The 49,987-nt window shown below is 64.3% G+C and carries 47 protein-coding genes and 2 riboswitches (1 of these 49 running past the window's edge); of the genes, 31 read left to right on the top strand and 16 right to left on the bottom strand.

Annotated features, from left to right (window positions below; all coding sequences use genetic code 11):
- Window positions 1-304 precede the first annotated feature (304 nt).
- On the bottom strand, window positions 305-1,216 hold the full coding sequence (locus ACIPW4_RS13695; RefSeq protein WP_400658618.1) for a LysR substrate-binding domain-containing protein: 912 nt from the start codon (window positions 1,214-1,216) through the stop codon (window positions 305-307).
- Window positions 1,217-1,311: 95 nt separating this feature from the next.
- On the opposite strand from ACIPW4_RS13695, the gene ACIPW4_RS13690 reads away from it, so the two are divergent.
- From ACIPW4_RS13690 to ACIPW4_RS13680, 3 genes are all read left to right on the top strand, one after another.
- Window positions 1,312-2,412, top strand: coding sequence for a tartrate dehydrogenase (locus tag ACIPW4_RS13690; RefSeq protein ID WP_400658616.1), 1,101 nt, complete (start codon window positions 1,312-1,314; stop codon window positions 2,410-2,412).
- Between the two features lie 66 nt (window positions 2,413-2,478).
- Complete coding sequence (locus ACIPW4_RS13685) at window positions 2,479-3,786, top strand: substrate-binding domain-containing protein (RefSeq protein ID WP_400658614.1); 1,308 nt, start codon at window positions 2,479-2,481, stop codon at window positions 3,784-3,786.
- Window positions 3,787-3,945: 159 nt separating this feature from the next.
- Entirely contained in the window at window positions 3,946-5,007 is a 1,062-nt protein-coding gene (locus ACIPW4_RS13680) for a TerC family protein (protein WP_400658612.1), read from the top strand.
- A gap of 10 nt (window positions 5,008-5,017) precedes the next feature.
- Here the strand turns inward: ACIPW4_RS13680 and ACIPW4_RS13675 are convergent, their stop codons facing one another.
- Both ACIPW4_RS13675 and ACIPW4_RS13670 read right to left on the bottom strand, forming a co-directional pair.
- Window positions 5,018-5,428, bottom strand: a complete 411-nt coding sequence (locus tag ACIPW4_RS13675) for a hypothetical protein (protein WP_400658610.1) — start codon at window positions 5,426-5,428, stop codon at window positions 5,018-5,020.
- On the bottom strand, window positions 5,409-6,779 hold the full coding sequence (locus ACIPW4_RS13670; RefSeq protein ID WP_400658608.1) for a PAAR domain-containing protein: 1,371 nt from the start codon (window positions 6,777-6,779) through the stop codon (window positions 5,409-5,411). Before ACIPW4_RS13670 ends, ACIPW4_RS13675 begins: the two co-directional genes overlap by 20 nt.
- A gap of 240 nt (window positions 6,780-7,019) precedes the next feature.
- Here ACIPW4_RS13670 and ACIPW4_RS13665 point away from each other — a divergent pair, with 240 nt between their 5' ends.
- A complete protein-coding gene (locus tag ACIPW4_RS13665) occupies window positions 7,020-8,372 on the top strand; it encodes an SPFH domain-containing protein (protein WP_400658606.1) in 1,353 nt (450 codons plus the stop codon).
- Window positions 8,373-8,486: 114 nt separating this feature from the next.
- Here ACIPW4_RS13665 and ACIPW4_RS13660 read toward each other — a convergent pair whose 3' ends face one another.
- Window positions 8,487-9,716 (bottom strand): acyl-CoA dehydrogenase, encoded by a 1,230-nt coding sequence (locus tag ACIPW4_RS13660; RefSeq protein ID WP_400658604.1) that lies wholly within the window; start codon window positions 9,714-9,716, stop codon window positions 8,487-8,489.
- A gap of 138 nt (window positions 9,717-9,854) precedes the next feature.
- Between ACIPW4_RS13660 and ACIPW4_RS13655 the strand changes: the two genes are divergently transcribed.
- Both ACIPW4_RS13655 and ACIPW4_RS13650 read left to right on the top strand, forming a co-directional pair.
- The gene (locus ACIPW4_RS13655) at window positions 9,855-10,781 is read left to right on the top strand and encodes a LysR family transcriptional regulator (RefSeq protein ID WP_400658602.1); all 927 of its coding nucleotides are present in this window, start codon (window positions 9,855-9,857) and stop codon (window positions 10,779-10,781) included.
- Between the two features lie 195 nt (window positions 10,782-10,976).
- Window positions 10,977-12,131 carry a cysteine desulfurase family protein gene (locus tag ACIPW4_RS13650; RefSeq protein WP_400658600.1) on the top strand — a complete coding sequence of 385 codons (1,155 nt, stop codon included), beginning with the start codon at window positions 10,977-10,979 and terminating at the stop codon, window positions 12,129-12,131.
- Between the two features lie 42 nt (window positions 12,132-12,173).
- On the opposite strand, the gene nfsB is transcribed toward ACIPW4_RS13650, so the two are convergent.
- Entirely contained in the window at window positions 12,174-12,827 is a 654-nt protein-coding gene (nfsB, locus tag ACIPW4_RS13645) for an oxygen-insensitive NAD(P)H nitroreductase (protein ID WP_400658598.1), read from the bottom strand.
- A gap of 104 nt (window positions 12,828-12,931) precedes the next feature.
- On the opposite strand from nfsB, the gene ACIPW4_RS13640 reads away from it, so the two are divergent.
- The 3 genes from ACIPW4_RS13640 to ACIPW4_RS13630 are packed head-to-tail and all read left to right on the top strand — an operon-like array spanning window position 12,932 to window position 15,355.
- Window positions 12,932-13,831, top strand: coding sequence for a LysR family transcriptional regulator (locus ACIPW4_RS13640; protein WP_400658596.1), 900 nt, complete (start codon window positions 12,932-12,934; stop codon window positions 13,829-13,831).
- Between the two features lie 58 nt (window positions 13,832-13,889).
- Complete coding sequence (locus ACIPW4_RS13635; protein WP_400658594.1) at window positions 13,890-14,720, top strand: AraC family ligand binding domain-containing protein; 831 nt, start codon at window positions 13,890-13,892, stop codon at window positions 14,718-14,720.
- A 50-nt stretch (window positions 14,721-14,770) separates the two neighbouring features.
- Window positions 14,771-15,355 carry a LysE family translocator gene (locus ACIPW4_RS13630; RefSeq protein ID WP_400658592.1) on the top strand — a complete coding sequence of 195 codons (585 nt, stop codon included), beginning with the start codon at window positions 14,771-14,773 and terminating at the stop codon, window positions 15,353-15,355.
- 103 nt (window positions 15,356-15,458) lie between these two features.
- Here ACIPW4_RS13630 and ACIPW4_RS13625 read toward each other — a convergent pair whose 3' ends face one another.
- Complete coding sequence (locus tag ACIPW4_RS13625; RefSeq protein ID WP_400658590.1) at window positions 15,459-16,658, bottom strand: sugar transporter; 1,200 nt, start codon at window positions 16,656-16,658, stop codon at window positions 15,459-15,461.
- Between the two features lie 164 nt (window positions 16,659-16,822).
- Window positions 16,823-17,875: a vanillin reductase gene (calA, locus tag ACIPW4_RS13620; protein WP_400658588.1), complete on the bottom strand. Its 1,053-nt coding sequence runs from the start codon at window positions 17,873-17,875 to the stop codon at window positions 16,823-16,825.
- A 181-nt stretch (window positions 17,876-18,056) separates the two neighbouring features.
- Between calA and ACIPW4_RS13615 the strand changes: the two genes are divergently transcribed.
- Window positions 18,057-18,962: an AraC family transcriptional regulator N-terminal domain-containing protein gene (locus ACIPW4_RS13615; protein ID WP_400658638.1), complete on the top strand. Its 906-nt coding sequence runs from the start codon at window positions 18,057-18,059 to the stop codon at window positions 18,960-18,962.
- A gap of 25 nt (window positions 18,963-18,987) precedes the next feature.
- On the opposite strand, the gene thpR is transcribed toward ACIPW4_RS13615, so the two are convergent.
- Window positions 18,988-19,533 (bottom strand): RNA 2',3'-cyclic phosphodiesterase, encoded by a 546-nt coding sequence (gene thpR, locus ACIPW4_RS13610; protein ID WP_400658586.1) that lies wholly within the window; start codon window positions 19,531-19,533, stop codon window positions 18,988-18,990.
- A gap of 157 nt (window positions 19,534-19,690) precedes the next feature.
- Here thpR and lpxO point away from each other — a divergent pair, with 157 nt between their 5' ends.
- The 9 genes from lpxO (at window position 19,691) to ACIPW4_RS13565 (ending at window position 30,011) form a co-directional block, all read left to right on the top strand.
- Entirely contained in the window at window positions 19,691-20,590 is a 900-nt protein-coding gene (lpxO, locus tag ACIPW4_RS13605) for a lipid A hydroxylase LpxO (RefSeq protein ID WP_400658584.1), read from the top strand.
- A 93-nt stretch (window positions 20,591-20,683) separates the two neighbouring features.
- Window positions 20,684-21,028 carry a carboxymuconolactone decarboxylase family protein gene (locus tag ACIPW4_RS13600; RefSeq protein WP_400658582.1) on the top strand — a complete coding sequence of 115 codons (345 nt, stop codon included), beginning with the start codon at window positions 20,684-20,686 and terminating at the stop codon, window positions 21,026-21,028.
- A gap of 78 nt (window positions 21,029-21,106) precedes the next feature.
- Entirely contained in the window at window positions 21,107-21,676 is a 570-nt protein-coding gene (locus ACIPW4_RS13595) for a GNAT family N-acetyltransferase (protein WP_400658580.1), read from the top strand.
- Window positions 21,677-21,710: 34 nt separating this feature from the next.
- Window positions 21,711-21,917, top strand: a riboswitch (cobalamin riboswitch).
- A 106-nt stretch (window positions 21,918-22,023) separates the two neighbouring features.
- Entirely contained in the window at window positions 22,024-24,141 is a 2,118-nt protein-coding gene (locus tag ACIPW4_RS13590) for a TonB-dependent receptor (protein ID WP_400658578.1), read from the top strand.
- A gap of 191 nt (window positions 24,142-24,332) precedes the next feature.
- Window positions 24,333-25,499 carry a DUF1624 domain-containing protein gene (locus ACIPW4_RS13585; protein ID WP_400658576.1) on the top strand — a complete coding sequence of 389 codons (1,167 nt, stop codon included), beginning with the start codon at window positions 24,333-24,335 and terminating at the stop codon, window positions 25,497-25,499.
- Window positions 25,500-25,527: 28 nt separating this feature from the next.
- Window positions 25,528-25,729, top strand: a riboswitch (cobalamin riboswitch).
- A 108-nt stretch (window positions 25,730-25,837) separates the two neighbouring features.
- A complete protein-coding gene (locus tag ACIPW4_RS13580) occupies window positions 25,838-26,848 on the top strand; it encodes an ABC transporter substrate-binding protein (RefSeq protein WP_400658574.1) in 1,011 nt (336 codons plus the stop codon).
- Window positions 26,848-27,861: a FecCD family ABC transporter permease gene (locus tag ACIPW4_RS13575; RefSeq protein WP_400658572.1), complete on the top strand. Its 1,014-nt coding sequence runs from the start codon at window positions 26,848-26,850 to the stop codon at window positions 27,859-27,861. Before ACIPW4_RS13580 ends, ACIPW4_RS13575 begins: the two co-directional genes overlap by 1 nt.
- Window positions 27,858-28,646 carry an ABC transporter ATP-binding protein gene (locus tag ACIPW4_RS13570; RefSeq protein WP_400658570.1) on the top strand — a complete coding sequence of 263 codons (789 nt, stop codon included), beginning with the start codon at window positions 27,858-27,860 and terminating at the stop codon, window positions 28,644-28,646. Before ACIPW4_RS13575 ends, ACIPW4_RS13570 begins: the two co-directional genes overlap by 4 nt.
- Window positions 28,647-28,664: 18 nt before the next feature.
- A complete protein-coding gene (locus tag ACIPW4_RS13565; protein WP_400658568.1) occupies window positions 28,665-30,011 on the top strand; it encodes an OprD family porin in 1,347 nt (448 codons plus the stop codon).
- Here the strand turns inward: ACIPW4_RS13565 and ACIPW4_RS13560 are convergent.
- Window positions 29,997-30,506 (bottom strand): GNAT family N-acetyltransferase, encoded by a 510-nt coding sequence (locus tag ACIPW4_RS13560; protein WP_400658566.1) that lies wholly within the window; start codon window positions 30,504-30,506, stop codon window positions 29,997-29,999. The genes ACIPW4_RS13565 and ACIPW4_RS13560 overlap by 15 nt on opposite strands.
- 109 nt (window positions 30,507-30,615) lie before the next feature.
- On the opposite strand from ACIPW4_RS13560, the gene ACIPW4_RS13555 reads away from it, so the two are divergent.
- The 6 genes from ACIPW4_RS13555 (at window position 30,616) to ACIPW4_RS13530 (ending at window position 37,428) form a co-directional block, all read left to right on the top strand.
- Window positions 30,616-31,095: a hypothetical protein gene (locus tag ACIPW4_RS13555; protein ID WP_400658564.1), complete on the top strand. Its 480-nt coding sequence runs from the start codon at window positions 30,616-30,618 to the stop codon at window positions 31,093-31,095.
- A 64-nt stretch (window positions 31,096-31,159) separates the two neighbouring features.
- Window positions 31,160-32,182: a UV DNA damage repair endonuclease UvsE gene (uvsE, locus tag ACIPW4_RS13550; RefSeq protein WP_400658562.1), complete on the top strand. Its 1,023-nt coding sequence runs from the start codon at window positions 31,160-31,162 to the stop codon at window positions 32,180-32,182.
- Window positions 32,183-32,415: 233 nt separating this feature from the next.
- Window positions 32,416-33,192, top strand: a complete 777-nt coding sequence (locus tag ACIPW4_RS13545) for a ParA family protein (protein WP_400658560.1) — start codon at window positions 32,416-32,418, stop codon at window positions 33,190-33,192.
- A gap of 114 nt (window positions 33,193-33,306) precedes the next feature.
- Window positions 33,307-33,717, top strand: coding sequence for a DUF2946 family protein (locus tag ACIPW4_RS13540; protein WP_400658558.1), 411 nt, complete (start codon window positions 33,307-33,309; stop codon window positions 33,715-33,717).
- A gap of 68 nt (window positions 33,718-33,785) precedes the next feature.
- A complete protein-coding gene (locus ACIPW4_RS13535) occupies window positions 33,786-35,933 on the top strand; it encodes a TonB-dependent receptor (protein WP_400658556.1) in 2,148 nt (715 codons plus the stop codon).
- A gap of 160 nt (window positions 35,934-36,093) precedes the next feature.
- Window positions 36,094-37,428, top strand: a complete 1,335-nt coding sequence (locus ACIPW4_RS13530) for an MFS transporter (RefSeq protein WP_400658554.1) — start codon at window positions 36,094-36,096, stop codon at window positions 37,426-37,428.
- Window positions 37,429-37,560: 132 nt separating this feature from the next.
- Here ACIPW4_RS13530 and ACIPW4_RS13525 read toward each other — a convergent pair whose 3' ends face one another.
- The 3 genes from ACIPW4_RS13525 to ACIPW4_RS13515 are packed head-to-tail and all read right to left on the bottom strand — an operon-like array spanning window position 37,561 to window position 43,157.
- On the bottom strand, window positions 37,561-40,698 hold the full coding sequence (locus ACIPW4_RS13525) for a CusA/CzcA family heavy metal efflux RND transporter (RefSeq protein ID WP_400658552.1): 3,138 nt from the start codon (window positions 40,696-40,698) through the stop codon (window positions 37,561-37,563).
- A gap of 16 nt (window positions 40,699-40,714) precedes the next feature.
- Window positions 40,715-41,911 carry an efflux RND transporter periplasmic adaptor subunit gene (locus ACIPW4_RS13520; protein WP_400658550.1) on the bottom strand — a complete coding sequence of 399 codons (1,197 nt, stop codon included), beginning with the start codon at window positions 41,909-41,911 and terminating at the stop codon, window positions 40,715-40,717.
- Window positions 41,904-43,157, bottom strand: coding sequence for a TolC family protein (locus tag ACIPW4_RS13515; protein ID WP_400658548.1), 1,254 nt, complete (start codon window positions 43,155-43,157; stop codon window positions 41,904-41,906). Before ACIPW4_RS13515 ends, ACIPW4_RS13520 begins: the two co-directional genes overlap by 8 nt.
- 217 nt (window positions 43,158-43,374) lie before the next feature.
- Between ACIPW4_RS13515 and aroQ the strand changes: the two genes are divergently transcribed.
- Together aroQ and ACIPW4_RS13505 are read left to right on the top strand one after the other, a co-directional pair.
- Window positions 43,375-43,824 (top strand): type II 3-dehydroquinate dehydratase, encoded by a 450-nt coding sequence (aroQ, locus tag ACIPW4_RS13510; RefSeq protein ID WP_400658546.1) that lies wholly within the window; start codon window positions 43,375-43,377, stop codon window positions 43,822-43,824.
- A complete protein-coding gene (locus tag ACIPW4_RS13505) occupies window positions 43,821-44,669 on the top strand; it encodes a shikimate dehydrogenase (RefSeq protein ID WP_400658544.1) in 849 nt (282 codons plus the stop codon). Before aroQ ends, ACIPW4_RS13505 begins: the two co-directional genes overlap by 4 nt.
- A gap of 113 nt (window positions 44,670-44,782) precedes the next feature.
- On the opposite strand, the gene ACIPW4_RS13500 is transcribed toward ACIPW4_RS13505, so the two are convergent.
- Together ACIPW4_RS13500 and ACIPW4_RS13495 are read right to left on the bottom strand one after the other, a co-directional pair.
- Window positions 44,783-45,322, bottom strand: coding sequence for a thioredoxin family protein (locus ACIPW4_RS13500; RefSeq protein ID WP_400658542.1), 540 nt, complete (start codon window positions 45,320-45,322; stop codon window positions 44,783-44,785).
- Window positions 45,312-45,587, bottom strand: a complete 276-nt coding sequence (locus ACIPW4_RS13495; protein ID WP_400658540.1) for a DUF2790 domain-containing protein — start codon at window positions 45,585-45,587, stop codon at window positions 45,312-45,314. The genes ACIPW4_RS13500 and ACIPW4_RS13495 overlap by 11 nt, the downstream gene beginning before the upstream one ends.
- Before the next feature lie 220 nt (window positions 45,588-45,807).
- Between ACIPW4_RS13495 and ACIPW4_RS13490 the strand changes: the two genes are divergently transcribed.
- The 4 genes from ACIPW4_RS13490 (at window position 45,808) to ACIPW4_RS13475 (ending at window position 49,101) form a co-directional block, all read left to right on the top strand.
- Window positions 45,808-46,548: a response regulator gene (locus ACIPW4_RS13490; protein WP_400658538.1), complete on the top strand. Its 741-nt coding sequence runs from the start codon at window positions 45,808-45,810 to the stop codon at window positions 46,546-46,548.
- A complete protein-coding gene (locus tag ACIPW4_RS13485; protein WP_400658536.1) occupies window positions 46,545-47,834 on the top strand; it encodes a sensor histidine kinase in 1,290 nt (429 codons plus the stop codon). Before ACIPW4_RS13490 ends, ACIPW4_RS13485 begins: the two co-directional genes overlap by 4 nt.
- Window positions 47,835-47,961: 127 nt before the next feature.
- Window positions 47,962-48,597 carry a ferric reductase-like transmembrane domain-containing protein gene (locus ACIPW4_RS13480; protein WP_400658534.1) on the top strand — a complete coding sequence of 212 codons (636 nt, stop codon included), beginning with the start codon at window positions 47,962-47,964 and terminating at the stop codon, window positions 48,595-48,597.
- Window positions 48,598-48,612: 15 nt separating this feature from the next.
- A complete protein-coding gene (locus ACIPW4_RS13475) occupies window positions 48,613-49,101 on the top strand; it encodes a DoxX family protein (protein WP_400658532.1) in 489 nt (162 codons plus the stop codon).
- Here the strand turns inward: ACIPW4_RS13475 and ACIPW4_RS13470 are convergent, their stop codons facing one another.
- Window positions 49,102-49,653, bottom strand: coding sequence for a DUF4174 domain-containing protein (locus ACIPW4_RS13470; RefSeq protein ID WP_400658530.1), 552 nt, complete (start codon window positions 49,651-49,653; stop codon window positions 49,102-49,104).
- Window positions 49,654-49,859: 206 nt separating this feature from the next.
- Window positions 49,860-49,987, bottom strand: the end of a protein-coding gene (locus ACIPW4_RS13465; protein ID WP_400658528.1) for an NEL-type E3 ubiquitin ligase domain-containing protein. It continues 4,417 nt past the right edge of the window; 128 of the gene's 4,545 nt are visible here — the last part of the coding sequence; the start codon falls outside the window, past its right edge; the stop codon is at window positions 49,860-49,862.

The following is a 49,987-nucleotide window of genomic DNA, read 5'->3' as shown; positions in this document are numbered from 1 at the left end:
GCCGCCTGGCCAGGCTAGCCTTTGGCTTATTGAGGCACCAGGCAGACTGGAAGCCAGAGGTGTACACCGGAGGTGCCAAACTCGCCAGCTAGAGCGGGATGGGCTGCTGCGCAGCCCACTTGAGGGTCCGATGTTGCGCCCAAACACTTGGAAGAAGTTTCAAGTGCGATGCTTCACGCCTGAAGGCAACGGAAAACGCTGGGAGGCTGGCTCCTCAAAGAAATTGCCTCCTGCCATAGAATCTCCCACGGGGAATGCAAAACACCCTGTGGGAGCGGGTTTACCCGCGAAGAGGCCGGCACTGTCAACCCGGGATCTGAAACCTGTGGGCAAAGTACTCGCGGAAAAACTCCACCGCCACCCGCACCTTGGCCGACCCGGCCAACGGCGCGGTATACACCGCCCAGATATCGGCACTCTGCCGATACCCCTCCAGCACCTGCACCAGCCGGCCATCGGCCAGGCTGTCGTGCACATCCCACCATGAGCGCAGCACGATCCCACGCCCATCCAGGCACCACTGGTGCACCACTTCGCCGTGGTTGCTCGACAACGCCCCGGTGACCCGCACACTTTCCTCGCCCGCAGGCCCCTCCAGGTGCCAGAGCCCAAACGGGTGGTCACGTTCCTTGATCACCAGGCAGTCATGGCTGGCCAGCTCTGCCAGGCTCTTCGGCGTGCCACGCCGGGCAAGATAGTCCGGCGCGGCACAGAGCACCCGCCAGTTGCGTGCCAGGCGCTTGGCGATCAGGTTCGGGGCAATCTGGTCGCCCACGCGGATATCCAGATCGACGCCCTCGGCCACCAGGTCCACCAGGCGGTCATGCACGTCCAGACGAATGTCCAGCCGCGGGTAGCGCGCCGCCAGCTCCGACAACGCCGGCGCGACCATCCGCCGGCCCAGGCCCAGGCTGCTGGCGATGCGCAACTGCCCGGCCGGCTCACGCTGGCCGGCGTCCAGGTCATCGCCCATGCGCTGCAGTGCCTCGAAAATCTGCTGCGCCCAGCGGTACACCCGCTCGCCCTCCTCGCTCACCGTCACCCGCCGGGTAGTGCGGTGCAGCAGGCGCACACCAAGGTCCGCTTCGAGCAGGCGGATGCGCTTGCTGACGAATGCCGCCGACATGCCGCGGGCTTCGGCCACCGCCGCAAAGCTCGCGCGGCGGGCCACCTGGAGGAAAATATCGAGGTCGTCGAGGTTTGGCAGATTATTCACGATACGTGCACCAACAATGCATGATCTGGAAGATTATCTATACAAAGAACCCTTATAGCATGGCCATATCAGTTACCCAGACACAAGGTGTGGCCATGACCAAGACCAAGACTTTCAAGATCGCCGCCATCCCCGGCGACGGCATCGGTAATGAAGTACTCCCGGAAGGTATCCGCGTGCTCGAAGCCGCCGCCCGCAAGCATGGCCTGGATCTGCAGTTCGAGTTCTTCGAATGGGCCAGCTGCGACTACTACCTGGCCCACGGCAAGATGATGCCGGACGACTGGTTCGACCAGCTCAAGGGCTTCGACGCCTTGTACTTCGGTGCCGTCGGCTGGCCCGACAAGGTGCCTGACCACATTTCCCTGTGGGGCTCGCTGCTCAAGTTCCGCCGCGACTTCGACCAGTACGTGAACATCCGCCCGGTGCGCCTGTTCCCTGGCGTGCCCTGCCCGCTGGCCGGCAAGCAGCCTGGCGATATCGACTTCGTGGTGGTGCGGGAAAACACCGAAGGCGAGTACTCGTCGTTGGGCGGGCGAATGTTCGAAGGCACTGCCAACGAATTCGTCCTGCAGGAATCGGTGTTCACTCGCCGTGGCGTCGACCGTATCCTCGAATATGCCTTCGAACTCGCGCACAATCGCCCGCGCCAGCACGTGACCTCGGCCACCAAGTCCAACGGCATGGCCGTGAGCATGCCTTACTGGGACGAGCGCACCGCAGCCGTGGCTGCGCACTACCCGGAGATCACCTGGGACAAGCAGCACATCGACATCCTCTGCGCGCGTTTTGTGCTGCAACCGGAGCGCTTCGACGTGGTGGTGGCTTCCAACCTGTTCGGCGACATCCTCTCCGACCTCGGGCCGGCCTGCACCGGCACCATCGGCATCGCACCGTCGGCCAACCTCAACCCCGAGCGCACGTTCCCGTCGTTGTTCGAGCCGGTGCATGGCTCGGCGCCGGACATCTTCGGCAAGAACATCGCCAACCCGATCGGCATGATCTGGTCGGGTGCGCTGATGCTCGAGTTCCTCGGCAAGGAAACGGCTGACAACCGCTACCAGGCGGCCCACGATGACATCCTGCAGGCCATAGAGGCGGTCATCGGCAAAGGCGCGACCACCCCTGACATGGGCGGCAGCCGCTCGACCCAGGCGGTCGGCCAGGCCATTGTCGATGCGCTGAATGCCGCCTGACTGTCACATTTCGGTCACGCCACCGTCGTAATCTGCCGGGCAACTCTATGCCAAAGGTTGCCCGGCATGCTCCGCCAGCTGCTCCTGCTGCTACCCCTGCTGACTCTGACGGCCCAGGCCGAACCCGTGTACTTGCGCGTGCAGGGCTCCAACACCATTGGCGCTGCGTTGCTGCCGGCCTTGGTGCAAGCGCAGTTGCGCGAGCAGCAAGCGACGGACATCGAGCAATGGCCAGGCGCGGTGGCCAACGAAGTCGTGATCAAGGCCCGCGATGCACAAGGCCAGGCATTGCATATCGACATTGCCGCCCACGGTTCGAGCACTGGTTTTGCCGCATTGGGCCAGGGCAAGGCCGACCTGGCTGCAGCCTCACGCCCCATCAGCGATGCCGAGGTGCACCAGCTCAAAGCCCTCGGCGACCTGCGCTCGGCCAGTGCCGAACAAGTCATCGGCCTGGATGGCGTGGCCGTCATCGTCCACCCTGAAAACCCGCTGCTTCAGCTAACCACCCGGCAACTGGCGCAGGTCTTCTCCGGGCAGATCCAGCGCTGGGAGCAACTGGGCGTGGCCGGCGGCGCTATTCACCTGTATGCACGTGATGACCGCTCCGGTACCTATGAAACCTTCAAGGCACTGGTGCTGGAACCGCATCAGGGCGAGCTGGCCAGGCAGGCGCAGCGCTTTGAGTCCAGCGAACAACTGGCCGAGCGGGTCGGCGCTGATCGTCACGCCATCGGTTTCAGCAGCCTGTCAGCGGTGCACGGAGCCAAGGTGCTGGCAGTGGCCGAGGGCGATGCACCGGCCATGCTGCCAGACCGCCCGCTGGTCGCCAGCGAGGACTACCCGCTGTCACGGCGGCTGTACTTCTACCTGCCGGCCAACGCCAGACCCCAGGCCAGAGCACTCGCCGATTTCGCCCAGAGCCCGGCCGGCCAGGCCATTGTCGCCGAACAGGGCTTTGTCTCGCAGCAGGTCAAGGCGCAACCGGTAGCAGCGCAGGCCGACATGCCGCCGCGCTATCGCGCTCTGGCCCGGCAGGCACAACGCCTGAGCGTCAACTTCCGCTTCCAGGAAGGCAGCGCCAACCTCGACAACAAGGCCCTGCGCGATGTGCAGCGGGTCGCCGACTACCTGCGCCAGGCCGGCAAGCTGCAGAGCAAGGCGGTACTGGTGGGCTTTGGCGACCCCAAGGAAACGCCAGGCCGTGCTGCCCTGCTGTCGCGCCTGCGCGCCCAGGCCGTGCGCCGCGAGCTGGCACGCGATGGCGTCGAGGTGCTGGAGGTGACCGGCATGGGCGATGAGTTGCCCGTCGCCGGCAATGATCTGGAGCAAGGGCGCTTGCGTAACCGGCGGGTGGAAGTTTGGGTTTATTGACAGGCAACGAAATGTAACAGCTCACCATTCGGCATCACCGGCAAACGGGTCTAGGCTCAAGCTCATGTGATACCGGGCCCCTCTGACGGCTGCCGAGCCGTGATGTCGGATCACTGTTGCGATCTTCACCTGGCAACGTCGACATTCAAGGAGGGGCTCATGACAGCTCTGCAGACATTTCTCACCTCCCCGTTTCTTGGCACCAGCACCTGGTTGTGGCTGGTGTTCATGGCCATCGTCATCGGTTTGCTGGTGCTCGACCTGGGTGTGCTGCACCGCCAGGACCGCGAGATCGAAATGCGCGAGAGCCTGCTGCTGTATTCGGGCTATTTCAGCGTCGGTGTGCTGTTTGGCCTGTGGGTCTGGCATGAACTGGGCGCGCAGTCGGCGCTGGAGTTCTACACCGGTTTCCTGGTCGAGCAGTCATTGTCGATGGACAACGTGTTCGTCATGGCGATGATCTTCGGTTTCTTCGCCATCCCCCGCCGCTACCAGCACCGCGTGCTGTTCTGGGGCATTCTCGGCGTGGTGTTCCTGCGTGCGATCATGATCGGCGTCGGTGCGGCGCTGGTGCAGAATTTTGCCTGGGTGCTCTACCTGTTCGGCGCCTTCCTGCTGTTCACCGGGGTGAAGATGGCCTTGTCGAAGGAGGACAGCCACCCCGACCTTGCCAACAACCCGATCTTGAAATTCGTCCGCCGACACATGCGCGTGACCGACCAGATCCACGGCTCTCACTTCTTCGTGCGCTTGACGCCGCCCGGCGAAAGCAAGGCCCTGCGCTACGCCACGCCGCTGTTCCTGGCCCTGGTGCTGATCGAGCTGGCGGACCTTGTGTTCGCCGTCGACAGCGTGCCGGCGATCTTTGCCATCACCCAGGACCCGTTCATCGTCTACACCTCGAACATCTTCGCCATCCTGGGGTTGCGCTCGCTGTACTTTGCGCTGTCGGCGCTGATGCACCGGTTCGTTTATCTCAAGTATGCGCTGGCGCTGGTGCTGATCTTCATTGGCTGCAAGATCTTCTACCACGGCATGGTGGGCAAGGTGCCGGCGTTGCTGTCGTTGGGGGTGACGTTCGGGTTGTTGCTGGGTGGAGTGGTGGTTTCGTTGATCAAGACGCGGGGGGAGAAGGCGGTGGTGGACGGTACGGCGTTGGAAAAGACGCCGGACGGGAACGAGAAGGCTGAGAAAGAGGAAGACCCGCAGTTGCGGGTCTAAAGGTGCATTTTTAATTTTTTGCTAGCTTGATCAACAGAAAAACAAGTAGCAACCACCATGAACCAACAATTGTCATCCAGGAAGAAAAAACGAGTTTACGTTTAATCGCAGATGGGAATTTTTTTATCTCATCAATACTAACAACCCCAATCCGGGCATGGAACCCAGGAAAAGTAAGAGCTGCGCAAACTCCACAGACGATCATCCACCGCGCGCGATAGCTACCCGTACCCAACTGTATTTTAATTTGCTCTAGATAAGCGCTGCTACGTATGGAGCGGTTTACGACTTCAAACTCGCGGGAGAAAGCGACGCTCGCGCAGACACTGAGACCAATCACTAAGAATGCAAAAGGTGTTATTGCGAAGGCCAACTGAAGATTTAGTGACCACGCATTCATATCAATCACTGCGTGATTCATAGATCTTTTCTCCTATGAACTCACCGGCACTTTCACCTGCCCACGCGCCAAAATATGAACCTGCGCCAACCAAAACGATCCCGCATGCTGGTGTCCCGATGCCTACAGTGAAAACAGCACATGCTGATAGAGCCGCGCCACCAATCAAGGCGCCACCAGCCACACCTCCCAACGTACCGCCTGCAAAGCTGCCAGCTTCCTTGATACGAACACGTTCACACTCTTCAGTTTCACCTGCACGGCATACCTCTTCAACCTTCAAATACGAGGAAGCCCCGCCCACCCCCAACGCAGCATGCCCGCCCCACTTAAGATACTTGCCAAGCTTCGCCACCTTATCCAAATGCGTCGCATAGCCCGGAATCTGCCCCGGCCCGCCCGCTTTCGACCAATGATGCACAAGGCTTTTGGTCGAAATATTCAAACTCTTCTTCAGCCGTTCATAGCTCCCAAGATTGAGCTTTTTGTTGAGAAACGCCGCTTTCAGCTGCCCGTCGAGCTGCTGCAATAACTGCCGCCGCTCAGCAAAGAAACCCGGGCTGTTCAGATGGCCATGGCGCAAAAACTCACTTTGATGCAGATGCTCGATCTTGCTCAGTGTCCCGCTAACTTGCTTCAGCCCTTGATCGAGCATGTCCTTGCCCACCCCCATCGATTGGCTGGCATCACCGAGCAACCCCGCTATCTCGGCCTGGTGCTGCATCATGAAATCCGACTCGGCAATATCAAGCGCTGCCAGTGCCCGCCGCGCATGCTCTGCGGCCGCCATCAGCTGGGCTTCCTCGCGAGTGCACGCATTACCGTTGTCCGGATCACCGATCACGAAGATCTCCCCGCCCTTGAACCCTTGCTCGAAGGTGGGGTTGAGCCGCTGCAGGCGTGAGATCGGCAGGGTGCCGTCGTGCCCCTGCAACTGCAGCAGCACCTGCGCGAACGACATGTGCCGGGGCACCACATAGAACCCCGGTTCCAGCGAACCAGGCATGGCTGTCATCGCAGATTGCACAAAGTGCTCAGTGTGAGCCTCAGACACTTGTACGGCTGGCCTGGCCTGCCTCGATGGCGGTGCCTGATTCAGCGGTGCAACCACCCGGTTGCTGCCAGGCGAACAGGCACAGACGACCAGCGCACCATCCATCGCCACCCGTCTGCCGGAAGAGATGAAAAACGCCACCCCTTCGGCCACCATCCCTTCCTGCCCACAAAGCGGACACTCCGTAGTGGGGTCGCCTTCCCTGACTACCTCGCGCCCATCGGACGTGTACCCGGTACCGGTGGCGATGCAAACGGCGCCAGTGGTCGTGATATCACCATCGACCGCCTGGCCTCTGCCATCAAGATTGACCCGCATCGGCATTACTCCCTGTGCATTTATCAGGTTTGAAACCTAACAGCTGCCAAGGGGGTTCTAGTGCCTGGAGTGGAAAATCAGACGTTTCCTACAGAGTTAGTAAAATTAGCTTTCAATAACAGTCTGACGAATATTCCGTATCCGGTTAGTGGAAACTTCCTACAGCAAAAATTGAATCTCCCGACTTTATAGCGTTGCCACTCTTGACCAGCATGCACACTCCCCCTGAAGGAGTGCCCCATGCAAAAACTTCCGATACCTGACCTCTCCCACTTACGCGTCAGTCCTAAGCTGATTGCTGCCGTTGCCCTACCGGTGATCGCCGTGGGCGTCTGCGCCGTGCTGTTCAATGCGGTGTTGTTCTACAACGAAGCGGGCCAGATGACCCATGTACGGACGATCTTCGGCGAGGAAAAAGTAGTCGAGGAAGTGGGCTACGCCACCAAGTGGTTCGGCCGCAGCACCGCCTGGCGGCGGACCATCGGTGTTCAGTCGGCCCTGCAAGTGGACAGCCTGGAAGACAACCGCAGCGGGCACCCTTCGATAACCATCGAAAACCTGCCCATCGTGTTCCTGGGCAACGTCGACGCCAAGGCCGAATTCAGTACCCAGTTCCGCCTGCCATCGGGCGAGGCGTTTCTGAAGATCGCCCAGGAATACCGCACGCCGGACAATTTCCTGCAGCGCGCCCTGTTGCCAGCGGTCAAGGAAACCTTGCAGGCCACAGCTTCCATGATGAGTGCTGACGATTACTACGCCGGTAATCGCAGCCACTTTGGCGCCGAGTTCGAAAACCAGTTGCGCAACGGGCTGTACCTGACCAGCCGCAAGGAAATCCGTGTGCAGCGTGACAACTACCCCGCACAGACCGCGATCCTGCAGTCCGGCACCGAGCAAGGCAGTTTCGGCGATAACAGCGCGACCCGCTTCGTCATCGAGAAGCGGCTCGACAAGGACGGCCAGGAGCTACGCAAGCAGCAGCAATTTCGCCTGTTCGGTGTCGAGTTGGTCGATGCCCGGGTGACCCATATCGACCCCAACCCCCAATACCAGCAACGCATGGTGCGCGTGCAGCAAGCGCTGGCCGAACTGGCGGTGGCGCGGCAGAACCGGCTCAAGGAAGAGGAAGAGAAGCAGCTGGTGTCGGCCCGTGGCGCCAAAGACGTCGAGGCCAAGCGCCAGGAAAGCCTGCGCCAGCAGATCGAGCGCACCACCGCAGCCGAAACCGAAAAGCAGCTCACCCTTATCAACGCCGAGCGGGAAAAGCGCCGCGCCGAAATCGACAAGCAGACCGCCGAACTGCTGCGCGACAAAGCCCGGGTCAACGCCGAAGCCACCAGGATCACCGCCGATGCCGAGGCCCACGCCCGTGAGGCTTCGCTCAAGGCGGACGGGGCTTTGCAGACCAAGCTGGAGGCGCTGGTGCAGATCAACCGGGTCTGGGCCGAAGCCGCAGCACGGGCCCCCGTACCCAGCGTGATGATGGGGGGCTCGGACGCGGGTGTGGGGCGTCAGGACGAGATGAGCAAGTTGATGACGGTGCTGGCCACCAAGGCGGCCAAGGATCTGATGGTTGATCTCAAAACCCAGTAACCATGCTCCGGCCTATTCGCGGGCAAGCCCGCTCCCAGAATGGAGTCGCCTTCATAGCCTGCGCTTTACCTGTGGGAGCGGGCTTGCCCGCGAATAGGCCGGAGCAGGCTTGCATCACCTTGCGCTGCGCAACATCTCGACCGGCACATACTTGCCGATCTCGTACTTGCCAATCGCCGCCCGATGCACCTCATCCGGCCCATCCGCCAGGCGCAGGGTGCGTTGCATGGCGTACATGTAGGCCAGCGGGAAGTCACCACTCACCCCTGCCCCGCCGTGCATCTGGATCGCCCGGTCGATCACCTTCAACGCCACGTTCGGCGCCACGACCTTGATCTGTGCAATCTCGCTGCGTGCGACCTTGTTGCCGACCGTGTCCATCATGTACGCCGCTTTCAGCGTCAGCAGGCGTGCCATGTCGATCTCCATACGCGAATCGGCAATCTTGTCGACGTTACCGCCAAGGCGCGCCAATGGCTTGCCGAAAGCGGTCCGCTCGACAGAGCGCCTGCACATCAACTCCAGTGCCCGCTCGGCCATGCCGATCGAACGCATGCAATGGTGAATGCGGCCCGGGCCCAGCCGGCCCTGGGCGATCTCGAAACCACGACCCTCCCCGAGGACCACGTTTTCATACGGTACCCGCACGTTCTCGAACAGGACTTCGGCATGGCCATGTGGCGCATCGTCATAACCGAATACCGGCAATGGGCGGACGATCTTCACCCCCGCTGCATCGGTCGGTACCAGCACCATCGAGTGCTGCTGATGACGCGGCCCTTCGGGGTTCGACAGGCCCATGAAGATCATCACCTTGCAACGCGGGTCGCAGGCGCCGGAGGTCCACCACTTGCGGCCGTTGATGACCCACTCGTCACCGTCACGCACGGCGGTGGCCGCCATGTTGGTGGCGTCCGAAGACGCAACGTCCGGTTCGGTCATGGCAAATGCCGAACGGATCTCACCGCGTAGCAGGGGCTCCAGCCATTGGCGCTTTTGCACCTCGCTGCCGTAGCGCACCAGCACCTCCATGTTGCCGGTGTCCGGCGCCGAGCAGTTGAACGGCTCCGGCCCCAGCAGCGAGCGGCCCATGATCTCGGCCAGCGGTGCGTACTCCAGGTTGCTCAGGCCCGCGCCGTATTCGGATTCCGGCAGGAACAGGTTCCACAGACCCTCAGCCCGGGCCTTGGCCTTGAGTTCTTCCATGATCGCGGTGGGCTGCCAGCGGTCCCCCTCGGCGACCTGGCGCTCGAACACCGGTTCGGCGGGGTAGACATAGGCGTCCATGAATGCGCTGACGCGCTCTCGCAGTGCCTGGACCTTGGGCGAATAGGCGAAATCCATCGGGTTTACCTTCACGGTTCGAAGTACATGGGCAGAGCCTAGAGCAGCCGGCCTCGATCTACCTAGTCTATTTTCCGCGTGTATAAACATTCATAACCGATATATGATCGACCCATAATTCCAACAAAGAGCGGCGCCATGAACCTCAGCAAGGTCGACCTCAACCTGTTCATCGTCTTCGACGCAATCTACACCGAAGCCAACCTGACCCGCGCCGGGCAGATCGTCGGCATCACCCAGCCGGCAGTGTCCAATGCCTTGTCGCGGCTGCGCGAAACCTTCAACGACCCGCTGTTCGTGCGCACCGCCCAGGGCATGGTGCCCACCCCCATGGCGCAGAACATCATCGGCCCGGTGCGCAACGCCCTGGCACTGCTGCGTACTTCGGTGCAGGAAAGCCGCATCTTCAACCCGCAGCAGGCCAACAAGACCTTCCGCATCAGCATGACCGACCTCACCGAGGCGGTGATTTTGCCGCCGCTGTTCCAGCGACTGCGGCGCCTGGCTCCGGCGGTGCTGATCGAAAGCTTCCTGTGCAAGCGTCGCGAAACCACCAAGGAACTGGCCGCCGGGCGCCTGGATTTCGCCGTCGACGCGCCGCTGAACACCGACCCGCAGGTACGCCACGTCAAACTGATGCAGGACCGCTACGTCTGCGCCCTGCGCCAGGGCCACCCGCTGGCGGATGCCAAGCTGACCTTGGACAACTACCTGAGCATGACCCACATCCATATTTCCAGCCGCCGCAACGGGCTGGGTTACGTCGACCTGGCACTGGGCAAGATGGGCGTGCAGCGCAAGGTCGCGTTGCGCTCCCAGCATTACCTGATGGCTTCGCAGGTGTTGCAGCAGACCGACATGGCCATGACCGTGCCCGAGCGTTTTGCCCGCCGTCACCAGTTGCGCTTCCAGCCGCTGCCGGTGGAGGTGCCACCGCTCGAAACTCACCTGTACTGGCATGAGAGCACTGACCAGGACCCGGCCAACCGCTGGATGCGCGAGCAGATCATCGAATTGTGCGAACGCGTGGTGGCTGAAGAAGAACGGACGCTGGAGCTCGCGTGACGCTATTCGACAGCATCTGATTTTACAGCGGAGTCAAAGATCGATATTTCTATTCTTTCTTGATCTGCCTATAGAGAAAAATATTCTCAAAAACACGCGTTCGCGAAGCACAAAGGGCAAATTCATTTTCACCTCTGCGGGTACGCTTGATGCAACGATTGCCGACTCCACGGCAACATTGCACGGACCCGCCCCATGCCTAGCGCTCCGCTCTATTTCGACTACGCCGCCACCACTCCGGTCGATGACCGGGTCATCGAAACCATGCTCACCTGCCTCGGTCGCCAGGTCAATTTCGGCAACCCCGCGTCCAGTGGTCACGCCTACGGCCAGGCCGCTCGCGAGGTCGTCGAGCAGGCCCGTCGGCAAGTAGCCGAGCGGGTCGGCGCGCGGGCTGACGACATCGTCTGGACATCGGGCGCCACCGAGTCCAACAACCTGGCACTCAAAGGCATCGCCCAGGGCATGGCCCAGCCGGGCCACCTGATCACCAGCCAGCTGGAGCACAAGGCCGTGCTCGACACCGTCAACGAGCTGGAGCGCCAGGGCTGGGCCGTCACTCGCCTGGCGCCGGACGCCAGCGGCCTGATCCAGCCGTACGCCGTGCAGTCAGCCCTGCGCGCCGACACGCGCCTGGTGTCGCTGATGGCCGTCAACAACGAACTGGGCACCGTCACCGACTTCGCTGCCATTGGCGAACGTCTTCGCGCCCATGGGGCGCTGCTGCATGTGGACGCGGCCCAGGCGGTCGGCAAGCTTGCCATCGACCTGCAGGCGATGGCGGTGGACCTGATGTCGTTTTCGGCGCACAAGGTGTACGGGCCAAAAGGCATTGGCGCGCTGTATGTCGGGCCCCGCGCCCGTGAGCGGATGCGTGCGCAGATTCACGGCGGTGGGCATGAGCAAGGGCTGCGCTCGGGGACCTTGCCGACGCATCAGATCGTTGGCATGGGCAGTGCCTTTGCCTTGGCCGGTGAGCCAGGTGACAGCGAGTACCAGCGTATCGAGCAACTGACCAGGCGCTTGCGTGAAGGGTTGCTGGCCTTGCCAGGCGTCAGCCTCAATGGCTGTGCCACGCAGCGCATTCCTCACACCTTGAACCTGTGTATCGAGGCCAACGGTTTCAACAGCATGGCCTTGGCCAGTGAACTGGCGCTGTCGACCACTTCGGCATGCAATTCGGCGAGCAATGCGGCTTCGCATGTGCTGTTGGCGCTGGGCCTGGATGAAGCGCGGGCGCGCAAGAGTGTGCGGGTAAGTGTCGGGCGTTTTACCAGCCAGGACGAAGTAGAGGCGGCAATCGCTGTGTTCGGGCGGGCCTTGACGGCGGCTTCGGGGGCCCTGTGGTAGGGCTGGGGTGCATGCCTCAAGAACACCCCACCCCCCTTACCCTCAAAGGAAGGTAAACACCGTCGAAGCCGGCAGGCGCGACTTGCTCAGCCCGGCATTGAAGTCGGCTTCACTGCGGTAGCCCAGGCTCAACACCACCACGCTGCTGTAGCCCTGCTCACGCAGCCCCAGTTCGGCATCCAGCAGCTTGCTGTCGAACCCTTCGATCGGCGTGGCATCCAGGCCGTGGGCGGCGGCGCCGAGCAGTGCGGTACCCAAGGCCAGGTAGGTCTGCTTCTCCATCCAGTGCTGCAGGTCCTTCTGCTCGAAACGGTGCAGGTCGACATAGCCGCGACGGGTCTGGTTCTGCCCCGCCCGCGCCTGCTCGTCACGGAAACGGCCATCAGCCTGCTCCTGATCAAGCACCGCATTCAGATGCGCCTCGGTCATGTCGGTGCGGGTGCAGAACACGATCACGTGCGACGCGTCGAGAATCTTCGGCGTGTTGTAGGCAAAACCGCCAGCGGTTGCCTTGGCCAGGCGGGCCTTGCCTTCGGCGCTGTCGGCGACGATGAAATGCCAAGGCTGCGAGTTGACCGAGGACGGGCTGTGGCGCAGCTGTTCAAGCAACCCATCGACCGTGGCCTGGGGGATCTTGCGAGAGGCATCGTAGGCCTTGGTGGTGTAACGGCGCTTGGCCAGGGAGACGGTATCCATGCTGCAACTCCAATGAACGAAACGGGATGTGTCGCGCATCTTATCTTTCCTGCAAATAAGAAAAACCGGCAGAATGCAGCAACACTTTCACCCCTGGAGTGAAAATGCTCCGCTTTACCGACCTGGAACTGTTCGTGCGCAGCAGCGCACTGGGCAGCTTCACCGCCGCCGCCCATGAGGCCGGCCTGCTGCCTGGGCAGGTGGCTGCCGCGATCAAGCGTCTGGAACGCGACCTCGACGCGCGCCTGTTCGCCCGCACCACCCGCAGCCTGCGCCTGACCGCCGAGGGCGAACTGTACCTGCCCACCGCCCAGCGTGTGCTGGAGGCCCTGCGCCAGGGCCATGAGCAGCTTCACGCCAGCCACAGTACCCTGCGTGGGGTGCTGCAGGTGTCTGCACCTTCCGACATTGGCCGCAACCTGTTGCTGCCCTGGCTCAGCGCCTTTCGCCGCGAGCACCCGGCATTGAGCCTGCGCTTCTTTCTTTCCGACCAGATGGCCGACTTCAGCCGTGACCCGGTGGACATCGCCATCCGCTATGGCCTCAACCAGGATGCCAACTACATCGCCCTGCCGCTGGCGCCCTGGAACCGCCGGGTAGTGGTGGCTTCCCCTGGCTACCTGGCCCGCCACGGCCGCCCCCGCACGCCCGATGAACTGCTGCAGCACGACTGCCTGCTGTACCTGCAGCACAACCGCGTGTACGACAAGTGGCAGCTCGGCAACCGCACCGTGCAGGTACGCGGGCCGCTGGTCAGCGACGATGCCGATGTGGTGCGGCGCTGGGCCCTGGAAGGCGAAGGCATTGTCTACAAGTCGTGGCTGGACGTCAGCGCCAACATCGCCGCCGGCGAGCTGGAAATTTTGCTGCCGGAGCATCAAGGCGAAGCCACGCCAGTGACGCTGGTGTGCCCGCACCGCAAGCAACTGTCGCCTGCGGTGACGCAACTGCATCTGTGGCTGCGCGAGCGTTTTGCCGCGCTGCAGCCTGCACAATTGTTCTAAACCCGCCTGCACAACTGGGGTAAGGTGAACTGCCCTACCCTTCAGCAGCCGCAATGCCATGAGCAACTGGATCGACCTCAAGCAAGACGCCGACACCGGCATCGAGTCGGTCCGTGCGCATTTTGTCGGCCACGCCTACGACCCGCACTGGCACGACAGCTTTCTGGTCGGCATCACCGAGCAGGGCGTGCAGCAGTTCAACTGCCGTCGAGTGCGCCACCAGAGCACCGCCGGCCAGGTCTTCCTGCTTGAACCGGGCGACCTTCACGACGGCCACGCACCGACGGCCGAAGGCTTCACCTATTCGACCCTGTACCTTGAGCCGAACTGGCTGGACAGCGAACTGCGGGCGCTGTTCGAGCAGGCGCCCGGCGACAGCCTGCCGAGCTTCGCCGACACCTTGTGCCACGACCAACGCCTGGCCCGCGCCACCGCCCTGGCGTTCCAGGCGGTGCATGGCCAAGAGCTGCGCATCGTACGCCAGACGGCCATGGACACCCTGCTGGCCACCCTGACCCACCACCTGCACTGGCGCAAGCGCCTGAACCCCGACCCGCGCCTGCCGCTGACGGCACAGCGGGCGCGTGACTTCCTGCATGCCCATTTCGACCAGGACATTGGCCTGGAACAGGTGGCACTCGCTTGCGGTGTCGACCGCTTCCGCCTGACCCGGGCCTTCAAGGCTGCCTTCGGCCTGGCGCCGCATGCCTACCTGATCCAGCTGCGGCTGTCCCGCGCCCGGCGCCTGCTCGCCCTCGGCCAAACTCCTGCCGCGGTAGCCATGGCCCTGGGCTTTGCCGACCAGAGCCACCTGGGGCGCTGGTTCCGTCGCGCCTATCGGCTTACCCCGGCCGATTACCGTCGCCGCTGCTCAAACCTTCCAGACTGACGCTTGTTCAGCTGCAAGCATGGGGCTCTGATCAATCGGAGCCGTCTACCATGTCGCAATCGTTGTTGCCCTTCATCCTCTTCGCCCTTGTCTCGAGTATCAGCCCGGGGCCGACCAACCTGCTGATCCTCGCCCATGGCGCCCGACAAGGCTTGCGCGCGAGCCTGGCACCGGTGCTGGCGGCCTGCGCTGCGGCGGCGGCGATCGTATGGCTGGTCGGCCTGGGGCTGGGTGAGGCACTGGTGCGTCATCCGTTGGCCCGTCAGGCAATGAGCTGGGCCGGTGTGTTGTGGTTGAGCTGGCTGGCCTGGCGTATGTTGCGCAGTGCCGGCGAGCCGCTGGATAGCGCGGGCGGCAAGCCGTTCGGCGCAGCCAGCGCAGCGTCGTTGCAGGTGGTCAACCCGAAGGTGTGGATGATGGCGGTGGCGGTGATCGGCGTGTTTGCAGCGCCGTCGTTGCCGGTGTGGCAGCTGGCATTGGTGTTCTTGCTGATTGCCGTGCCGTGCATGGGGCTGTGGGCGGCGCTGGGGGCTGGCAGTGCGCGCTGGTTGCAGGCGCCGGGGCGGTTGCTGTGGTTCAACCGGGGGTTGGCAGGGTTGCTGCTGGTGTCGGCCTGGGCTGCGGTTTTGAGCTGAATTTGAGGTTGCCAGTACTGGCCTCTTCGCGGGCAAGCCCGCTCCTACAAGGTATGCGCGTTACCTGGAGCGGGTTTACCCGCGAAGAGGCCGGTGCAGGCAATCAGTGATTCAAGGCCTCGCGGAACCGTCGGGTACTGGCCACCGCCAGCAGCAGGCCGACCACTGCCACGCTGCCGCCCACCAGGCCGATATCCGCCACGCCCATCTGGCTGCTGACGATACTGCCCAGCAATGCCCCGCCACCGATGCCGATGTTGTAGATGCCGGAGAACAACGCCATGGCCACATCGGTGGCATCGGACGCCAGCTTCAAGGTCTTGGACTGCAGCGCCAGGCTGAAACTGAGGATCGCCACGCCCCAGAAGATGCTCAATGCCGCGAACACATAGAAGTTGCCGGACAGCGGCAACAGCAACAGCAGGCAAGCCGCCAACACGCCGATCGAACCCACCAGGAAACCGTGCGGGAAGCGCTCGCTGTAACGGCTGAACAGCAGCGAGCCGAACACGCCAGCGCCACCGAACAACAGCAGCAACAGCGTGGTGCGCTCGCCGCCGATCTGCGCCACGTGCAGGGCAAATGGCTCGATGTAGCTGTAGGCAGTGAATTGCGCAGTGATCACCAGGGTCACCAAGAGGTAGGTGATCACCAGCGCCGGGCGCTTGAACAGGATTGGCAGGCTGCGCAGCGAACCGGAGTTCTGGCTGGGCAGCAACGGCAGCGACTTCATCAGGCACAGCATGGTCGCCAGCGCAACGCCGGCAATGCTCAGGAACGTGATGCGCCACCCCAACGCTTCGCCCACCACACGCCCGAGTGGAATGCCCAGCACCATCGCCAGGGTCGTGCCCGTCGCCAGCAACCCAAGCGCCTTGGCCTGCTGGCCCGGCGGCGCCACGCGCACTGCCAGTGACGCTGTGATGGCCCAGAACACGGCATGGGCCAGGGCGATGCCGATGCGGCTGACCAGCAGCATGGCAAAACTCTGCGACAACCACGACAGCAGGTGGCTGAGGATGAACACCAGGAACACGAACAGCAGCAGGCGCCGGCGTTCGATGTTACGGGTGAGCAGCATCATCGGCAGCGAAGCCAGCGCCACCACCCAGGCATAGATGGTCAGCATCAGGCCGACCTGCGCGGTGGTCATGTCGAAGCTGCTGCCGATGTCACTGAGCAGCGCCACCGGGACGAACTCGGTGGTGTTGAAGATGAAGGCCGCCAAGGCCAGGGCGATCACGCTCAGCCAGCTGCCGCCATCCGCGCTCGGCGGCAGGTGGGTGGGAATGGGTCCGTTCATGGGCAGGAATCTGTTCTCCGCAGGCAAGGCGCAAGGACGCGCATCAGGGGCCAAGTATCGGCCGCGCTGAGGCACGGGTTTGTTATTGGAAGGATTGCCCGCATGGTACGCGTCAAGTCTGGCCCTCACAACCACGAAAGGGCCAGGCCAGGCTGACGCCAGCTTCAGCCCTGCAGGGTTGCCATATCGATCACGAAGCGATACTTCACATCGCCCGCGATCATGCGCTCATAGGCCTGGTTGATGTTACGGATGTCGAGCATCTCGATGTCGCAACGGATGTCATGGGCGGCGCAGAAATCCAGCACTTCCTGGGTTTCGGCAATACCGCCGATGAGCGAACCGGCCAGCACCCGACGCTTGAGCACCAGATTGGCCGCATGCACGGCCGGGTCGATCGGCTCGATCAGGCCGACCAGGATGTGCACGCCGTCGAACTTCAGGGTTTCCAGGTACGGGTTCAGGTCGTGCTGCACCGGAATGGTGTCGAGGAGGAAGTCGAAACGGCCAGCGGCGGCACGCATCTGCTCGCCATCGGTGGACACGATCACATGGTCGGCGCCCTGCCGACGCGCTTCCTCGGCCTTGGCCTGGGAGCGGGTGAACAGGGTCACTTCGGCGCCAAGGGCCTTGGCCAGCTTGATACCCATGTGGCCCAGGCCACCCATGCCGAGGATACCGACCTTGTGGCCGGGGCCGACGCCATGGTGCTTGAGCGGCGAGTAGGTGGTGATGCCCGCGCAAAGGATCGGCGCCGCGCTGGGCAGGTCCATGCCAGCGGGGATGCGCACCACGAAGTGCTCGCTGACCACGATGCTGCTGGAGTATCCGCCCATCGTGTTGCTGCCGTCGACCCGGTCCGGGGTGGCGTAGGTCATTGTAGGGCCTTCCAGGCAGTACTGCTCCAGGTGCTTGGCGCAGGCTTCGCAGTGGCGGCACGAGTCGACCATGCAGCCGACACCGACCAGGTCGCCGACCTTATGCGAAGTGACCTGGTCACCCACGGCGGTGACCCGACCGATGATCTCGTGGCCAGGCATCAGCGGGTACACGGCAATGCCCCACTCGTTGCGTGCCTGGTGGATGTCGGAGTGGCACACGCCGCAGTAGAGGATGTCGATGGCGACATCGTCCGGGCGCGGAGCGCGGCGCTCGAAGGTCATCGGGGCCAAGGGGCTGGTCGGGGTCTGGGCGGCGTAGCCGATGGCGGTGTACATGGGGGACCTCACAGGGAAGTGAAACGATTCAGGCCGCGCATTCTGCTCGCCATCGCCCTGCTCCGCCCACGGCTGATTCTCCGGCATCCATGCCTGATCCTCCGAACCTGCCATTTGCCACCTGGCGCCGGCTGGCCAATCTGCGATCATGCCACTGTCTGATTCTCTGCCCTGGTTCATCATGCAACTGACCCGCCACGTCGATGCCAATGCCCCGCTGTGTTCGTTGATCCGCAGCCTGGCCACCCGCCCGGGTTTCGTGCCCACGCACCTGCCCCAGGTGCAGGTACTGAGCTGGGACCACTACGTGGCCAGCAGCCCGCAGATCTACGAGCCGAGCCTGATGATCCTGGCCCAGGGCAGCAAACTGGCGCGGCTGGGCCCGCGCACCCTGGAGTACGGCGCCGGGCATTACCTGGTGCAGGCGCTGTCGGTACCGTTCATGTGCGAGACCTTTGCCACCCGCGATGAGCCGCTGCTGGGCGTGGCAGTGGACATCGACCGCGGCGTGCTTGGCGAACTGGTACAGAGCATGGACCTGGCCCCCGACCCGGCGGTGCAGGCACAGACACCACAGTCGATGACTTCGGCGGCACTCGACGCCCCCATGCGTGGGTCCGTGGAACGCCTGCTGCACTGCCTGCAGGACCCCGTGGACGCCAAGGTGCTGGGCCCGGCGCGCATTCGCGAAGTGTTGTACACCGCCCTGCGCGGCCCCCAGGCGGGCGTGTTGCGGGCGCTGGTCGAACAGCAGGGGCATTTTGCCCGCATCGGCGCCGCCCTCAGCTACCTGCGCGAGCATTACGCCGAACCGCTGAGTGTCGAGGCGCTGGCGGCCTGCGCCAACATGAGCGTGTCGACCTTCCATGAGCGCTTCAAGCGCTGCACCGACATGGCGCCGATGCAGTACCTCAAGCGCCTGCGCCTGCTCAAGGCGCAGCAGATGCTGATCGGCGAGGGGCTGGGCGTGGCGCAGGCGGCGCATCGGGTGGGTTACCAGAGCACCTCGCAGTTCAGCCGCGAATACAAGCGCCAGTTTGCCCGCAGCCCGGGGGATGAACTGCCCTACCAGAGCCTGCCGGTCTGAACAGGCACGAGCGCCCTGGCTGGCGCTAATCTGTCAAAGGCCACTGTGCCAATGGCCAGTAACGCCCCTTGCGCGATTCGTACAGGGTGAAATTCCTGGCGCTGAGGTGGAACTCGGGCATCACGGTCGCCTCCGGGGCCTGCCCGCGAAAGTCCCGCGACAAGGTGAGGTGCGGACGGTAGTCACGGGCCTGCCCATCGAACCCCATTGGCAACAACGCCTGCTGCAGGGCATAGACCAACTGGCGCAAGGCGGCGGGCGTTTCCTCTGGTTCCAGCACCAGCACCTTGGCGCGCTGCCAGGTTTTCAGCTGGTCCAGCAGCAGGCGCAACGGCGCACCCGGCCGCGCCAGGTTGTCCACCGCCGCGCAGATTGCCGGCACCTGGGCCGCATCCACATCACCGAGAAACAGCAAGGTCAGGTGGAAGTTGTCACTGGGCACCGGCTTGCCGCTGCGCAGGGTCAGGCCGCGCCGCCACTGGCTGATCGCACGGCGCTGGGCGTCGCTGACAGGCAAGGCGAAGAACAACCGTTTGAAGGGTGCGCCACTCGGGCGAATGTCCTGGACCATGTGAACTCCATCACGTGAAACGATTGCGCACGACGCGGGGCCTTACACCAAGGTCGGCCCACATTGACGTAACAATATGTACAAACTCCCACCTCGATTGTTTATGCTGGCGAGCTTATGCCATGGCGCATGGCCATTTTTCGACAAGTAACCGTCCATGAAAATTGCACTCGTATTGATCTTTGTCCTCTCGATCGCCTATGTTCACCTGCGCGGTCGGGTGCGCCACAAGCTGACCCGTCAGCTGGGCGACCACTCCAGCTTCCTGGCCCCGGTCAACAGCTTCCTGTACCTGTTCTCGAAGCACCCGGCCAAGCCCTACCTGCCGGTCGAGGCCTTCCCGGAATTGCAGCCGCTCATGGACCACTGGCAGGAGATTCGTGTCGAAGGCCAGCAGTTGCTGCACGTGGGCGAAATCAAGAAGTCCGACAATTATGACGACGTCGGTTTCAATTCGTTCTTCAAGACCGGCTGGAAGCGCTTTTACCTCAAGTGGTACGGCGAAAGCCACCCGTCTGCGATGACCCTGTGCCCGCGCACCACCGAGTTGCTGCAAGGCATCGGTACGGTCAAGGCGGCGATGTTCGCCACCCTGCCACCAGGCGCCAAGCTGGTCCGTCACCGTGACCCATATGCCGGCTCGTACCGCTTCCACCTCGGCCTGGACACGCCGAACGATGACGGTTGCTACATCGATGTGGACGGTGAAAAGTATTCCTGGCGCGACGGCGAGGGCGTGGTCTTCGACGAGACCTACATCCACTACGCGGCCAACACCACCGAACACAACCGCATCATCCTGTTCTGCGACATCGAGCGCCCGCTGAAGTATCGCTGGGCCACCGCCTTCAACCGCTGGTTCAGCCGCAACGTCATGGCCGCCGCCGCAGCGCCCAACGACGCAGGCGACAAGACCGGTGGCATCAACCGCCTGTTCACCCGCATCTACAAGATTCGCGAGCGTGGCAAGGCGCTGAAAAAGCGCAACCGCATGCGCTACTACCTGGAGAAGTGGCTGGTGGTCGCGGCCTTGGTGCTGGTCTTCGTCTACATCTGAAGCCTTTCCTGCAGCCTATCGCCGGCAACCGGCGACAGGCGGAATTTCGACTAGCCTGAAAGCTCCTCCCGCAAACCTCCCAAGGTGAAGACGATGAGCATGATGGACTGGGACGCCTACCGTAAGCAGTTGATGGCCGGCATCGGCGATCTCAAGCAATTGTCCCCCGACACCGTGGCCGGCTACATGACCGCCAGCGGTGCGGGTGCCAAGACCAACCACCTGGACGCCAAGACCCGCGAACTGATCTCTTTGGCCGTAGCGGTTACCACCCGCTGCGACGGATGCATCGCCGTGCACTCGCAGCAGGCCGTCAAGCAAGGTGCTACCCGCGAGGAGATCGCCGAGGCGCTGGGTGTGGCCGTGGCGATGAATGCCGGGGCCGCGCTGGTCTACTCGGCCCGCGCCATGGACGCCGTGGGCAAGGCCAACGGCTGAAGCCAGACGGCGTCGCCGCCCTTGCGCGACGGCGCCGCGCCACCCAGACTTGGCGGTCTAGCCACTGCAGGTACCGCCATGATCCACATCCGCCCCATGACGCCCGACGACTTCGAGCGTTTCTGGCCAACCTTCCAGGCCATCGTACAGGCCCGCGAAACCTACGCCTTCGACCCGGCACTGAGCGTCGAGCAGGCCCGCCAGCTGTGGCTGCAACTGCCGCTGCGCACGCTGGTGGCCGAAGAAGATGGCGAACTGCTCGGTTCCTACTACCTCAAGGCCAACGCCGCAGGCCCCGGCGCGCACGTCGGCAACTGCGGCTACATGGTCTGCGAAGCCGCCCGTGGCCGTGGCGTGGCCCGGCTGATGTGCGAGCACTCGCAGAAGCTGGCACGCCAGGAGGGCTTCCTGGCGCTGCAGTTCAATTCGGTGGTGGCGAGCAACGAAGCGGCCGTGGCGCTATGGACCAAGCTGGGCTTCGAGACCGTTGGCCGCCTGCCCAAGGCCTATCGCCATGCCCGCCTGGGGCTGGTCGACTGCCTGGTGATGTACAAATGGCTGGCCGATGAGCCGGTGGTGGAGAAGCCCGCCCTGCTGATAGGGCGCAAGAACATCGAGGCACGGGTGTCACGCCGCCGCGGGCGCTGATACGCGCATTTGACGCGCCTGCCATTCGATGGTCAGATGCGCGCCAGTTTCAGGTGTCCTGCGCCGCCGTGCGCAGGGTGAAACGGGAAGCCGGTGCGTCGTGGTCCACGACAAGTCCGGCGCTGCCCCCGCAACGGTAAGCGAGCGATGCCTTCGACACACCACTGTGCGCCAGCATGGGAAGGTGAAGGCCTCACGACCCTCGCAAGCCCGGAGACCGGCCTGAAGCGTCACTTGGCAACCCGCGGTGGGCGGGCGCAGGCCGGTATCCGCGTGCGCCTGCGTACGGGGTGCGCCTTTGCGTGTTTTCCACCGGGATCCATTCATTCCTGCAGCAGTGGAACGACATGTCCCGATTCATCAAGCTTCATCCCCTGGCGGCCTGCCTGGCCGTTACCCTGCCAGCCCTGGCCGACGAACCCATACTGAACCTGCCCTCCACGGCCATCACCGATAGCCGCGACCCACAACGTGTCGACCTGGCCACGCCGGGCGAGGCTGGTTCACGCTTGAACCTCAGCGCCCTGGAAACCCCGGCCAGCACCAGCAGCATCAGTGCCGCCCAGATCGAGCAGCGCAACAACTTCACCGTGCAGGATGCCGTGACCCGCTCGCCCGGCATCACCTTCATCGGCAACCCCGGTGATGGCGGCACGGGCCTGTCGGCACGTGGCTTCACCGGCCACGGCTCGGTGATGACCCTGTTCGACGGCGCGCGCCTGTATACCGGGGCCGGCACCCAGACGTTCCCGGTCGACCCGTGGATGGTGGAGCAGATCGACGTGATCCGCGGCCCGGCGTCGGTGCTGCACGGCGAAGGTGCCACCGGCGCGGTGGTCAACGTGATCCCGAAAAAACCGTTCGTGGGCGACATCCACAATCGCCTGCGGCTTGGCTACGGTTCGTGGGACCGCCAGCAGCTTGGCCTGGACAGCGGCGGCAGCCTCAGCGAACGCCTGAGCTACCGCCTGACCCTCAACCAGCAGGCCGGCAACGGCTGGGTCGACCGCACCGACTCGCGCAGCCTGGCCCTGAGCGCGGCGCTGCGCTTTGATGCCAACGACGACCTGAGCTTCACCCTCGCCCACGAACGCGGCGACGCCCAACCGGCCAATTATTACGGCACACCGCTGATCGACGGCCACTACCGCAGCAGCCTGCGCAAGAAGAACTACAACATCCAGAACGATGTGCAGCGCTATCACGACGAGTGGACCCGCCTGAGCACCGACTGGACGATCAGCGATCAGCTCAGCGCCAGCAACCAGCTGTACTACATCAAGAGCCGCCGCCACTGGCGCAACGCCGAGAACTACAGCTGGGACGCCGACCGCGAGCAGCTGGAGCGCCAGAGCTACCTGGAGATCAGGCACAACCAGGAGCAGATCGGCGACCGCCAGACCTTCACCTTCGACCACAGCCTGTTCGGGCTGGCCAGCAAGACGCTGGTCGGTGTCGAATACAACAAGGTGCGTTTCAACGTCGACAGCAACCGGCCCTACAACGACGTGGGTGGCGACTACATCGACCCGTGGCAGCCGACCCCGGGCTGGTTCCACAGCGAGTCGCCGACCCGCCCACAGACGTTGTCCACCACACACACCTTCGCGCTGTTCGCCGAAAACCGCCTGCAGCTCAGCGAACGCCTGTCGCTGGTCAGCGGCGTGCGCCGCGACCAGAACCACATCGACCGCGACAACCTGGTCGACGGCAGCCACAGTGACCGCAGCCTGCAAGGCGGCAACTGGCGCGCCGGGCTGGTGTTCGCGGTGAGCGACGACCTGTCGCTGTACGGTCAGTACTCCACCAGCGAGGACGGCGTGGACAACCTGGTCAGCCTCGCCTCGTCGCAGATGCACTACGACCTGACCGAGGCCAGGCAGACCGAGCTGGGCCTCAAGCAGCGCTTCTGGGAGGGCCGTGGCGAGTGGACGCTGGCGGCGTTCCATATCGTCAAGAAGAAGCTGCTGGTGGATGACCCTGTCACCCACGAGGCGCAGCAGGCCGGGCAGCAGACCTCCGATGGCCTGGAGGCGTCGCTGGAGCTGGCTCTGGGGCAGCAGTGGCAGGTGTCGGCCAATGCCTCGCTGGTGCGGGCGAAATACGATGACTTCGACGACGTGGTCGATGGCGCGGCCCAGGACCGTGCCGGCAACCGCCCGGCCAATGTGCCGCGGCGCGCGGCCAACCTGTGGCTGAGCAAGGGCTTCGGCCAGCAGGTGGAGGCCGGGATCGGCGCGCGGTATGTGGATGAGCGTTATGCCGACACGGCCAACAGCCAGCGTGCGCCGGGGTATACCGTGGTCGATGCCAACATTGGTTGGCAGGTGTTGCCGGATGTGCGTCTGGGGTTGCAGGTGAACAACCTGTTCGACCGGGAGTATGTGGCGTCGGTGTTCAGTGGCGAACAGTGGGTGATGGGAGCGCCGCGGTCGTACTTTGCCACCGTGGATTACAGCTTCTGAGCTGATGGCCTCTTCGCGGGACAAGCCCGCACAGGAGTACCTCTGACCTGGAAAGGGTGGTGAACCTGTAGGAGCGGGCTTGCCCGCGAAGAGGCCAGCACAGGCAACACAAAAACCACTATCAAAAACCAATAAAATAGTTATAAGATAACGTTTCATTTGACATTCATTCTTGCCTGCGACCTCCTCACATGACCAGCGCCTCAGCCACCCCCACCCTGCTCACCCAGCGCCTGCAGAGCATCGATGCCCTGCGCGGCCTGGTGATCCTGTTCATGCTGCTCGACCACGTGCGCGAAACCTTCTTCCTGCACCGCCAGGTCAGCGACCCGATGACCATCGATGTCACCGACCCGTCGCTGTTCGCCAGCCGCACCCTGGCCCACCTGTGCGCCCCGGTGTTCGTCCTGCTCACCGGCCTGTCGGCCTGGCTGTATGGCGAGAAGTACCAGGGCCGCCGCGATGTCTCGACGTTCCTGTTCAAGCGCGGACTGTTCCTGGTGGTGCTGGAGTTCACCCTGGTCAACTTCGCCTGGACCTTCCAGTTGCCGCCGAGCGTGGTCTACATGCAGGTGATCTGGGCCATCGGCGTGAGCATGATCGCCTTGTCGCTGCTGGTGTGGCTGCCGCGCCCTGCCCTGCTCGCCCTGGGCGCGCTGATCATCGCCGGCCATAACCTGCTCGATGGCCTGCACTTCGGTGTGGAATCGGCCCTGCACGTGCCGTGGGCGATCCTGCATGACCGGGGCTGGCTAGAGGTTTCCGATACCCTGCGCCTGCGCACTTCCTACCCGGTGCTGCCGTGGATCGGCGTGATTGCCTTGGGCTACGGCCTCGGCCCCTGGTTCGCCCGTGGCAGCGACGCCGGCGAGCGCCAGCACCGCCTGCTGATGGCCGGTGTCATCGCCCTGCTCGGTTTCATGGTGCTGCGCATCTACAACGGCTACGGCGAAGCGCCGTGGAGCAGCTACCCGACCGTCACCCAAACACTGATGAGCTTCTTCAACATCACCAAATACCCACCCTCGCTGCTGTTCCTGGCCCTGACCCTGGGCTGCGGCCTGCTGTTGCTGCGGGCATTCGAGCGCGCCGGACCCGCCCGCTGGATCAGCACGCTGGCGGTGTTCGGCGCGGCGCCGATGTTCTTCTACCTGCTGCACCTGTACGTGCTCAAGCTGCTGTACCTGGCCTGCGTGGCGCTGTTGGGCCTCAACCACGGCGACTACTTCGGCTTCGACGGCATTGGCGCGGTGTGGCTGAGCGCGGCACTGCTGGCTGCGGCGCTGTACCTGCCGGTGCGCGGCTTTGCCCGGCTCAAGGCGCGCCGGCGCGACATCGGCTGGCTGAAGTACTTCTGATCTGGCCTTTTGCCCGGCGGCCTGATGGTCTAACATGCGGCCCGCCGGTTTCCACCACGGAATTAATAGGGAATCCCGGGCGCGCCCCAAGGCGTGCCAATCGGAACTGCCCCCGCAACTGTAGGTGCCGAGCCTGCTCCATCGATGCCACTGGATCAACCGATCCGGGAAGGCCGGAGCCGGGCGACGACGCACCAGTCAGGAGACCTGCCGGCAAACATTCACCAACCGGCGGGGTGTCCGGGATGGCCATCTGTGTTGCCCCTGCGCCAGCAGCGGCTCGGCGATGCCTGTCCGTGCGTTCCTCACCCGAACTGTCCGATAGGAGATCGCCCAGCATGCTGCCCCGTATCACCGCCTTGCTCACCGCCTTGAGCTTTACTGGCCTGGCCCAGGCCGACGCCACCCACTACCCGCTGACCGTCGACAACTGTGGCGTGCCGCAGACCTTTGCCCAGGCGCCGGAGCGCGCGGTCACCATCGGCCAGGCCGGCACCGAAATGCTCTACGCCCTGGGCCTGGGCGAAAAGCTGGCAGGCACCTCGCTGTGGTTCAACAACGTGCTGCCCGAGTACCAGGCGCTGAATGCCAAGGTACCGCGACTGGCCGACAACGACCCGAGCTTCGAGGCGGTGGTCGGCAAGCGCCCGCAACTGGTCGCGGTGCAGTTCGAATGGATGGTCGGCGCCCAGGGCGTGGCCGCCACCCGCGAGCAGTTCGCCGAGCTGAACATCCCCACCTACCTGCTGCCTTCGGACTGCGAAGGCAAGGACAACCTGGTCGGTGCCGACGGCACCCGGTTGCAAGCGTTCCAGGTCCAGAGCATCTACAAAAGCGTCAGCCAGCTGGCCGAGATCTTCGACGTGCAGGACCGTGGCGCCGCACTCAATGCCGACCTCAAGGCACGCCTGGAGAGCGCCAGGCAGCAACTGAACGGCAAGGATCTGGCCGATACCTCGGCACTGTTCTGGTTCTCCAGCGCCGATCTCGACATCGACCCCTACGTTGCCGGGCGCCAGGGCGTGGCCGACTTCATGCTGCGTACCCTGGGCGTGCGCAATGTGGTCGAGTCCACCGAAGAATGGCCGACCGTAGGCTGGGAAACCCTGGCAAAGGCCAACCCGACCTGGCTGATCATCGCGCGCATGGATCGCCGTCGCTTCCCTGCCGACGACTACCAGAAAAAGCTGGAATTCCTGCACAACGACCCGGTGACGAAGAACATGGATGCGGTAAAGAACAACCGCATCATCATCCTCGACGCCGACGCCATGCAGGCCGGCATTCGCCTGTTCCGTGGCCTGCAGACCTTGTCTGCGGCCTTCGCCAGCGGTAAAGCGGCGCCGTGATGAAAGCCCTGTCACACACCGCCCTGGCCCTGCTGGCTCTGCTGGCAGCCGTGCTGGCCGGCACCGCCATCGGCGAGACCAACCTGGCGCCGAGCGTGGTCTGCCAGGTGCTGGCCAACCACCTGTGGCAGGCCGGTTACCCGGTCGACCCGATCGATGCCGGCATCGTCTGGAACTACCGCCTGACCCGCTCGCTGGTCGCTGCCGCCTGCGGTGCAGGGCTGGCGACTTGTGGGGTGATCCTGCAGGCGTTGCTGCGCAACCCGCTGGCCGAACCTTACCTGCTGGGCCTTTCCGCCGGCGCCTCGACCGGCGCGGTGCTGGTCGGCCTGCTGGGGCTGGGCAGCTTCGCCCTGAGCATGTCTGGCGGCGCCTTCGTCGGTGCCTTGGCAGCATTCGCCCTGGTGCTGGTGCTGGCCCGTGCGGCCGGGCCGGACAGCAACAATGCCCAGGTGATCCTCGCCGGCATCGCCGGCTCGCAGTTGTTCAACGCCCTCACCGCCTTCCTCATCACCAAGTCGGCCACCGCCGAGCAGGCCCGGGGCATCCTGTTCTGGCTGCTGGGCAACCTCAGCGGCGTGCGCTGGCCGTCGGTGTGGCTGGCCGTGCCGGTGGCGTTGTTCGGGCTGGTGGTGTGCCTGTGGCACCGTCGGGCGCTGGATGCCTTCACGTTCGGCGCCGACTCTGCGGCGTCGCTGGGGATTGCCGTGCGCCGCAGCCAGCTGCTGCTGATCAGCTGCGCGGCGCTGGTGACGGCGGTGATGGTCTCGATCGTCGGTGCCATCGGCTTCGTCGGCCTGGTCATCCCGCATGCCCTGCGCCTGCTGCTGGGCCCTGGCCATAGCCGATTGCTGCCGGCCAGTGCCCTGGGCGGCGCCTTGTTCCTGATTGCCGCTGACATCCTGTCGCGCACACTGATCCCCGGCCAGGTGATCCCGGTGGGCGTGGTCACGGCGCTGCTCGGCGCGCCCGTATTCGCCCTGATCCTGGTCAGCCGACGGGGGCGCCCATGACGGTCATGAACAACGCGCGACTGGCGCCACTCGCGTGCCGCGGCCTGGGCCTGCAACTGTCGGGCAACACCGTGCTGTGCAACATCGAGCTCAACGTGGTGGCGGGTGAAACCCTGGCCATCGTCGGCCCCAACGGTTCAGGCAAATCGTCCCTGCTCAAGCTGCTGGCCGGCCTGCGCACACCGGGTACCGGCAGCGTTCAGCTGCTTGGCGAGCCACTGGCACGCCTGCCGCGCCGGCGTATCGCCCAAACCATTGCGCTGGTCGAGCAGCAGGCCGACACCCTGGATGCGATCAGCGTGTTCGATGCCGTTGCCCTTGGCCGCACACCGTGGCTGTCGGCGCTGGCCCCCTTTTCCCAGGCAGACCGCGCCATCGTCGAGCAGGCCCTGACCGACCTCGATGCCGAGCACCTGCGAGCACGCCTCTGGGGTTCGTTGTCCGGCGGCGAGCGCCAGCGCGTGCACATCGCCCGCGCCCTGGCCCAGCGGCCACAGGTGCTGCTGCTCGACGAGCCGACCAACCACCTCGACATCCAGCACCAGCTGAGCCTGCTGCAACAGGTTCAGGCACTGCCGGTGACCACCCTGGTGGCCCTGCACGACCTCAACCAAGCGCTGACCTGCGACCGCGTGGCAGTGCTCGACAAAGGCCACCTGGTCGCCCTCGGCAAGCCGCTGGATGTGCTCACTCCCGAGCGCCTGCTGAGCACCTTCGGCGTACACGCCCACTACCTCACCGACCCCTTCGACGGCGCGCGCATCCTGCGTTTTCGCGCCCCTTGAATGACAGGAAGTTCCCGCATGTTGTTGCGCCCCACTGCCGTGCTCGCCTTGCCTCTGGCAATCCTCTCCCCGTTCGCCCAGGCAGGTTCGGCCCAGTCACGAAGCAACGGCTTGGTCGAAGACAGCAGTTGGAACATCCTCAACCGCACCGTCTACGACCAGCGCGACTACAAACACGGCGGGCGCAACAGCGGCGCACGCAATGCCTACAAGCCGCGCAGCGAACGCAATGGCATGGCAGAAGAATGGGCCTACGGCCTGATGGGCACCTTTCAGTCCGGCTTCACTCAGGGCCTGATCGGCGTCGGCGTTGATGCCCACGCCTATCAGGGCGTGCAACTGGACAGTGGTGGCGGCCGTGCCGGCAAGGCGCGGCTGCTGGGCCTGGACAACGACGGCCATCCGAAGAACGAATACAGCCGGGGGGGCGCGGCGCTGAAGCTGCGGCTGTCCAACACCGTGCTGTCGTATGGCGAACAACGGGTGAAGACGCCGGTGTTCAGCTCCTCCGACAGCCGCCTGCTGCCGGAAACGGCCACGGGCCTGTTCCTTACCAGCAGCGAGATCGATACCCTCAAGCTGGTTGCCGGCCACTTCAACGAAAGCACCGACCGCAACGCATCCAGCCACGACCAGGGCTTCGTGGTGAACTACTCCGATGGCCGCCAGGGCAACAGCTTCGACCTCGCCGGCCTGGTGTGGAACCCTGGCGCCGCCTTCAGCGGCAGCCTGTACACCTCGCGCTACGAAGACAGCTGGAACCAGCACTACCTCGGCAGCACCCTCACCCATGCGCTGGACGACCGCCGCAGCCTGACCCTGGACCTCAACCTGTACCGCACCACCGACACCGGCAAGGCGCTGTCCGGGCGTATCGACAACACCACCTGGAGCCTGGTCTCGCGCTACAGCCAAGGCCCGCACAGTTTCAGCCTTGGCTGGCAGCAGGTGGATGGCAACACGCCGTTCGACTACGTCACCCGCGGCGCCATCTACATTGCCAACGCCGTGCAGATGTCCGACTTCAACGCCCCGAACGAGAAGTCATGGCAGGCACGCTACGACCTGAACATGGGCGGCTACGGCGTGCCAGGGCTGAGCCTGACCGCGTTGTATGTACGCGGCTTCGATATCGACGGCAGCCACGTCGACCCCAATGGCGGTTATGCCTACCTGGGGTATGGCAAGGGTGGCAAGCATTGGGAGCGCGACCTCGAGGCACGCTATGTGGTGCAGAGCGGCAAGGCCAAGGACACCACGTTCTCGTTGCGGCACAACGTGCACCGGGGCAATTCGGCGCAGGCGGAGCTGGATGGGGACCAGATCCGCCTGGCGGTGGAATGGCCGTTGTCAGGCGGTTTCTGAGATGAGCCAATGCTCCATATGCGTCGTGCGCCACACCGGGTCGTTTTCCACATCGATCACTGCAAAGCCCTGCCGCTCCCAGAAGCGGATCGCGCCGGGCAGGAACGGGTGGGTATGCAGGTACAGGCATTCCACGTCAGCGCAGCGGGCGTGCTCCCGCAAGGCGGCAAACAAAGCCGCTGCCAGGCCATGACGGCGGTATTCGGGCAGCACGAACAGGCGCACCACCTCGACTACGCGCTTGCCCTGGTAGTCGAGCTGGGCGAAACGGTGGTCGTAGGGGAGGTAACCGACACCTGCAATCAACCGGCCCTGGTCGCGGGCTTCGAGAAAATGGCCATTGCCTTCCAGGTAGGTCTCGGCGAAATGGGCCAGGTCCCTGGGCAACGGTGAATCGGCAAGCATCGGAAACAGCCCGCGGCGGGCATTGTCGATGAAGGCCACGACTTCGTTGATAACGTCATGCGCCGGCGGTTGGATGGTCCAGTGGGTCATGGGCTTGCAGACCTGTCTTGAGCGACCGGTTTTCTACCTCAATGACTGCTGGCTGGCAACCCGACACCGCTATAATCCCCTCTCTGCAAAACGCGCCCAAGGCCACCTCATGCCCCGCATCCAGAAGTTGCTGTTATCCCTGCTGTTGATCACCGCCCTCGCCGCCTGCGACCAGAAGCCCTCCCGAGAACAGCAGATTGTGGCCAACCTGCCGCTGCAGGAAGCCTACGACCACAACATCGAGCGCATGGCCACACTGCTCACCCGCACCCACCCGCAGCTCGATGAAGCCACGATCGGCAACGTCCTGCGCAAGCACCTCACCGTCGAGGACCAGCGCCAGGACCTGTTCAAGCTCTACAGTGAGAAGAACTTCAGCGATGCCGAGTTCGCCACCATTGTCGCCGCCACCCGCGACTCGGCCAAGGCCAAGGCGCTGGAAGAAACCGAGGAAGGCAAGCGCCTGAGCGACAAGCTCACCGGGCTGATGCGCGAAACGGCGCGGGACAAGCAGACCCAGGCATTGGCCGAGCAGCGCATGCAGCAGGTTGAAGAAGAGCTGGAGACCCTGGAAAAGCCGGGCAGCTGATTTCAAACCGATCGTTCACCCGGCTGCCGGGTCCAACGAACATCCTGCCTCTGGGAGACCGACCATGCCCCGCCTCGGCTTCGCCTGCATGTACCGCCACCCTCACCGCAGCCTGTCGGTGAAAGCGCTGGAGGCCATCGAGCGCACTTTCAACCCGCGCACCACTACGCTGCGCTGGCTGTCCAGCGCGACTCGGGAAGCGGCCCGGGCCAAGCTGCTGGAGCTGGTGCAGCACAATCTCGATGCGCAACTGCGCCTGCTGGCCTATGTCGGCGAACTGCCGCCGACGCTGCACATGGTGCGCCTGAGCAGTGATCTGCTGCCGCTCTACAGCCACCCCAGCGTCGCGCCGATCTATGGCGACGCCGAATTTCAGGCCCTGATGACAGAACGCTTCGCGGCCATCGGCACCTTGGCCCAGGAGCAGGACATCCGCCTGTCATTCCACCCCGGCCAGTACTGCGTGCTCGGCTCGGACCGCCCTGAGGTGGTGGAAAACAGCCTGGCCGAATTCGAGTCTCACGCCGACATGATCCGCATGATGGGCTTCGGCCAGCGCTTTCAGGACTTCAAGTGCAATGTGCATATCGCCGGGCGCCTTGGCGCTGCCGGTGTGCGCCAGGTGTGGCCAAGGTTGTCGCAGGTGGCGCGCAACGTGATCACCTTCGAGAACGACGAAAAGACCTATGGCGTCGACGACTGCCTGGCACTGGCCGACCTTGCGCCGGTAGTGCTGGATATTCACCACTGCTGGATCCACGAGGGTGACTACATCAGCCCGCACGACCCGCGCGTGGCACGGGTCATCGACAGTTGGCGCGGAGTGCGGCCGACCATGCACTATTCACAGCCGCCGGAGAGTTTGATGGCGCTGGGCTTCGACGCTGACTGCAAGCTGACCATCCCGGCGTTGCTGGAGAAGGTGAACAAGCGTGACCTGTATGCGCACAGCGCGCAGATGTGGAACGACTGGACCAACCGCTACGCCCTGCAGTTTGTCGATCGTTTCGACATCATGTTCGAGGCCAAGGACAAGAACCTGGCGACCTGGGACTACTACCGGCGCTATGTCGAACCGGCGAACTGAGTTCTCCTGTTCCGGCCTTCGCGGGCAAGCCCGCTCCCACAGGGACAACATTGCCCTCGAGTGATGCGCAGTATCTGTATGCGGGCTTGCCCGCGAAGAGGCCGGAACAGACCGCTTGCAGTTCAAAAAAGATGAACTTAACTATTGTTTCAAGACTTGTCATAAATCTGTCGTGTTTCAGTCATAGGATTGACCCCAACCTGACATTTTCCCTCTTCATGGATGAGCGTCTCATGCGTCGTGTGGTTTTCAATCAGAAAGGTGGCGTCGGCAAATCGAGCATCGCCTGCAACCTTGCCGCGGCCAGCGCCGCCGAAGGCTATCGCACATTACTGGTCGACCTGGACCCGCAGGCCAATGCCACCTACTACCTCACCGGGCTGACCGACGACGCCATCCCCGCCGGCATCGCCGACTTCTTCCGCCAGACCCTCTCGCCAGTGACCGCCTCAGGCAAGAAGCACCGCGTGGCGATCACCGAAACCCGCTACGACAACCTGCACCTGGTGACCGCCAGCCCCGACCTCAGCGATCTGCAGAGCAAGCTGGAGAGCAAGTTCAAGATCAACAAGCTGCGCAAGCTGCTGGTGGAGCTGGGCGAGGACTACGAGCGGATCTACATCGACACCCCGCCCGCGCTGAACTTCTACACCTTCAGCGCCCTGGTGGCCGCCGAACGCCTGCTGATTCCGTTCGACTGCGACAGCTTCTCGCGCCACGCGCTGCTGAGCGTCATGGCCGAGGTCGAGGACCTGCGCCAGGACCACAACCCGGCGCTGCAGGTGGAAGGCGTGGTGGTCAACCAGTTCGCCGGGCGCACCGCGCTGCACCAGACCCTGGTCGAACAGTTGCGCAATGAAGGCTTGCCGGTGCTGCCGGTGTACCTCAGCAGCTCGATCAAGATGCGCGAATCGCACCAGGTTTCGGTACCGCTGGTGCACATGGCGCCACGCCACAAACTGGCGCAGGAATTCGTCGAGCTGTTGGACGTGCTCGAACGCGCGGCCTGAACTGCGACAACCCTGTGGGAGCGGCCTTGCGTCGCGATTGGGCTGCAAAGCAGCCCCCAGACGCTGCACTCAAAAGACTACCCTGCCGTTCGTCCGGGTGATAGATTCGCCGCCATGAACCTCACCCGGCACACCCGCACGCTGACTGCCTGGACGCTCTACGCCAGCGTCCTGTTCAGCCTGTTGCTGTGCGGCCTGCACCACGGCCAGATGGGCGGGCTGCGCCTGGCCGGGCTGGAAGGCGGTTACTGCTCGATCAACAGCGAGCATGGCGTGGCCATCGACCTCGACAGTGCCGGTGGCGACTCGCACATGGCGCAGCTCGACTGCCCGGTGTGCTCCTCGTTCGGCCTGGCCGTGCCGCTCGCCAGCGGCGGTTGGTGGTTCGGCCCAGCACAAACCGCTGCCACCTCGCCCATCGTCGTGCGCAGCTGGGCGCAACCGCCGCCCCGTTACCAACGCCCTGCCCTCACGCCCCGCGCGCCCCCTGCCCACACCCCCGCAGCCCTCGATCATTTCGCCTGACGTCAGCCGGGTGCGCCTGCCTGCGTGCTCGCCGTCAGCCATGACCTTTGCGTGGAAGACCCAACAACATGTTCCGCAATACCTCCCTGGTGCTCCTCATGGGCACCTGCACCTTCGCCTGGGCGGATGATGCCGTCGAACTCAGCGCCACCACCGTCGATGGCGACCGCGATGCACCCTCCGGCGTGCAACTGGACGAGCCGATCCACACCGGCTCGCGACTAGGCCTCACAGCACGGGAAACACCGGCCTCGGTCAGCGTATCGGACCGGCGCATCATTGAAGAACGTGGCGCCAAGGACAGCCAGGATGTGATCAACGCCATGACCGGCGTCAACGCCTCGGCCAACCCCGGCTACGGCGGCTTCGTCAGCTACCGCGGCTTTACCCAGAACCAGGTCAGCCAGCTCTACAACGGCATCAACCTCGGCTACAGCAGCGCCACGCGGCCGGTGGATGCCTGGATGCTGGACCGCGTCGAGCTGCTTGGCGGGCCCTCCTCCTTCCTGCATGGCGCAGGGGCCGTGGGCGGCTCGATCAACTACATCACCAAGACCGCCAGCCGCGACCAGCAGATCATCGATGGCCGCGTGCGCTACGGCAGTTACGACGACTCGGAAGTGGCCTTCGGCATCAATCAGGCCCTGGCCAGCAACCCGGCCGATGCCCGTCACTTCATGCGCCTGGACTTCAGCCATACCGACGGCAACGGCTACATCGACCGCAACCAGCGCAAGACCGACAGCCTGGCGTTTTCCCTGCTCAGCGACCTGGCCCCCGACCTGACCCATACCCTGGCGCTGGAGTACCAGGAGGACCGCGAAGACAGCCCGTACTGGGGCGCACCGATCCTGCCGGGGCGCAGCACCATGAAGATCGACAACAGCCGCCGCTTCGAGAACTACAACGTCGGCGACGGGCGCTACGAGCAGCGGGTGCGCTGGCTGCGCTCGATGCTCGATTACCAGGTCAACGACAGCACCAGCGTGCACAACACCCTGTACCACTACAGCGCCCAGCGCGATTACCGCAATGTCGAGCGCTACAGCTACACCAGCGGCGGCAATGTGCAGCGTGCCAGCCCCTACCTGCAGCGCCACGAACAGAGCGTGCTGGGTGACCGCATCGAACTGCGCCATGACAATCAGCTGTTCGGCCTGGCCAGCCAGTGGTCGCTGGGCCTGGACTACTCGCACATGCGCCAGAGCGTGTACCCGACCTCCGGAAGCTGGACCGATGTGGTCGACCCGGACCACTTCGAACCAGGCAGCTTCTACGACATCCCCGGAGTGAATGCCGGGCTGACCAAGCAGCGCCGGCATGTCACCAGCAACCGTGCGGTGTTCGCCGAGAACCGCCTGCAACTGACCGAACGCCTGGCCTTGCTCACGGCCCTGCGTTACGACTACCTGGACATGGAGGTGACCAACTACGGCGCGGTGACACCGACTTCGCCCGCGTTCTTCGAACGGCGCTGGGAGCCGCTGTCCGGGCGCATCGGCCTGACCTACGCACTGACACCCTCGGCCAGCGTCTACGCCCAGTACAGCACCGCCGCCGACCTGCCAGCCGGTTCGCTGGCGGCGGCCACCTACGCCAACGTCGCCACCTTCGACCTGTCCAAGGGCGAACAATGGGAAGTGGGCAGCAAGTTCGATTTCCTCGAGGGGCGCGGCGCGGCGACCGTGGCCCTGTACCAGATCGTGCGCAAGGACTTTGCCGTGCGCGATTCGAGCAACCCCAACCTGACCGTCCAGGCCGGGCAGCAGACGTCACGTGGCATCGAGCTGTCCGGGCGGCTGCAGGTCACGCCCAAGCTGCTGGCCGAGGGCAACTATGCCTATGTCGACGCGCAGTACGATGCGTTCAACGAAGCGGTCAACGGTGTGTCGGTATCGCGCAAGGGCAACAACCCGGTCAACGTGCCGGCCAATGTCGCCAACCTGTGGCTGACCTATAGCTTGACCTCGGCCTGGTCGGCGGGAGTGGATGCACGCTATGTCGGTTCGGTGTACGCCGACAATGCCAACACCCTGAAGGCACCGGCCTATAACTTGTTCGGCACCTTTGCCCGCTATCGGCTGGATGAACACACCACGATCACCGGCCGGGTGCGCAACCTGACCGATGAGGTGTATGCCAAGCAGGCTTACGGGCTGCAGTACTACATGGGGGCACCGCGCACGTTCGAGGTGGCGCTGGACCTGCGCTTCTGACGGTCAAGTGTGTTCCGGCGGTCAAAACGGATATCCCGATGTCGTCCTGAACGAAGCAGCCCACTGTTCTACCCGGTCTACTGGCCCTGACAACAACGATGGCGCGCCCTGAGCGCGCCACATTCATTCAGGCTGCCGATGGAAACCGGAGAGCTTCCGTATGTCTGCATCGCATGAGGTATCCCCCGCCACCCTGCGCAGGGTCATTGCCGCCTCGGCCATCGGCAACTTCGTCGAATGGTTCGACTTCGCGGTCTATGGCTTCCTTGCCACGCTGATCGCCAGCCAGTTCTTCGCCAGCGAAGATGCCAGTGTCGCCCTGCTCAAGACCTTCGCCGTGTTTGCCGTGGCTTTCGCCTTGCGCCCCCTCGGCGGCATCGTGTTCGGCGCGCTCGGCGACCGCCTTGGGCGCAAGCGCATCCTGTCGCTGACCATCCTGCTGATGGCCGGCTCCACCACCTTGATCGGCCTGCTGCCGACCTACGCCAGCATCGGCCTTGCCGCCCCTGCACTGCTGACCCTGGCGCGTTGCCTGCAGGGCTTCTCGGCCGGTGGCGAGTATGCCGGCGCCTGCGCCTACCTGATGGAACATGCGCCGCAGAACAAGCGTGCGTTCTATGGCAGCTTCGTGCCAGTGTCGACCTTCTCTGCCTTTGCTTGCGCCGCAGTGATCGCCTATGGCCTGGAAGCCAGCCTGTCGGCAGAGGCGATGGCAGCCTGGGGTTGGCGCATCCCGTTCCTGGTGGCAGCGCCGTTGGGGCTGGTGGGCCTGTTTCTGCGCTGGCGCATGGAGGAAACCCCGGCGTTCCGCGAAGCCATCGCCCAGGGCAAGGCACATGATCATTCGCCGCTCAAGGAGACCCTGCGCAACCACGGCCGTGCGATTCGCAACCTGGGCATGTTCATCTCGCTGACCGCGCTGTCGTTCTACATGTTCACCACCTACTTCGCCACCTACCTGCAACTGGTCGGCAACCTGACCCGTGCCCAGTCGCTGCTGGTGACCACCGTGGCGTTGCTGTTCGCTGCCGTCGGCTGCCCGCTGGCCGGGGCCTTCTCGGACCGGGTCGGGCGGCGCAAGACCATTGGCTTTACCTGCCTGTGGGTGATGGTCTGTGTGTTCCCGGCCTACTGGCTGGCCAGCTCCGGTTCGATGTCGGGAGCGCTGCTGGGCGTGATCCTGCTGGCGGTGGGAGCGCTGTGCAGTGGCGTGGTGACGGCGGCGTTGCTATCGGAAAGCTTCCCGACCCGCACCCGCTATACCGCTTCGGCGATCACCTACAACGTGGCCTACACTCTGTTTGGCGGGACTGCGCCGCTGGTGGCGACCTGGCTGATCGGGCAGACCGGCAGCAGCCTGGCACCGGCGTTCTACCTGGTGGTGATTGCGCTGGTGGCGCTGGCAGGCGGGTTGGCGCTGCCGGAGACATCGCGGATATCGTTGCATGATGAAGCGGGGGGCGATGAGAGCCCTGTGGTCCGTGCTTCGCGTTGAGATCGCTGGGGCCGCTCTGCGGCCCATCGCAGGCAAGCCAGCTCCCACACGTACAGCATCTGCCTCAAGCACGGCGCTGTACCTGTAGGAGCTGGCTTGCCTGCGATGGGCTGCGAAGCAGCCCCGGCAATCTCAATCCTCTTCGCGCCTGTATGCCCATTGATACAAGGCCGGCAACACCAGCAAGGTCAGCGCCGTCGAAGACAGAATCCCGCCAATCACCACCGTCGCCAGCGGCCGCTGCACCTCGGCCCCGGTCCCTGTGGCCAGGGCCATCGGAATGAACCCCAACGACGCCACCAATGCAGTCATCAGCACCGGCCGCAGGCGCGTCAACGCGCCCTCCTCGACCGCCGCACGCAAACTGCGCCCTTCTTCACGCAGGTTACGGATAAAGGCAATCATCACCAGGCCATTGAGCACCGCCACGCCCGACAAGGCAATAAAGCCCACCCCTGCTGAAATCGACAGCGGGATATCCCGCAGCCACAGCGCCAGCACCCCGCCGGTCAAGGCAAATGGAATCCCGGTGAACACCAGCAGGCCATCCCTGAGATTGTTGAACATCATCAGCAGTAATGCCATCACCAGCAGCAGCGCCACCGGCACCACCACCCGCAGGCGTTCGCCCGCCGACTGCAATTGCTCGAACTGGCCGCCCCAACGGGTCCAGTAGCCCGGCGGGATCTGCACCTGCTCACGCAGCGTCTGCGCGGCCTGCTCGACGAACGAGCCCAGGTCGCGCCCACGCACGTTGGCGCTGACCACCACCACGCGCTTGCCATCCTCGCGGCTGACCTGGTTAGGCCCCAGCTGCAGGTTCAACGTGGCCACCTGCGACAGCGGGATGAAGCCGATCTGTGCGGTACCGGCTGCGGCGCTGGCGGGTACCGGAATCAGCAGGCTACCCAGGCCATCGACATCTGTACGCAGGGTTTCCGGCAGCCGCACCACCATGTCGAAACGGCGATCGCCTTCATACAACGTGCCCGCCGTGCGCCCACCGACTGCAATGGCAATGGCGTCCTGCACGTCCCCCACATTCAGGCCGTGGCGCGCGGCCTTGTCGCGGTCGATGTCGATGGTCAGCACCGGCAGGCCGGTGGTCTGCTCGACCTTCACTTCCGAAGCGCCTGGCACTTGCTGCAAGCGGCTGGCGATCTGCGCAGCGGTACGGTTGAGCACGTCCATGTCATCCCCGAACACCTTCACCGCCACATCGCTGCGCACGCCGGAAATCAGCTCGTTGAAGCGCAGCTGGATCGGCTGCGACAGCTCGTGGTTACTGCCCGGCACGCTGGCGGCTGCGCGCTGCACCTCGGCAATCAGCACCTCGCGTGGCTTGCCCGGATCACCCCACTGCGCCTGCGGGCGCAGCATCACATAGGCATCGGAGATGTTCGGCGGCATCGGGTCGGAAGCGATCTCGGCGGTGCCGGTACGGGCGAAGACCCGCTCCACTTCCGGCACCTGGGCGATGATCGCCCGCTCCAGGCGCTGCTGCATGTCCACCGACTGCGACAGGCTGGTGCCTGGCACGCGCAGCGCCTGCAAGGCGAAGTCGCCTTCGCTGAGGCTGGGGATGAACTCGCTGCCCATGCGGCTGGCCATGACTCCGGACAGCAGCACCAGCCCGGCGGCGGCAGTGAACGCCAGCCTGCGCCGCCCCAGCACCCACCCGAGCACCGGGGCATAGCGCTGGCGAGCGGTGCGCATGATCACACCTTCTTCTTCCTTGACCTTGCCGGTGACGAACAGCGCGATGGCCGCAGGCACGAACGTCACCGAAAGGATCATGGCACCCAGCAGTGCCATCACCACGGTGAACGCCATCGGATGGAACATCTTGCCTTCGACCCCTGTCAGGGCAAAGATCGGCAGGTACACCACCATGATGATCAACTGCCCGTAGATCAGCGGCCGACGCGCCTCGCGGGCGGCAGCGAACACTTCGTGGAAGCGTTCGGCACGGGTCAGCATGCGGCCGTGACGCTGCTGGGCATGGGCCAGGCGGCGGATGGCGTTTTCGACGATCACCACCGCGCCATCGACGATGATGCCGAAGTCCAGGGCGCCGAGGCTCATCAGGTTGGCACTGACCTTGTTGCTGAACATCCCGGTGAAGGTAAACAGCATCGACAGCGGGATGACCATGGCCGTGATCAGTGCGGCGCGTATGTTGCCGAGGAACAGGAACAGCACGGCAATCACCAGGATGGCGCCTTCGACCAGGTTCTTCTTCACCGTGGCAATGGCTTTTTCCACCAGGTGGGTGCGGTCGTAGACCGTCACCGCGACCACGCCTCTGGGCAGGTTGCGGTTGATCTCGGCAAGCTTGGCCGCCACCGCCTGGGACACCGTCCGGCTGTTTTCACCGATCAGCATGAACACCGTGCCCAGCACCACTTCGCGGCCGTTCTCGGTGGCCGCGCCGGAGCGCAGCTCTTCGCCCAGGCCAACCTGGGCGACATGGCTGACGCGGATCGGCGTGCCATCGACGCTGGAGATGACGATGTTGGCAATGTCCTCGGCCGAGGCCACCTGCCCCGGCGCGCGGATCAGCAACTGTTCGCCATTGCGCTCGATGTAGCCGGCACCGACGTTGCCATTGTTGCGCTCCAGCGCCGCGACCAGGTCGTTGAGGGTGAGCTTGTAGGCCGCCAGGCGCTTGGGCTCGGGCGCAATCAGGTACTGCTTGGCATGGCCGCCGATGCTGTTGACCTCGGCGACGCCGGGCACGTTGCGCAGTTGCGGTTTGATGATCCAGTCCTGGATCACCCGCAGGTCGGTCAGCGTGTAGGGCGTACCGTCATCCTTGAGTGCGCCCGGCTCGGCCTCCACGGTCCACAGGAAGATTTCCCCCAACCCCGTGGAAATCGGGCCCATGCTGGCCTCGATGCCTTCGGGCAACTGCTCGCGGGCCACCTGCAGGCGCTCGTTGACCAGCTGACGGGCGAAGAAGACATCGGTGCCATCGTCGAAGATTACCGTGACCTGGGACAGGCCCGAGCGCGACAGCGAGCGGGTCTGCTTGAGGCCCGGCAGGCCGGCCATGGCCGTCTCGATGGCGAAGGTGATGCGCTGCTCGGTCTCCAGCGGCGAATAACCGGGCGCGGCCGTGTTGATCTGCACCTGGACGTTGGTGATATCAGGCACAGCATCGATCGGCAGCTTCTGATAGCTGTGAATACCCACGGCAGCCATCAGCAGCACGGCAAGCATCACCACCAGGCGCTGCTCGATGGCGAATTGGATCAGGCGTTCGAACATGCAAGCGTCCCCGCGATCAATGGCTGTGCTCGGCAGAAGCCTTGCCGAGCTCGGACTTGAGGACGAAGCTGCCAGCGGCAGCCACCTGGGTGCCGGCTGCCAGGCCTGCGGTGATCTCCACCTGGCCAGCCTCACGGCGGCCGGTCTTCACCGGGCGGGCCTCGAAACCTTCGTCGGTGCGGGCGAACACCACGGTCTGCTGCTCCCAGTTCTGCAAGGCGCTCTCGGGCACGACCACGGCGGCATTGAAGCGCTCGACATCGACCGCAACGTTGACGAACAGTCCGGGGCGCCAGGCACCGTCGGGGTTGGCCAGGGTGGCGCGGACTGTGGCGGCGCGGTTCTGTTCCCCGAGCAGGCTGCCGACGTAATTGACCTTGCCCTGGACTTCGGCGCCAAGGTCCGGCGCGCTGACGGTCACGCTGCGCCCCGTGGTGACCCGGGCCAGGTCGCGCGGTGCGACTGCGAAGGTGGCCCAGACCCGGCTCAGGTCGGACAGGGTAAAGGCATTGCTGGTTTCGTCGACCACTTCGCCCACGGTGAGGTGCTTTTCCACCACCACAGCATCGAAGGGGGCACGCAGCTCATAGCGGTTTCCGGCACCGGCGGGGCCCACTGCGGCCACCTTTTGTCGGGCATTGGCCAGTGCGATCTCGGCCTCTTGCAAGGCCTGGCGTGCCTGCAGGTAGTCCTGCTCGGCGCTGATGCGCTCCTGCCACAGCTGCTGCTCGCGCTGGAGGGTCAGGCGCGCCAGTTCGAGGCGGCGCTGGGCGGCCTGCTGCTCGCTGCGCAGGTCGGAGATCTGCTGGCTGGCGATCACTGCCAGCACCTGGCCGCGCTTGACCGCCTGGCCGAGCTCGGCCTGCACCGCTTCGACTACCCCCGGTACCCGTGGCACCACATGGGCCGTGCGATCTTCGTCGAAGCGGATTTCGCCGGGGAAGCTGATGGCGGTGCCGAGCTCGCGAGGGGCGGCGGCCGCCAGCTGAATGCCAGCCGACTCGATCTGAGCGGTCGACAGGTGCAGTGCGCCTTCCTTTTCCTCGTGCTGTTCGTCGCCATCGTTGCCGTGGCCGTGGCCATCGTCGCCATGCGCGTCATGGCCGGCCTCGCCGTTGCTGGCCTGGCCAAGGTTGCCGGTCCAGGCCAGGCCACCCACGCCGAGAACGGCAAGGGCAGCGACCAGGAGAGCGAGTTTGCGGGGGTTAGTCATTGTTGCTCCTGCTGTTCGGTTTTGTGCTCAGGCCCTCAAGGTCGCCGTAGATCCGCTCGACCTGCGCTCGTGCATCGGTTGCCGCTGCCAGCGCCTCGAGGTACAGCCCGCGCGCGTCGATCAGCGTGCGCTGGGCATCGAGCACGTCGAGGAAGGCGAACTTGCCCATTTCGAAGCCACGGGTTGCGGTGTCCACGGCCTGCTGCGCCGACGGCAGGATGGTGCGGTCGTAGGCCTGCACCTCCTGCATCGCTGTTCGCCACTGATCGATGGCGCTGCGGGTTTCGCTGCGCAGGCGCAGTTCGACCGCATTGCGCAGGTCGCGGGCCTGGTCGGCACGGCGTGCGGCGGCCAGTACGTTGCCCTGATTGCGGTCGAACAATGGCAAGGGCATTGACAGGCCGACCACATTGACCCGTTCGCGCGCTTCGCGGCTGTACTGGCTGCCGACGCTAACGGTGAGGTTGGGAATGCGCAGGGCCTTTTCCGAGCCCAACGACGCTTCGCCGCGCTCGACCTGGGCGGCTGCCAGGCGCCATTCGGCGGTCTGTTCGACCTGGTCGAGCAAGGTGTCGGCTGAAGGGGCCTGGCCGGGTGACAGGTGCTCTGCCTGCAGCAGGTCGAAGGTCGCCAGCGGGCTGCCGGTCAAGCGTGCCAGCGTCTGATAGGCCACCGTGCGTTGGGTTTCGGCGCGACGTTCCTCGGCCTGGGCCTGGGCCAGCTGCACCTGCGCGCGGGTGGCTTCCACCGGCGATGACTGGCCCGCGCCGACCCGCCCCTGCACCACCCGCAAGCCGCGTTCGGTCAGCGCCCGCGACTGCTGCGCCAGTTCCACCGCAGTCTGCGCACGCAGGGCCGCGTGATAGGCCTGGACCACATCGGCACGCAGGCCGTTGCGCTGGCGCTCGAGGTCCAGCTGGGCAATGGCCTGACCGGCGCCGGCCACCGCGATCCGCGCACCGCGCTTGCCGCCCAGCTCCAGTGGCTGGCTGAGGGTCACGGTGCTGGTGCTGGTGTCGCGGCGGGTGTCTTCCATTTCCCAGGCCAGTTCCGGGTTGGGGATCAACCCGGCCTGGCGCCGCTCGCCTTCGGCGATGCCGATTTCGCGAGCGGCTGCGGCCAGTTCGGGGTTGCTGGCAAAGGCGGCGCTCAGCGCCTCGGGCAGGCTCATGCCCTGCCCGGCCTGGGCGCTGGCGGTGGCTGCCAGCAACAGGCTGAGCAAGGCGATCTTGCGGGGGGTAGGCAATTCGGGCGTCCTCGTCGGCGAGCGTTGGCGAGGAACTGTAGGGACAGGCGGTTATCAGGGCGGTGGCGTGAACATTACAATTCTGTCATCCGCCTGCGGCGACAAATCAGTCCGGTAATCGCCCACTTTGCCCCCCTGCGACACCTGAGCCAATTGACGCAATTAACCACCCAGTACAAACATAGAGGTATTCAACAACAACAAAGCGATGCCCGTCATGAAGCCCCTCATTCTTGTGCTCAACGGTCCCAATCTGAACATGCTGGGCACCCGCGAGCCCTCCCAGTATGGTCATGAAACCCTCGCCGACCTGGCCCAGGGTTGCGCCGACACGGCCCACGCCCAAGGCCTGGAAATCGAATTCCGCCAGACCAACCACGAAGGCGAACTGATCGACTGGGTCCACGCCGCCCGCGGTCGCTGCGCCGGTATCGTGATCAACCCCGGTGCCTGGACACACACCTCGGTCGCCATTCGCGACGCCCTGGTGGCCAGCGAACTGCCGGTCATCGAAGTGCACCTGTCCAACGTGCACAAGCGCGAGCCGTTCCGCCACCTGTCGTTCATCTCGTCGATTGCCGTCGGCGTGATCTGCGGCCTGGGCAGCCACGGCTACCGCATGGCCCTGAGCCACTTTGCCGAAATGCTCCGGGAGCCGCGCGCATGAGCCAGCCAGCCATCCTTGCCGGCCTGATCGGCCGTGGCATCCAGCTGTCGCGCACCCCTGCCCTGCACGAGCACGAGGGCGACGCCCAGCAGCTGCGCTACCTCTACCGCCTGATCGACGCCGACCAGTTGCAGCTCGAAGACAGCGCCCTGGCGCAGCTGCTCGATGCCGCCCAGCACACCGGTTTTACCGGGCTCAATATCACCTACCCGTTCAAGCAGGCGATCCTGCCGCTGCTCGATGAGCTGTCGGACGAGGCACGGGGGATTGGCGCCGTGAACACCGTGGTGCTCAAGGACGGCAAGCGGGTGGGCCACAACACCGACTGCCTGGGTTTTGCCGAAGGCCTGCGCCGTGGCCTGCCGGACGTGCCGCGCCGGCGCGTGGTGCAGATGGGCGCTGGCGGCGCCGGCTCGGCGGTGGCACATGCGCTACTGAGCGAAGGGGTCGAGCAACTGGTGCTGTTCGAAGTGGATGCGGCGCGCGCCCAGGCGCTGGTCGACAACCTCAATGGCCATTTCGGTGTCGGCCGGGCACTGCTGGGAACGGACCTTGCTGGGGAAGTGGCCGAGGCGGATGGCCTGGTCAATACCACGCCGGTCGGCATGGCCAAACTGCCCGGTACGCCACTGCCGGTGACGTATCTGCACCCACGCTTGTGGGTGGCTGAGATCATCTATTTCCCGTTGCAGACCGAACTGCTCAAAGCAGCACGGGAACTGGGTTGCCGCACGCTGGATGGCAGCAACATGGCGGTGTTCCAGGCGGTGAAGGCGTTCGAGCTGTTCAGTGGCAGGCAGGCGGATGCCGAGCGGATGCAGGCGCATTTCGCAAGCTTCTCCTGATAGACCGCACCGCCTTCTTCGCGGGTAAACCCGCTCCCACAGGAGCACCACAGCCCTCGTGTCTGTGAAGGGCCTGTGGGAGCGGGTCTACCCGCGAAGAAGGCAACACCGATCTACCCTTTCTCATCCAGCAACGCCTGTATGACTTTCTCCTGTCCGGCATAGTCGCCCTCACCAAAGTGCACATGCCGCACCTGGCCCTGGCGATCGACAAAGTAATGCGCCGGCCAGAACTGATTGCCCCAGGCATTCCACACCTGGTGATCATTATCCACCGCCACCGGGTAGCTGATGCCCAGGCTGGCCACCTTGCTCTTCAACTGCCCCACGTCATTTTCGTAGTCATACTCCGGCGTGTGCACGCCCACCACCACCAATCCCTGGTCGGCATAGCGCCGCGCCCAGTCGTTGACATGCGGCAGGCTGCGCTGGCAATTGATGCAGTCCCAGGTCCAGAAGTCCACCAGCACCACTTTGCCCTTAAGCGCCTGACTGTCCAGCGGCGCCGAGTTGAGCCATTGGCTGGCCCCGGACAACGCCGGCATGGCGCCGTAGCTGTCGCGGGCCATCAATTGCCCACCCGCCAGGCCCAGGCCAGCCAGCGCCAAGGCCACGCCCCCCACTTTCAGCAGCAGCCGGCGATCAATTGTCATGGCAACCGCTCGTGGCGTAGGTGCGATACTCGACGCTCTCATGCTGGCCTTTGGAGTTGATGTAATCCATACGCGTGTTGACCGGGCCACAGGCACTGCTCTGGTCATCCTTCACCGACAGCACCCGCTTCACATCCAGCTGGTCACCGTAACGGTACTGCATGACGCTGGCGTCGTTCATCGAGGTGGAGCTGGCGTTGGCAGCAACGGCACCGAAGCTGAGCACGGCGAACAGGCTGGCGCTGGCGATAGTCTTGAAGTTCATGGCATCTCTCCTTGGCAACACTTTCGGGATGGGGATCTATGCTCCCCGGTCGAGAGCCATTTCAGCCTTGCCAGGTATCCCGCATGTGTCACCTCGGCCTGTGATCTGCTTCCTCCTGTATCTGTACACAGTGCAGATACACTGCAATACAAAACCCCACAGGCAAGCAGCAACGCGCTCGGTACACTGCCCCCACTCCCCTTGAACAGGAACGCCGCGAATGGAACATGTCGATCACATTCTGATCGTCGACGACGACCGTGAGATCCGCGAACTGGTCGGCAACTACCTGAAGAAGAACGGCCTGCGCACCAGCATCGTCGCCGACGGCCGGCAGATGCGCGCCTTCCTCGAAGCCAACAGCGTCGACCTGATCGTCCTCGACATCATGATGCCCGGCGACGACGGCCTGCTGCTGTGCCGCGAACTGCGTGCCGGCAAGCACCGCAACACACCGGTATTGATGCTGACGGCGCGCAACGACGAGACCGACCGCATCATCGGCCTGGAAATGGGCGCCGACGACTACCTGACCAAGCCGTTCTCTGCCCGCGAACTGCTGGCCCGCATCAATGCCGTACTGCGCCGCACACGCATGCTGCCGCCGAACCTGACCATCAGCGAAAGCAGCCGGCTGCTCGCCTTCGGCCAGTGGCGCCTGGACACCACTGCCCGCCACCTGCTCGACAACGAAGGCACTCTGGTGGCCCTGAGCGGCGCCGAATACCGCCTGCTGCGGGTGTTCCTCGACCACCCGCAGCGGGTCCTGAGCCGCGAGCAGCTGCTGAACCTGACCCAGGGCCGCGAAGCGGACATCTTCGACCGCTCCATCGACCTGCTGGTCAGCCGCCTGCGCCAGCGCCTGGGCGATGACGCCCGCGAACCCAGCTGCATCAAGACCGTGCGCAGTGAGGGCTATGTGTTCTCGCTGGCCGTGCAACTGATCGAGTCACCGTCATGAAGTGGCCCCACACCCTCGCCTCGCGCCTGGCGCTGATTTTCTTCACAGGGCTGGTGCTGGCCTACGGTCTGTCGTTCAGCCTGCAAGCGTACGAACGCTACATCAGCAGCCGCTCGATGATGCTCAGCAACCTGGAGCTGGACGTCGCCACCTCGGTCGCCATCCTCGACCGCCTGCCCGCTGCCGAGCGCGCCGCCTGGCTGCCGCGCCTGGAGCGGCGCACCTACCGTTACCGGCTGGACGCAGGCCTGGTCGGTAAAGCGATGCCGAGCGACGACCCGCCCATGGCCGCCGAATCGATCGTCAAGGCCATTGGCAGCCAGTACCGCCTGACCTTTCTGGAGATTCCCGGCCCGAATGCGCACTTCCAGACTCACCTGCGCCTGGCCGATGGTGCACCGCTGACCATCGATGTCACGCCGGCTCCCGTGCCGGTGGCGCGCTGGCTTCCACTGGTATTGCTGATCCAGCTGGCCGTGTTGCTGTTGTGCACCTGGCTGGCCGTGCGCCTGGCCATCGGGCCGCTGACCCGGCTGGCCCAGGCGGTGGATGACCTCGACCCGGACAAGCCCGGCGTGCTGCTGGATGAAAGCGGCCCGCGCGAGGTGAAGTATGCCGCCGTGGCGTTCAATGCCTTGCAGGCACGCATCGCCGCCTACCTGAAAGAGCGCATGCAATTGCTGGCAGCCATTTCCCACGACCTGCAAACCCCGATCACACGCATGAAACTGCGGGTCGAAGTAATGGACGACGGCGTCGAGAAGGACAAGCTCTGGCATGACCTGGACGCCATGGAACACCTGGTTCGCGAAGGCGTGGCGTATGCCCGCAGCATGGACATCAACACCGAGGTGCCCTGCCGTATCAACCTCGACGCCTTCCTCGACAGCGTGGTGTTCGACTATCAGGACAGCGGCGCCCAGGTGGAGCGGCACGGCATTACCGGCAGTCTGCTGGAAACACGCCCGCATGCATTGCGCCGGGTACTGGTCAACCTGGTTGACAATGCCCTGAAATTTGCCGGCAAGGCCCAGCTGGAGGTCAGCCGCGAGCACGGCAGAACCCTGATCCGCATACTGGATGACGGGCCGGGCATCCCCCCCGAAGAACTGGACGAAGTGCTCAAGCCGTTCTACCGCGTCGAAAGCTCGCGCAACCGCAGTACCGGCGGCACTGGCCTGGGCCTGGCCATCGCTCATCAGCTGATCCAGGCCATGGGCGGCCGGCTGACCCTGAGCAACCGCAACAGTGGCGGGCTGTGTGTGCAGATCGAGCTGAATGCCTGAATGCCCGGCGCAGGCCTGAAGGGCCTGCGCTACACAGTGATACACAATGACCTGATCGCCGACACACTGCAGATACCCCACCCCAGCACACTCCCGGTCACACAACGACACCTCGGGAGACCCACCGATGAAAGCCCTCACCGTGCCCTCCGGCTGGAAGCTGTTCGCCACCCTCGCCGGCCTGACCCTGCTGATGACCGCATTGGTCCTGGCCGCCCAGCCACTCGGTTCGGACGGCCTGCGCAGCGCCATCCGTGCCACGGCACGCAGTTCCTTTGCCCTGTTCGTGCTGACGTTCCTGGCCTCGTCCCTGGTGGCCTTCCTGCCAGGGCCCGGCAGCCGACGCGTCCTCCGTGAACGGCGCTACCTGGGCCTGGCCTTTGCTTTCTCGCACACCGTGCACGGCCTGCTGATCTACCGCTACGCCCAGCAGTTCCCCGAACTGTTCTGGGCGGGGCGCACCGCTACTTCCAGCTTGCCGGGCAGCATTGGCTACCTGTTCCTCCTGCTGCTCACCCTGACTTCGTTCAAGGCCCCGATGCGCCTGCTTGGCAGCCGCGCCTGGAAGGCCTTGCACAGCACCGGCATGTGGGTCCTGGCAGCAGTGTTCTGCCTGTCGTTCTACAAGCGCATCCCCATGGGGGGCTGGTATCCGCTGGCCTTCGCCGTGATGTTCGCTGCCGTTGCCCTGAAGCTGACCGCCAAGCTGGCCAGCTACCAGCGCCGCGTCACGACAGCACCTTCCACCTCTTCACTTTCCTGAATCGAGATGACCGACATGACTACATTGACCCGTTCCCTGCACACGTTCGACCGTTTCGGCAGCTGGAGCGCCGACCTGCCCTTGCGGCTTTTCCTGGCCTGGGAATTCTTCGAGTCAGGGCTGGAGAAGTTCAACGGCAGCAACTGGTTCGCGGATATCCAGGCAAACTTCCCGTTTCCCTTCGACCTGTTGCCTGCGCAGCTGAATTGGCAGCTGTCGATGTGGGCAGAATTGCTCCTGCCACTGCTGCTGTTACTGGGCCTGGGCACGCGCCTGGCAGCGGCCGGGTTGATGGTGGTGACCGTGGTGGCGATTGCCGCAGTGCACTGGCCCGCGCACTGGTCCAGCCTTGCGGAACTGGCTCAGGGCTACGCCATCACCGACCAGGGCTACGGCAACTTCAAGCTGCCGCTGATCTACCTGGTGGCGCTGTTGCCCTTGCTGCTCAAAGGCGCCGGGCGCCTGAGCCTGGATCACTGGCTCAAGGCCCGGCTGCTGCGCTGATCAGTCTTCCAGGGGCTTGGGCGGGGCAGCAGGCTTGGCGGGTTTGGCCGGTTTGCTGTCCTTGGCCTTGGGTTCAGGTACAGCCGCCACAGGTTCTGGCGCAGTCGCTGCTTTTTCACTGGCAGGCAGCTCATCGACGGCTTTAAAGATCGCCTGCGTGTCCATCTTCTCCCCCGACTCATCATCCTTGAGCACGTGGCGCTCACCATCCATGCCGACCAGTATCACCTTGGTACCCTTGCTGGCGCCCAGCTTGAGTTCGCGGATCAAGGCCATGGTGGTCTGCTGCTCGAGGTTCTTGTCTTCTCGCTTGCCCATCATCTGGGCGACGCTGTACAGCACCAGCTTGCGCTCCTTGAACTTCGCCTGGGTGGCCGGGTCCTTGAGCGCATCGTTCAGGCCGCGCAAGGTCGGGTCGGCGCTGCTGGGCGCTATGATTACCAAGGGCCTGGCCTTGCCTACTTCCTTGGCCAGCGGCGCATCGCTGTCGGCAGCGAACAGTGGACCGGCTACAGCGAGCAAGGTGGCAAGGGTCAGTGACCGGACGAGCATGCGTATCTCCTTATTCTCTCGATAGAACCAAAGACTACGGATCAGGGAGAAAGATCCGGCCTGCGAGCCTAAACCAGCCGGGCAGGCTCGCGCTTGAGCCAAAGGTAACAGCCGGTTTCCGGGGCAAACCCAGAAACATCCTACAGCCAAAGCTACTTGTTTCCGTGCTGTGAGCATAGTCCAAGACCTTGGCGGCAGCGCCTGCCTTAATGGCCCTGGGGCGGATCCAACGGCTCCAGATGGTCACCCATGGCCTGACGTGTGAGCCTCAGCAGCAATGCCCGCCGTGCCACCTCGCGCTCGACCTGCACATGCTTCATCTCTTCTAGATAAC

Origin of the sequence: Pseudomonas sp. NPDC089996 (assembly GCF_044748405.1) — a bacterium.
Taxonomy (GTDB): Bacteria; Pseudomonadota; Gammaproteobacteria; order Pseudomonadales; family Pseudomonadaceae; genus Aquipseudomonas.
The sequence above is the reverse complement of the archived record's forward strand: the minus strand, read 5'-3'. Positions and strand labels throughout refer to the sequence as shown.

What these genes read in the sequence shown, in the direction of transcription:
- ACIPW4_RS13690 (WP_400658616.1), top strand. Translation starts at nt 1,312, where the DNA reads ATGACCAAGACCAAGACTTTCAAGATCGCCGCCATCCCCGGCGACGGC.
- ACIPW4_RS13685 (WP_400658614.1), top strand. Translation starts at nt 2,479, where the DNA reads ATGCTCCGCCAGCTGCTCCTGCTGCTACCCCTGCTGACTCTGACGGCC.
- ACIPW4_RS13680 (WP_400658612.1), top strand. Translation starts at nt 3,946, where the DNA reads ATGACAGCTCTGCAGACATTTCTCACCTCCCCGTTTCTTGGCACCAGC.
- ACIPW4_RS13675 (WP_400658610.1), bottom strand. Translation starts at nt 5,428, where the DNA reads ATGAATCACGCAGTGATTGATATGAATGCGTGGTCACTAAATCTTCAG.
- ACIPW4_RS13670 (WP_400658608.1), bottom strand. Translation starts at nt 6,779, where the DNA reads ATGCGGGTCAATCTTGATGGCAGAGGCCAGGCGGTCGATGGTGATATC.
- ACIPW4_RS13665 (WP_400658606.1), top strand. Translation starts at nt 7,020, where the DNA reads ATGCAAAAACTTCCGATACCTGACCTCTCCCACTTACGCGTCAGTCCT.
- ACIPW4_RS13660 (WP_400658604.1), bottom strand. Translation starts at nt 9,716, where the DNA reads ATGGATTTCGCCTATTCGCCCAAGGTCCAGGCACTGCGAGAGCGCGTC.
- ACIPW4_RS13655 (WP_400658602.1), top strand. Translation starts at nt 9,855, where the DNA reads ATGAACCTCAGCAAGGTCGACCTCAACCTGTTCATCGTCTTCGACGCA.
- ACIPW4_RS13650 (WP_400658600.1), top strand. Translation starts at nt 10,977, where the DNA reads ATGCCTAGCGCTCCGCTCTATTTCGACTACGCCGCCACCACTCCGGTC.
- nfsB (WP_400658598.1), bottom strand. Translation starts at nt 12,827, where the DNA reads ATGGATACCGTCTCCCTGGCCAAGCGCCGTTACACCACCAAGGCCTAC.
- ACIPW4_RS13640 (WP_400658596.1), top strand. Translation starts at nt 12,932, where the DNA reads ATGCTCCGCTTTACCGACCTGGAACTGTTCGTGCGCAGCAGCGCACTG.
- ACIPW4_RS13635 (WP_400658594.1), top strand. Translation starts at nt 13,890, where the DNA reads ATGAGCAACTGGATCGACCTCAAGCAAGACGCCGACACCGGCATCGAG.
- ACIPW4_RS13630 (WP_400658592.1), top strand. Translation starts at nt 14,771, where the DNA reads ATGTCGCAATCGTTGTTGCCCTTCATCCTCTTCGCCCTTGTCTCGAGT.
- ACIPW4_RS13625 (WP_400658590.1), bottom strand. Translation starts at nt 16,658, where the DNA reads ATGAACGGACCCATTCCCACCCACCTGCCGCCGAGCGCGGATGGCGGC.
- calA (WP_400658588.1), bottom strand. Translation starts at nt 17,875, where the DNA reads ATGTACACCGCCATCGGCTACGCCGCCCAGACCCCGACCAGCCCCTTG.
- ACIPW4_RS13615 (WP_400658638.1), top strand. Translation starts at nt 18,057, where the DNA reads ATGCAACTGACCCGCCACGTCGATGCCAATGCCCCGCTGTGTTCGTTG.
- thpR (WP_400658586.1), bottom strand. Translation starts at nt 19,533, where the DNA reads ATGGTCCAGGACATTCGCCCGAGTGGCGCACCCTTCAAACGGTTGTTC.
- lpxO (WP_400658584.1), top strand. Translation starts at nt 19,691, where the DNA reads ATGAAAATTGCACTCGTATTGATCTTTGTCCTCTCGATCGCCTATGTT.
- ACIPW4_RS13600 (WP_400658582.1), top strand. Translation starts at nt 20,684, where the DNA reads ATGAGCATGATGGACTGGGACGCCTACCGTAAGCAGTTGATGGCCGGC.
- ACIPW4_RS13595 (WP_400658580.1), top strand. Translation starts at nt 21,107, where the DNA reads ATGATCCACATCCGCCCCATGACGCCCGACGACTTCGAGCGTTTCTGG.
- ACIPW4_RS13590 (WP_400658578.1), top strand. Translation starts at nt 22,024, where the DNA reads ATGTCCCGATTCATCAAGCTTCATCCCCTGGCGGCCTGCCTGGCCGTT.
- ACIPW4_RS13585 (WP_400658576.1), top strand. Translation starts at nt 24,333, where the DNA reads ATGACCAGCGCCTCAGCCACCCCCACCCTGCTCACCCAGCGCCTGCAG.
- ACIPW4_RS13580 (WP_400658574.1), top strand. Translation starts at nt 25,838, where the DNA reads ATGCTGCCCCGTATCACCGCCTTGCTCACCGCCTTGAGCTTTACTGGC.
- ACIPW4_RS13575 (WP_400658572.1), top strand. Translation starts at nt 26,848, where the DNA reads ATGAAAGCCCTGTCACACACCGCCCTGGCCCTGCTGGCTCTGCTGGCA.
- ACIPW4_RS13570 (WP_400658570.1), top strand. Translation starts at nt 27,858, where the DNA reads ATGACGGTCATGAACAACGCGCGACTGGCGCCACTCGCGTGCCGCGGC.
- ACIPW4_RS13565 (WP_400658568.1), top strand. Translation starts at nt 28,665, where the DNA reads ATGTTGTTGCGCCCCACTGCCGTGCTCGCCTTGCCTCTGGCAATCCTC.
- ACIPW4_RS13560 (WP_400658566.1), bottom strand. Translation starts at nt 30,506, where the DNA reads ATGACCCACTGGACCATCCAACCGCCGGCGCATGACGTTATCAACGAA.
- ACIPW4_RS13555 (WP_400658564.1), top strand. Translation starts at nt 30,616, where the DNA reads ATGCCCCGCATCCAGAAGTTGCTGTTATCCCTGCTGTTGATCACCGCC.
- uvsE (WP_400658562.1), top strand. Translation starts at nt 31,160, where the DNA reads ATGCCCCGCCTCGGCTTCGCCTGCATGTACCGCCACCCTCACCGCAGC.
- ACIPW4_RS13545 (WP_400658560.1), top strand. Translation starts at nt 32,416, where the DNA reads ATGCGTCGTGTGGTTTTCAATCAGAAAGGTGGCGTCGGCAAATCGAGC.
- ACIPW4_RS13540 (WP_400658558.1), top strand. Translation starts at nt 33,307, where the DNA reads ATGAACCTCACCCGGCACACCCGCACGCTGACTGCCTGGACGCTCTAC.
- ACIPW4_RS13535 (WP_400658556.1), top strand. Translation starts at nt 33,786, where the DNA reads ATGTTCCGCAATACCTCCCTGGTGCTCCTCATGGGCACCTGCACCTTC.
- ACIPW4_RS13530 (WP_400658554.1), top strand. Translation starts at nt 36,094, where the DNA reads ATGTCTGCATCGCATGAGGTATCCCCCGCCACCCTGCGCAGGGTCATT.
- ACIPW4_RS13525 (WP_400658552.1), bottom strand. Translation starts at nt 40,698, where the DNA reads ATGTTCGAACGCCTGATCCAATTCGCCATCGAGCAGCGCCTGGTGGTG.
- ACIPW4_RS13520 (WP_400658550.1), bottom strand. Translation starts at nt 41,911, where the DNA reads ATGACTAACCCCCGCAAACTCGCTCTCCTGGTCGCTGCCCTTGCCGTT.
- aroQ (WP_400658546.1), top strand. Translation starts at nt 43,375, where the DNA reads ATGAAGCCCCTCATTCTTGTGCTCAACGGTCCCAATCTGAACATGCTG.
- ACIPW4_RS13505 (WP_400658544.1), top strand. Translation starts at nt 43,821, where the DNA reads ATGAGCCAGCCAGCCATCCTTGCCGGCCTGATCGGCCGTGGCATCCAG.
- ACIPW4_RS13500 (WP_400658542.1), bottom strand. Translation starts at nt 45,322, where the DNA reads ATGACAATTGATCGCCGGCTGCTGCTGAAAGTGGGGGGCGTGGCCTTG.
- ACIPW4_RS13495 (WP_400658540.1), bottom strand. Translation starts at nt 45,587, where the DNA reads ATGAACTTCAAGACTATCGCCAGCGCCAGCCTGTTCGCCGTGCTCAGC.
- ACIPW4_RS13490 (WP_400658538.1), top strand. Translation starts at nt 45,808, where the DNA reads ATGGAACATGTCGATCACATTCTGATCGTCGACGACGACCGTGAGATC.
- ACIPW4_RS13485 (WP_400658536.1), top strand. Translation starts at nt 46,545, where the DNA reads ATGAAGTGGCCCCACACCCTCGCCTCGCGCCTGGCGCTGATTTTCTTC.
- ACIPW4_RS13480 (WP_400658534.1), top strand. Translation starts at nt 47,962, where the DNA reads ATGAAAGCCCTCACCGTGCCCTCCGGCTGGAAGCTGTTCGCCACCCTC.
- ACIPW4_RS13475 (WP_400658532.1), top strand. Translation starts at nt 48,613, where the DNA reads ATGACTACATTGACCCGTTCCCTGCACACGTTCGACCGTTTCGGCAGC.
- ACIPW4_RS13470 (WP_400658530.1), bottom strand. Translation starts at nt 49,653, where the DNA reads ATGCTCGTCCGGTCACTGACCCTTGCCACCTTGCTCGCTGTAGCCGGT.